The organism is Thioalkalivibrio sp. HK1, from assembly GCA_000583135.1.
Lineage (GTDB): Bacteria > Pseudomonadota > Gammaproteobacteria > HK1 > HK1 > HK1.
This window is the reverse complement of the sequence record JFBG01000002.1, coordinates 1-49,975: the sequence shown is the minus strand read 5'-3', so window position 1 is coordinate 49,975 and position 49,975 is coordinate 1. Positions and strand designations below refer to the sequence as shown.

45 protein-coding genes are annotated in these 49,975 nt (G+C 60.8%); 20 read left to right on the top strand and 25 right to left on the bottom strand.

What is annotated here, in order from left to right:
- Positions 1-68: 68 nt before the first annotated feature.
- From clpB to BF99_RS0100720, 9 genes are all read right to left on the bottom strand, one after another.
- A complete protein-coding gene (clpB, locus tag BF99_RS0100765) occupies positions 69-2,672 on the bottom strand; it encodes an ATP-dependent chaperone ClpB (protein ID WP_025769345.1) in 2,604 nt (867 codons plus the stop codon).
- Between the two features lie 132 nt (positions 2,673-2,804).
- Positions 2,805-3,590: a peptidoglycan editing factor PgeF gene (gene pgeF / locus BF99_RS0100760; RefSeq protein WP_025769344.1), complete on the bottom strand. Its 786-nt coding sequence runs from the start codon at positions 3,588-3,590 to the stop codon at positions 2,805-2,807.
- Positions 3,587-4,057: an OsmC family protein gene (locus BF99_RS0100755; protein ID WP_025769343.1), complete on the bottom strand. Its 471-nt coding sequence runs from the start codon at positions 4,055-4,057 to the stop codon at positions 3,587-3,589. Before BF99_RS0100755 ends, pgeF begins: the two co-directional genes overlap by 4 nt.
- 48 nt (positions 4,058-4,105) lie before the next feature.
- Positions 4,106-4,966, bottom strand: coding sequence for a M15 family metallopeptidase (locus tag BF99_RS19895; protein WP_197018983.1), 861 nt, complete (start codon positions 4,964-4,966; stop codon positions 4,106-4,108).
- A 49-nt stretch (positions 4,967-5,015) separates the two neighbouring features.
- Positions 5,016-5,849, bottom strand: a complete 834-nt coding sequence (gene trpC / locus BF99_RS0100745) for an indole-3-glycerol phosphate synthase TrpC (RefSeq protein ID WP_051482727.1) — start codon at positions 5,847-5,849, stop codon at positions 5,016-5,018.
- 53 nt (positions 5,850-5,902) lie between these two features.
- Entirely contained in the window at positions 5,903-6,934 is a 1,032-nt protein-coding gene (gene trpD / locus BF99_RS0100740) for an anthranilate phosphoribosyltransferase (protein WP_025769340.1), read from the bottom strand.
- Between the two features lie 82 nt (positions 6,935-7,016).
- On the bottom strand, positions 7,017-8,045 hold the full coding sequence (locus tag BF99_RS0100730) for an NAD(P)H-quinone oxidoreductase (protein ID WP_197018982.1): 1,029 nt from the start codon (positions 8,043-8,045) through the stop codon (positions 7,017-7,019).
- 71 nt (positions 8,046-8,116) lie between these two features.
- Positions 8,117-8,962, bottom strand: coding sequence for a 3'(2'),5'-bisphosphate nucleotidase CysQ (cysQ, locus tag BF99_RS0100725; RefSeq protein WP_051482726.1), 846 nt, complete (start codon positions 8,960-8,962; stop codon positions 8,117-8,119).
- A 25-nt stretch (positions 8,963-8,987) separates the two neighbouring features.
- A complete protein-coding gene (locus BF99_RS0100720; RefSeq protein ID WP_025769337.1) occupies positions 8,988-9,734 on the bottom strand; it encodes an SDR family oxidoreductase in 747 nt (248 codons plus the stop codon).
- Between the two features lie 644 nt (positions 9,735-10,378).
- On the opposite strand from BF99_RS0100720, the gene BF99_RS0100710 reads away from it, so the two are divergent.
- From BF99_RS0100710 to fur, 5 genes are all read left to right on the top strand, one after another.
- Complete coding sequence (locus BF99_RS0100710) at positions 10,379-11,449, top strand: FecCD family ABC transporter permease (RefSeq protein ID WP_038096758.1); 1,071 nt, start codon at positions 10,379-10,381, stop codon at positions 11,447-11,449.
- A complete protein-coding gene (locus BF99_RS0100705; RefSeq protein WP_197018981.1) occupies positions 11,442-12,230 on the top strand; it encodes an ABC transporter ATP-binding protein in 789 nt (262 codons plus the stop codon). The genes BF99_RS0100710 and BF99_RS0100705 overlap by 8 nt, the downstream gene beginning before the upstream one ends.
- Before the next feature lie 86 nt (positions 12,231-12,316).
- On the top strand, positions 12,317-14,002 hold the full coding sequence (locus BF99_RS0100700) for a cobyric acid synthase (protein ID WP_025769333.1): 1,686 nt from the start codon (positions 12,317-12,319) through the stop codon (positions 14,000-14,002).
- Between the two features lie 296 nt (positions 14,003-14,298).
- Positions 14,299-15,132 carry an inositol monophosphatase family protein gene (locus tag BF99_RS0100695; protein WP_156013102.1) on the top strand — a complete coding sequence of 278 codons (834 nt, stop codon included), beginning with the start codon at positions 14,299-14,301 and terminating at the stop codon, positions 15,130-15,132.
- A gap of 165 nt (positions 15,133-15,297) precedes the next feature.
- Entirely contained in the window at positions 15,298-15,723 is a 426-nt protein-coding gene (gene fur / locus BF99_RS0100685) for a ferric iron uptake transcriptional regulator (RefSeq protein ID WP_025769331.1), read from the top strand.
- A 173-nt stretch (positions 15,724-15,896) separates the two neighbouring features.
- Here the strand turns inward: fur and gshB are convergent, their stop codons facing one another.
- Entirely contained in the window at positions 15,897-16,862 is a 966-nt protein-coding gene (gshB, locus tag BF99_RS0100675; protein ID WP_025769330.1) for a glutathione synthase, read from the bottom strand.
- Between the two features lie 335 nt (positions 16,863-17,197).
- On the opposite strand from gshB, the gene hemC reads away from it, so the two are divergent.
- The 5 genes from hemC to mgtE all read left to right on the top strand — a co-directional run bounded on the left by hemC (position 17,198) and on the right by mgtE (position 22,764).
- A complete protein-coding gene (gene hemC / locus BF99_RS0100665) occupies positions 17,198-18,199 on the top strand; it encodes a hydroxymethylbilane synthase (protein ID WP_197018984.1) in 1,002 nt (333 codons plus the stop codon).
- Complete coding sequence (locus BF99_RS21710; RefSeq protein ID WP_025769327.1) at positions 18,196-19,131, top strand: uroporphyrinogen-III synthase; 936 nt, start codon at positions 18,196-18,198, stop codon at positions 19,129-19,131. The genes hemC and BF99_RS21710 overlap by 4 nt, the downstream gene beginning before the upstream one ends.
- A complete protein-coding gene (locus BF99_RS0100655; RefSeq protein WP_197018980.1) occupies positions 19,128-19,409 on the top strand; it encodes an HPr family phosphocarrier protein in 282 nt (93 codons plus the stop codon). The genes BF99_RS21710 and BF99_RS0100655 overlap by 4 nt, the downstream gene beginning before the upstream one ends.
- Positions 19,410-19,414: 5 nt before the next feature.
- Complete coding sequence (gene ptsP, locus BF99_RS0100650; protein ID WP_025769325.1) at positions 19,415-21,238, top strand: phosphoenolpyruvate--protein phosphotransferase; 1,824 nt, start codon at positions 19,415-19,417, stop codon at positions 21,236-21,238.
- Between the two features lie 164 nt (positions 21,239-21,402).
- Positions 21,403-22,764 (top strand): magnesium transporter, encoded by a 1,362-nt coding sequence (gene mgtE, locus BF99_RS0100640; RefSeq protein ID WP_025769324.1) that lies wholly within the window; start codon positions 21,403-21,405, stop codon positions 22,762-22,764.
- Between the two features lie 85 nt (positions 22,765-22,849).
- Here mgtE and BF99_RS0100635 read toward each other — a convergent pair whose 3' ends face one another.
- The gene (locus tag BF99_RS0100635; protein WP_197018979.1) at positions 22,850-23,248 is read right to left on the bottom strand and encodes a DUF2782 domain-containing protein; all 399 of its coding nucleotides are present in this window, start codon (positions 23,246-23,248) and stop codon (positions 22,850-22,852) included.
- A gap of 347 nt (positions 23,249-23,595) precedes the next feature.
- On the opposite strand from BF99_RS0100635, the gene polA reads away from it, so the two are divergent.
- Positions 23,596-26,364, top strand: a complete 2,769-nt coding sequence (gene polA, locus BF99_RS0100625) for a DNA polymerase I (RefSeq protein WP_025769321.1) — start codon at positions 23,596-23,598, stop codon at positions 26,362-26,364.
- Positions 26,365-26,514: 150 nt separating this feature from the next.
- Here the strand turns inward: polA and BF99_RS0100620 are convergent, their stop codons facing one another.
- Positions 26,515-27,657: an aminoglycoside phosphotransferase family protein gene (locus BF99_RS0100620; protein ID WP_025769320.1), complete on the bottom strand. Its 1,143-nt coding sequence runs from the start codon at positions 27,655-27,657 to the stop codon at positions 26,515-26,517.
- Between the two features lie 453 nt (positions 27,658-28,110).
- Between BF99_RS0100620 and BF99_RS0100610 the strand changes: the two genes are divergently transcribed.
- From BF99_RS0100610 to BF99_RS0100580, 6 genes are all read left to right on the top strand, one after another.
- Positions 28,111-29,109 (top strand): KpsF/GutQ family sugar-phosphate isomerase, encoded by a 999-nt coding sequence (locus BF99_RS0100610; RefSeq protein WP_025769318.1) that lies wholly within the window; start codon positions 28,111-28,113, stop codon positions 29,107-29,109.
- Between the two features lie 105 nt (positions 29,110-29,214).
- Positions 29,215-29,862 carry an LPS export ABC transporter periplasmic protein LptC gene (lptC, locus tag BF99_RS0100605; protein ID WP_025769317.1) on the top strand — a complete coding sequence of 216 codons (648 nt, stop codon included), beginning with the start codon at positions 29,215-29,217 and terminating at the stop codon, positions 29,860-29,862.
- Positions 29,840-30,400, top strand: a complete 561-nt coding sequence (gene lptA, locus BF99_RS0100600; RefSeq protein ID WP_081759010.1) for a lipopolysaccharide transport periplasmic protein LptA — start codon at positions 29,840-29,842, stop codon at positions 30,398-30,400. The genes lptC and lptA overlap by 23 nt, the downstream gene beginning before the upstream one ends.
- A gap of 118 nt (positions 30,401-30,518) precedes the next feature.
- A complete protein-coding gene (gene lptB / locus BF99_RS0100590) occupies positions 30,519-31,244 on the top strand; it encodes an LPS export ABC transporter ATP-binding protein (RefSeq protein ID WP_025769315.1) in 726 nt (241 codons plus the stop codon).
- A 115-nt stretch (positions 31,245-31,359) separates the two neighbouring features.
- Entirely contained in the window at positions 31,360-31,752 is a 393-nt protein-coding gene (gene hpf, locus BF99_RS19885; protein ID WP_025769314.1) for a ribosome hibernation-promoting factor, HPF/YfiA family, read from the top strand.
- Positions 31,753-31,791: 39 nt separating this feature from the next.
- A complete protein-coding gene (locus tag BF99_RS0100580) occupies positions 31,792-32,301 on the top strand; it encodes a PTS sugar transporter subunit IIA (protein WP_025769313.1) in 510 nt (169 codons plus the stop codon).
- A gap of 253 nt (positions 32,302-32,554) precedes the next feature.
- Here the strand turns inward: BF99_RS0100580 and BF99_RS0100565 are convergent, their stop codons facing one another.
- From BF99_RS0100565 to pncA, 12 genes are all read right to left on the bottom strand, one after another.
- Positions 32,555-33,628: an AI-2E family transporter gene (locus BF99_RS0100565; RefSeq protein ID WP_025769312.1), complete on the bottom strand. Its 1,074-nt coding sequence runs from the start codon at positions 33,626-33,628 to the stop codon at positions 32,555-32,557.
- A 205-nt stretch (positions 33,629-33,833) separates the two neighbouring features.
- Positions 33,834-34,736 carry a tol-pal system protein YbgF gene (gene ybgF / locus BF99_RS21705; protein ID WP_231471269.1) on the bottom strand — a complete coding sequence of 301 codons (903 nt, stop codon included), beginning with the start codon at positions 34,734-34,736 and terminating at the stop codon, positions 33,834-33,836.
- Positions 34,737-34,744: 8 nt separating this feature from the next.
- Entirely contained in the window at positions 34,745-35,554 is an 810-nt protein-coding gene (gene pal, locus BF99_RS23620; protein WP_231471267.1) for a peptidoglycan-associated lipoprotein Pal, read from the bottom strand.
- A gap of 118 nt (positions 35,555-35,672) precedes the next feature.
- A complete protein-coding gene (gene tolB, locus BF99_RS0100540; RefSeq protein ID WP_025769308.1) occupies positions 35,673-36,995 on the bottom strand; it encodes a Tol-Pal system beta propeller repeat protein TolB in 1,323 nt (440 codons plus the stop codon).
- 1 nt (position 36,996) lies between these two features.
- Positions 36,997-39,042, bottom strand: coding sequence for a cell envelope integrity protein TolA (gene tolA / locus BF99_RS21700; protein ID WP_025769307.1), 2,046 nt, complete (start codon positions 39,040-39,042; stop codon positions 36,997-36,999).
- Positions 39,039-39,443 (bottom strand): protein TolR, encoded by a 405-nt coding sequence (gene tolR / locus BF99_RS0100530; protein ID WP_197018978.1) that lies wholly within the window; start codon positions 39,441-39,443, stop codon positions 39,039-39,041. Before tolR ends, tolA begins: the two co-directional genes overlap by 4 nt.
- A 171-nt stretch (positions 39,444-39,614) precedes the next feature.
- Positions 39,615-40,289, bottom strand: a complete 675-nt coding sequence (gene tolQ / locus BF99_RS0100520; protein ID WP_025769305.1) for a protein TolQ — start codon at positions 40,287-40,289, stop codon at positions 39,615-39,617.
- A gap of 271 nt (positions 40,290-40,560) precedes the next feature.
- On the bottom strand, positions 40,561-41,643 hold the full coding sequence (ruvB, locus tag BF99_RS0100510; RefSeq protein ID WP_051482725.1) for a Holliday junction branch migration DNA helicase RuvB: 1,083 nt from the start codon (positions 41,641-41,643) through the stop codon (positions 40,561-40,563).
- A complete protein-coding gene (gene ruvA / locus BF99_RS0100505; protein WP_025769303.1) occupies positions 41,643-42,251 on the bottom strand; it encodes a Holliday junction branch migration protein RuvA in 609 nt (202 codons plus the stop codon). The genes ruvB and ruvA overlap by 1 nt, the downstream gene beginning before the upstream one ends.
- Positions 42,248-42,907, bottom strand: coding sequence for a crossover junction endodeoxyribonuclease RuvC (ruvC, locus tag BF99_RS19860; RefSeq protein ID WP_081759002.1), 660 nt, complete (start codon positions 42,905-42,907; stop codon positions 42,248-42,250). The genes ruvA and ruvC overlap by 4 nt, the downstream gene beginning before the upstream one ends.
- On the bottom strand, positions 42,908-43,654 hold the full coding sequence (locus tag BF99_RS0100495; protein WP_025769301.1) for a YebC/PmpR family DNA-binding transcriptional regulator: 747 nt from the start codon (positions 43,652-43,654) through the stop codon (positions 42,908-42,910).
- Positions 43,655-43,916: 262 nt separating this feature from the next.
- Positions 43,917-44,519 carry a bifunctional nicotinamidase/pyrazinamidase gene (gene pncA / locus BF99_RS0100485; protein WP_025769300.1) on the bottom strand — a complete coding sequence of 201 codons (603 nt, stop codon included), beginning with the start codon at positions 44,517-44,519 and terminating at the stop codon, positions 43,917-43,919.
- A gap of 502 nt (positions 44,520-45,021) precedes the next feature.
- Here pncA and BF99_RS0100475 point away from each other — a divergent pair.
- Positions 45,022-46,149 carry a CaiB/BaiF CoA transferase family protein gene (locus BF99_RS0100475; protein ID WP_025769298.1) on the top strand — a complete coding sequence of 376 codons (1,128 nt, stop codon included), beginning with the start codon at positions 45,022-45,024 and terminating at the stop codon, positions 46,147-46,149.
- 86 nt (positions 46,150-46,235) lie between these two features.
- On the opposite strand, the gene BF99_RS0100470 is transcribed toward BF99_RS0100475, so the two are convergent.
- Positions 46,236-46,835: a DUF938 domain-containing protein gene (locus tag BF99_RS0100470; protein ID WP_231471265.1), complete on the bottom strand. Its 600-nt coding sequence runs from the start codon at positions 46,833-46,835 to the stop codon at positions 46,236-46,238.
- Between the two features lie 179 nt (positions 46,836-47,014).
- Here BF99_RS0100470 and BF99_RS21695 point away from each other — a divergent pair, with 179 nt between their 5' ends.
- Together BF99_RS21695 and ribD are read left to right on the top strand one after the other, a co-directional pair.
- The gene (locus BF99_RS21695) at positions 47,015-49,513 is read left to right on the top strand and encodes a DUF3772 domain-containing protein (protein ID WP_025769296.1); all 2,499 of its coding nucleotides are present in this window, start codon (positions 47,015-47,017) and stop codon (positions 49,511-49,513) included.
- 83 nt (positions 49,514-49,596) lie between these two features.
- On the top strand, positions 49,597-49,975 hold a 379-nt coding region (gene ribD / locus BF99_RS0100455; protein ID WP_025769295.1), incomplete at its 3' end, for a bifunctional diaminohydroxyphosphoribosylaminopyrimidine deaminase/5-amino-6-(5-phosphoribosylamino)uracil reductase RibD.

The window sequence follows — 49,975 nt, the reverse complement described above, 5'->3', positions numbered from 1 at the left end:
AAGGGCCCGAAGTGCGAAAGGGCTAGAGGCGAGCATCGAGCATCGAGAACTCGATGCTCGCCCAAGGCTTAGGCCGCTTTGCTTTTCGTCGAGGAGATCCGAATCTCGCCGTCTTCGACCCCCACGGCGATATTCTCTCCGGGAAGAAGATCGCCGGCGAGAAGCGCGCTCGCAAGCGGGTTCTCGACCTGCTGCCGAAGCGTTCGTTTGAGCGGCCGCGCCCCGTAGATCGGATCGAAGCCCCTTTCGGCGAGCAGGCCCATCGCCTCTTCCGATACCTGCAGATGGAAGCCCTGCCCGGCCAAGCGCTCGGAGATGGTATCGAGCTGGATTTCGGTGATCGCGCGGATCTGCTCCCGATCGAGGCGATGAAAGATCACCATCTCGTCGATGCGATTGATGAACTCGGGGCGGAAGCGAGCGCTCACGCTCTTCATCACCGCCGCTTCGAGCATCTTTTTATCGGCACTTCCTTCCACGCCAGGCTCGGAAAGATCGATGATATCCTGCGAGCCCAAGTTGGAGGTCATGATCACCACGCAGTTGCGGAAATCGACGGTGCGACCGTGGCCGTCGGTCAGACGTCCGTCTTCGAGCACTTGCAGCAGCAGATTGAAAACATCCGAGTGGGCTTTTTCGATCTCGTCCAAAAGCACCACCGACCACGGGCGACGACGCACGGCCTCGGTGAGGTGGCCGCCTTCCTCGTAGCCCACATATCCCGGCGGAGCCCCGATCAGTCGGGCCACTTGGTGCTTTTCCATGAATTCCGACATATCGATGCGGATCAAGGCGTCCTCGGTATCGAAAAGGAATTGAGCCAGAGCGCGGGTCAGTTCGGTTTTGCCCACTCCGGTGGGGCCGAGAAACAAGAAGGATCCGTTGGGTCGTTTGGGATCGGCAAGCCCGGCGCGCGCCCGCCTGATCGCATCGGCGATGGCCTTGACCGCTTCATTTTGCCCGATCACGCGCCGGTGCAACTCCTGCTCGATGCGCAGCAGTTTTTCTCGCTCCCCTTCGAGCATCCGATCCATCGGGATCCCGGTCCAGCGGGAGACGATGGAGGCGATCTCGTTCTCCCCGACCCGACTGCGCAGGAATTTCCTTTCCTCGACATCGCCCCTGTCCGCCGCCGCGATATCCCTTTCAAGGCCCGGGATCGATCCGTGCTGCAGTTCCGCCATGCGCGCCAGATCGCCGGCCCGCCGCGCGGTATCGAGTTCTTGTTTCGCCGCTTCGAGCCTTTCTTTGATGTGCATCGTGCTTTGCACCGAAGCCTTCTCGGCCTTCCAGACTTCCTCTTGATCCGAAAAATCCCTCTCCCTCTCGGCGATCTCGGATTCGAGCCGGGCCAAGCGAGTCTTTGAGGCCTCGTCTTGTTCCTTGGCCAGAGCCTCGCGCTCGATTTTGAGTTGGATCAGACGTCTTTCGAGGCGATCCAGCGCTTCCGGTTTGGAGTCGATCTCCACCCGGATCAGGCTGGCCGCCTCGTCGACGAGATCGATGGCTTTATCGGGCAGTTGGCGATCCGTGATGTAGCGATGGGAGAGGGTGGCGGCGGCGACGATCGCGGGGTCGGCGATCTGCACGCTATGGTAGATCTCGTAGCGCTCTTTGAGCCCGCGCAGGATGGCGATGGTGTCCTCGACCGAGGGTTCGTCGACCACGATCCTTTGGAAGCGACGCTCCAAGGCGGCATCCCTTTCGATGTGTTGGCGGTATTCGTCGAGGGTGGTCGCCCCCACGCAGTGGAGTTCGCCGCGGGCCAGCGCAGGTTTGAGCATATTGCCGGCATCCATGGCTCCTTCGGCGTTGCCCGCCCCGACCAAGGTATGCAGCTCGTCGATGAAGAGCACCACTTGGCCTTGCTGTTTGGTGATATCGTTGAGCAGGTTTTTCATCCTCTCCTCGAAATCGCCGCGGTATTGGGTGCCCGCGATCAACGCTCCCATATCGAGGGATAACAAGCGCTTGCCCTTGAGTCTCTCGGGGACTTCGCCGTCGATGATGCGCTGCGCCAGCCCCTCGGCGATCGCGGTTTTACCGACCCCCGGTTCGCCGATCAGCACCGGATTGTTCTTGGTGCGCCGCTGCAGCACCAAAATGGTGCGGCGGATTTCATCGTCGCGCCCGATCACCGGATCGAGTTTCCCTTGGGCGGCGCGCTCGGTGAGGTCGATGGTGAATTTCTCGAGGGCTTGCTGATGCTCCTCCGCATTTTGGCTGGTGATCGACTCCCCCTGACGCAGAGCGTCGATGGCCTCGATCAGCGATTGCCTCACGGCACCGTTTCGGATCAGGAGATCGGCGCATGGCCCGCCGGCTTCCAAGCAGGCGAGCACGAAGAGTTCGCTGGCGATATAGCTATCGTTGCGCTGTTGGGCGAGACGGTCGCAGATATTGAGGTGAGTCATCAGCGCCCGGGAGGGTTGGATATCACCGGCGTCGGGACCATCGACCTGTACGAAGGAGTCGATCATCTGGCCGAGCTGCGAGCGCAAGGAGTCGGTTTTGACCGAAGCGCGGGAGAGAATGTGGCGTACCGTGCCGTCGGTGCGGTCGAGCAGGGCCAGCAGTAAATGCGCAGGTTCGAGGGATTGATGGCGGCGGCCGGCGGCGATGCTCTGGGCGTCGCCGAGCGCCATCTGGAAGTGGGTGGTGAATTTGTCGATTCGCATAGCCCCTCCTTTGCGAGGATGTCCTTTGCGGAAAATATCGTTTCGATAAGCGAATAGATGCGGTCTTGGTCAGGCGAATCAAGCGATTGAGGCGAAGCACCGCAAGGCCGCGCCATCGCGGATCGGTCAAGAGCCTTTTTTCGAAACGATCGGGGGGCGATCGACGCTCGGGGCGATCCAGATCAAGGTGGCCATGCGGCCGGTGATGCCGCGGTCGCGGCGGTGGGAGAAAAAACGTCCGGAGTCGGCGAAGGTGCAAAGATCGCCCCCGTAGATACGATGCACTCCGGCGTTTTTTATCTGCAGCCTTGCGATGGCGAAGAGATTCGCCTGCCATTTGCCGGCGGCGGTGGGACGAAAGGCGTCATCGAAGCCGCCGTTTGCGAAGGCATCGCGGACCTCTTCGCCGACCTCGTAGGCTTCGGGGCCGATCGCAGGCCCGAGCCATGCCAGAAGATCGTCGGGCTCGCATTCCATGGCCTCGATGCAAGCCGGGATCACCCCTTTGGCCAGTCCGCGCCAGCCCGCATGGGCGATTCCGACGCGGCGGGCTTCGTTGTCGCAAAGCGCCACCGGTAGGCAGTCGGCGCTCAATACCGCGCAAGGGGGATCGTCGGGTCTGGCGATGCAAGCATCGGCTTTCGGGGTTTTTGCGCAGGCCAAGGCATCATCGGCGAAAAAGACTTCCTTTCCGTGCACTTGATCGAGCCATAGGGGTTCGGCGGGGAGATCGAGGAATGCTCGTAGTCTTTGCCGGTTGCGCATCACCTGCGCGGGATCGTCGCCGTTGCCGATGCCGAGGTTGAGGGAGGACCAAGCCCCCGAACTCGCCCCTCCCGAACGGGTCGTGCTCAACGCCCGCACCCCGGGCGGAGCGGGCCATCGGGCTTCGATGATCGAAAGGGGTGTCATCGGTCGGGCTTTTCTTCTTCGCGCCTTTCCTCATCGGGTATTTCTTCCAAGGGGTCGGCTTCGATTCGATATTCATGGGTGATCTCGACGCTTTCTCGCAGCATTGCGGTGGCCGAGCAGTATTTCGAAGCCGATAGATCGACGGCGCGCTCCACCGCCTGTTCCCGGATGCGGCGGCCGCTGACGATGAAAGTCAGATGGATGCGGGTAAAGACCGCAGGGATGGCATCGGCGCGCTCGGCCTCGATCTCCACCCGACAATCGCTGAATTTGACGCGCGATTTGCGCAGGATATTGACCACATCGAAGGCGCTGCACGCCCCCAAGCCGATGAGCATCGCCTCCAAGGGTCGAGGTCCGATATTGCGTCCGCCGGCATCCGGGGCACCGTCGATCACCATGGCATGTCCGCTGCCGGATTCGCCGACGAAGGCCACTCGATCCAGCCATTTCACGCTCGCTTTCATGGTCATGTTTCTCATCTCGGGTCTTGGATGATGGGCGGTCTTGCGTCGCTACCTCGAGGGTGCGAGCCAGTCGGAATTGTCATCGATATAGGAGAGCATGATCGTGGACAGGCCGCCGAAAAAACGGTTGGAAAGGGCCAGTGCCTCTTTTCCCAAGTGCCGAAAGTGCCAGCATTCGGGAACATATCCGGTCAGTTCCTCCATCCCCGGAGGATAGGAGATGGAAAAACCGTATTCATGGGCATGAAGGCGGAGCCAGCGCTCGGCGCGGGTGCCGCAAAATGCATTCGAGATGCTCCCGAAGTCGATGGTGGTCCCGAGTTGGTGTTCGGAATGACCGGCGCGGGCCGAGCGTCGGGCCGCCTCCTTCCTCCCCCGCCTTAGCACTTGTCGCGCGAAGATCTCCCGCTGGCGATAGTAGGAGCGATAGGCGGAGGAGATTCTAAGGATGACGCCCTGGCTTTCGGCGGCGGCGCTCATGCGAAGCAAGTCCCGCATGATCAGGGGGTTGACCATCAGCCCCTGGGCGCTCGTATACAGGGCTCGATAGCGATCCAGAGGAACCAAGTGCGGGGGGCGGTAGGAGGCCGGAAGGGAACGGGTCTTGTCGACGGGGCTGAAATAACGGGTCGATGCCAATTGCAGGACCGGTCTTAGCATCGAAACGAAGCGATCCGGATCCGAGGATATCGCCGCTTGCACCGACTCCGGCAGGTCGGCAATCGATTCCATCAATCGCTCCGGCGGGATATCGAAGCCTTGGATCGGATCGTGATTCGACGGCAGGTTGATCGGGGATAGCTGGGCCTTCGCCGGGGGCAGCGATATCGCCGCCAGCAACAACGCGATTTCGAGCAGATAGGCAAGCCCGGCCTTGGGCTTTTTCCGCCCTTTGCGTGCGTGCAGCATCGAGGGCAAGGGCTTGCGCCTTTCGCTAGAAGCCGGCCCTTCGCCGCCATCAGGAGTCAAAGAAGATCTCCCGCAGAGCGCTTCCCGGATCGCCGGCCCGCATGAAGGCCTCCCCGACAAGGAATCCATGCACTCCGGCGGCGCGCAATCGCTCGACATCCGCCCGGCGATGGATACCGCTTTCGGTGATCACCGTGGCGTCTTGCCGGATGCGATCGAGCAGGCGAAGGGTGGTATCCAAGGTGGTATCGAAGGTATGCAGGTCGCGATTGTTGATCCCGACGAGGCGAGGGCGAAGATCGGCGATGCGCGCAAGTTCCCGCTCGTCATGCACCTCCACCAGCACATCGAGCCCGATCTCTTGTGCCAGATCCGCCAGCGCATGGAGATTCGCATCGTCCAGGGCGGCGACGATCAGCAAGATGCAGTCGGCTCCCAAGGTGCGGGCTTCGAAAACCTGATAGGGATCGATCACGAAATCCTTGCGCAATACCGGCAAGGTGCAGGCGGCCCGGGCTTCGATCAGGTGCTTGTCGTCGCCTTGGAAGAAGCGAGCGTCGGTGAGCACCGATAGGGCGCTTGCGCCGGCGGCGGCATAACTGCGTGCGATATCGGGGGGGTCGAAGGCCTCTCGCAGCGTCCCCTTGCTGGGCGAGGCTTTTTTGATCTCGGCGATGACCGTGGCATTGCCTGCGGCGATTCGGGCCTCGATCCGGTCGGCGAATCCTCTGGTCGCACTCGACGCCTTCGCCCTTTCGCGCAATTCCCGCAGCGGGACCCTGGCCGCTCGCTCGGCGATTTCCACTTTTTTATGGCGGATGATCCGCTGCAGGATATCGGGCCGCTTGTCGTCGGGAGGCGACGGATGCTCTGGTTGGGACATGCCGATGGATTGCCCTTTCGAAGGTCGGGTGATCGCCGATGCGGGATCGATTTTCAACGATCGGATGGATCGGGTGCGTTGCTGACGGCAATCAGCCGCTCCAAGGCTCGAGCGGCATTCCCGCTGCGGATGCTTTCGCGCGCGCACTCGATCCCTTCCGAGAGATTCGAAGCGCCGCCGCCGACATAGATGGCGGCCCCGGCATTGACCGAGGTGATATCGCTTGCAGGTCCTGCGACACCGCTGAGCACACCTTGGATCATGTCGAGGCTCGCTTGCGGGGAATCGACGGTGATCGCCCGGGCATCGATGGAAGGAAAGCCGAATTGCGCAGCGTCCAAGGTATAGGAGCGAACAACGCCTGCGTGCAGTTCGGCGATATGGGTCAAGGCCCCGATGCCGATCTCGTCCAGCCCGTTCTCGCAGTGGACCACCATGACATGCTCGCTGCCCAGGGTTTGAAGCACCCTCGCCAAGGGTTCGACGAGATCGGGCGAAAAAACGCCGATCACCTGTCTGGTGGCGCCGGCGGGGTTGGTGAGCGGGCCGAGCACGTTGAAGATGGTGCGCACCGCCATTTCCCGGCGGGGGCCGATGGCGTATTTCATGGCTCCGTGATGCGCCGGGGCGAAGAGAAAGCCGACTCCCGCTTCGTCGATGCAGCGCGCGATCCGCTTCGGATCGGCATCGAGTCGAACGCCCGCCGCTTCCAGGACATCGGCGCTGCCGGATCGCCCGGAAATCGAGCGATTGCCGTGTTTTGCGACCCGCACCCCGGCTCCGGCGGCGACCAAGGCCCCGGCGGTGGAGATATTGAAGGTGCCGCCGGCGTCGCCGCCGGTCCCGCAGGTATCGACCAAGCGATCTCGATCGACCTCCACCGGGGTCGCCAGCGAGCGCATGATACGGGCGGCGGCGGCGATCTCCTCGACCGTCTCGCCCTTCATTCGCAGCCCCACGAGGAAGCCGCCGATCTGCGCCGGGGTGCATTCGCCGGTCATGATCGCCTGCATGACCTCGCCCATCTGCGCGTTTTCCAAGTCTTGGCCGTGGATGACGGTTTCGATTGCCGATTGGATATTCATGATGTCGATGGAATCGTCGAGATGAAAAGGGGATGGATTCGAAGGGGTATGGCTTTTTTCGGTTGCGCTTGCAGGCGATTCGTCATCGACCGTCGATTGCGCTTTCGACCGTCAACATGATCTTGCCGATATGCTCGCCGCTTTCCATCAGGCGATGGGCCTTGTGTGCATCTTGCAGCGGAAAACGGGAGTGGATGATGGGGCGCATCGCCTTGGATTCGAGGTGCGGCCACAGGTTCTTTTGCAGCGCCCGGGCGATCTCCGATTTTTGCTCGACGGTGCGAGGGCGCAAGGTGGAGCCGGTGAGGGTGAGGCGTTTGAGCATGATCGGGAGCACGTTGAATTCGGCGACTTTCGGTCCTCGTTGCACCGCGATCACCACCAATCGGCCATCAAAGGCGAGGCATTCGATATTGCGCGCAAGATAGTCCCCCGCCACCATATCCAGCACCACATCCACGCCCCGTCCTTCGGTGAGAGTCTTGATCCTCTCGACGAAGTCCTCTTTGCGATAGTCGATCGCCGCCGAAGCCCCGAGTTCGAGGCAGGCCTCGCATTTTCGATCGGATCCGGCGGTGGCGAAGACGCGAACCCCCAAGAGTTTGGCCAGCTGGATCGCGGTGGTGCCGATACCGCTCGATCCGCCGTGTACGAGCAGCGATTCGCCCGATGAGAGGCGAGCGCGATCGACGAGATTGGTCCAGACCGTGAAGAGGGTCTCGGGCAAAGCGGCGGCATCGACGATATCGAGTCCATCGGGGATCGGCAGGCACAAGGGAGCGGGGGCGGTGCAATATTGTGCATAACCGCCGCCGCTGACCAGAGCGCAGACCTTGGTGCCGTCGCCCAAATCGGATACCCCCTCGCCTCGGGCGACGACGCTGCCGGCGATCTCGAGGCCCGGGATATCCGAAGCCCCCGGGGGAGGCGGATAGAGCCCCTTGCGTTGCATCACATCCGGTCGGTTGATGCCCGCGGCCTCGACTCGGACGAGGACCTCCCCCGGAGCCGGGACGGGGATCGGGCGCTCGACGGGGACGAGGACTTCGGGATCGCCGGGGGAGGATATCTCGATGGCGATCATCGTTTTTCGAAGGTCGGGGCTGCTCATGATGATTGATGATCCTTGGGCGGGCACTGTCTTAAGGTAGCGCTCGTCGATCCCGTTCAAGACTTCGAAGGTCAAGACGTCGAAGATCTTGGGCGCTGTCGGTCGGGTCGGTCAAGGCCATGGGCGATGAAAGAGGGATTTTCGAAACCGGGTTTTCCATATCTCAAGGGAGGGCCGTCGAGGGTGCCGACATCCCCGCCGGCGGCGCGAAGGAGGGCATGCCCGGCGGCGATATCCCACTCCATCGTGCGTCCGAAGCGGGGATAGACATCGGCGTTACCCTCGGCGATCCGGCACAGTTTCAAAGACGAACCGGCGTGGATGATCCTCGTTATCTTGTGCCGCTCCAGCCAAGCGGCGGTTTCGGAATCCCGGTGGGAGCGGCTGCTGATCGCCAAGGGATCGGATCCCGCCGAGCGGCAGGCGATCGCTTGCGCTTGTTCGTTTTTCCGCATCCGCCATGCCTTGCCGTCGCCGACGGTCCAGAAGGTCTCGCCCAAGGCCGGGAGATGCACCGTTCCCGCGATCGGAACCCCGCCCTCGACGAGGGCGATATTGACCGTGAACTCCCCGTTGCGGCGGATGAATTCGCGGGTGCCGTCCAAGGGATCGACGAGAAAGAAAGCATCGTCGGCAAAACGCGCATCGCCGGCGCCGCTTTGCATGTCGGGGAGCGAGCCGGCGGCGAAGGATTCCTCGGCGATCACCGGTATCTTAGGGGCCCATTGCCCGAGCTCGTGCAAGATGATCCGCTCGGCCGCGGTATCGGCGGATGTCACCGGGGTGGCATCGGGTTTGTCGTGCACCGAGAAATCACCGGCGTAGATATCGAGGATCTCGGCCCCGGCCAAGACGGCGATCTCGCGCAGATTCTCCAATACCTCCTGCCTCGTGGCTCGATCCTTTGCCCTTGCCATCGACGATTCTTCCTTTTCAGCGTCTTCAGCGTCCGCCGGCGACATCGATGAAAGAAGCGGTGGTATAGGAGGATTCTTTCGAGGCCAACCACAAGATGGCTTTCGCCACCTCGATGGCGTCGCCGCCGCGGGCCATCGGCACGCGGGATTTGAGTTTTTCCACCCGATCGGGATCGCCGGAAAGGGCGTGGATGTCGGTGTGGATCAACCCCGGGCGCACCGCATTGACCCGGATCCCTTGATCGGCGACTTCGTTCGCAAGACCGATGGTCATGGTATCCACCGCCCCTTTGGAGGCCGCATAGTCGATGAATTCCCGAGGCGCACCCAAACGAGCGGCGACGGAGGAGAGGTTCACGATGCTCCCGCCGTTGCCGCCGTGACGAAAGGCCATGCGTCGCACGGCCGCCCGACAGCATAGAAAGACTCCGATGACATTGACGGACAGGGTTCGTTGCACCCGATCCAGATCCATGGTATCGAGTGTCGTTTGTCTTCCCAAAAGTCCGGCATTGTTGACAAGCGCCGAGATCGCCCCGAACTCGGCGTCGACCTCGGCGAAGATTCGTTCGACATCGATCTCCGACGCCACATCCCCTTGCAGGGCCAAGGCTCGGGCTCCTTCCTTTTCGATCCCGTCGACGATCGCCTGCGCCGCGGTGCGATCCCGGTGGTAGGTGATGGCCACGTCGTAGCCGCCTTTTGCCGCGAGCATCGCCGTGGCCGCTCCGATGCCGCGGCTTCCTCCGGTGATCAAGATGGTTTCGCGCAAAGCAAGGCTACCTCGTCGGTCGGTGGGAGAATCTCGTCTTCGCCCGATGCTTCGGCGGCGGGCGATCCATTCGAATTATAAATCCACGCTTCGAGCCCCCCATCGTCCGCCGCTTTTTCGAATGCTTTCGATGGAATCGCTCGGTGGAATGATTCGTATCGATATCAGTGCATCCTCGACATCGGATCACGATCCCTCCCATGACTTATGCGTTCGACCTGTGCACTTCGATCCGATACGGCTTTTTTGCATCGGAGCGGGGGATTTTTTTCGAACGGGGGGTGTCGGGGGATTTACAATGCCTCGCTTGGCGTCGATCGGCGCATCGAATGCCCTTTTTGTATCGGTACTTGGAATCCTCGCCGATGAACAAGGCATTTCGATCGGGCGACGATCCGCCTCGATCCTTAGGCATACAATCGCCCCCGGTTTCGAAGGCCTCTTGCAAAGGGCGGGTGAATCGGTGATTCCAAGAGCGGCCCCGGCACGGCATCGAAAGTCCATCTTCCCATCTCTTGCGTTTGAAATCCTTCCTTTTGTCCCATTTGCCGCGCGGCCTTACGCTTTCGAAGATGACGATGCCATCGATGCGTGCGGATCAAGACCGAAGCACCCACTCACCGATGCCACATCATCGGGGCTCGATGCTCTCAAGCCTCTCTTCGGGCGAGCATCTCGTCGTTCCGCTTCTCCTGTTGGCCACGGTCATCGCTCTTTTCGCCGCCTGCTTGTTGGGTTCGACCCCTTTGGGTGTCCACAGGGTGTCGGCCGCGCTGCTATTTCCCTTTCGATCCATCGGCGAAGGCGAAACGAGCGCGGTGCTTGCCTCCGGTCTTTCGGTCCAAGCCGCCGATTCCTTGGTGATCTGGCAAATCCGATTGCCCAGGGCCTTGGCCGCCTTCATGACCGGAGCCGCTTTGGGAGCGAGCGGGGCCGCCTTGCAGGGGTTGTTGCGCAATCCATTGGCCGAGCCCGGGGTGCTGGGGGTCTCGGCCTGCGCCGCCTTGGCTGCGACCTTCACGATTTATTACGGTCTCGCCTCCTCTTCGGGTCTTGGCGCTTATGCGGTTCCGATCGCGGCCATCGGCGGCGCGGTGGCCGCCACCGCCTTGCTCGCCTTCGCCGCTCGTCGTACTTCATCGGTCGTGACCTTGATCTTGATCGGGGTGGGACTATCGGCTTTCGCCGGGGCTTTGATGTCGCTGTTATTGAATCTGGCTCCGAACCCCTTCTCGCTGGCGGAGATGATCAACTGGATGTTGGGTTCGGTCGCCAATCGCAGCTATGACGATATCGCATTGGTCGCGCCTTTTTTGATTGCCGGATTTGCGCTTCTTTTCACCACCCGCCGCGGTCTTTTCGCCCTGACCCTGGGCGAGGAGGCGGCCGCCGGAGTCGGGTTGCACCTCGGGCGACAGCGGGTGGCGGTGGTCGTAGGCGCAGGGCTCGCCGCCGGGGCCGGCGTCGCTTTGGCGGGGGCCATCGGTTTCGTCGGCATCATCGCCCCTCACTTGATACGACCGTTGGTGGGCCACGATCCGGCGCGCAGCCTCTTGCCCTCGGCATTGCTGGCGGGCTTGATTCTGGTGCTTGCCGATATCGGGGTGCGCCTGTTGCCGAGCGCGACGGAGCTCAAACTCGGGGTGGTCGCCGCCATCATCGGGGCTCCGATCTTCATCTGGATCGCGGCCCGGCGCCGAAGCGACCATGGCTGAATCGTCGATGCCGGATCTCGTGGTATCGAAGCTCGAGGTACGAGCCAAGGCCGAGCGTGGCGCCCCGATCCTGGTGAGGGATGCCTCGTTCACCTTAAGCGGCGGGGAGATGTCGATCCTCGTCGGTCCCAACGGAGCGGGCAAGACCACCCTCCTTCGGGCCGCGATGGGACTGTTGACGCCGAGTGCCGGAAGGGTGCGTTTGGGGGGTGAGGATCCGGCGCGGATGTCGCCTTCGAAGCGGGCGCGAAAGATCGCTTGGCTGCCCCAGATCCGCCCTCTCGCCTGGCCCAATCGGGTGCGGGATATCGTTTCTCTCGGGAGATTCGCCTACGGCGCCTCCCCCGGAAGGCTCGGTGAAGAGGACGCCGCCGCGGTGGATCGCGCGATGGCGGCGGCAGGGCTTGCGGCCTTTTCCGAACGCTCGGCGGATACGCTTTCCGGCGGGGAAATCGCCCGCATGCACTGCGCCCGGGCCCTTGCCGCGCAAGCCCCGCTGTTGCTCGCCGACGAGCCGGTGGCGGCGCTCGATATCCGCCATCAGCTGCAAGTGATGACCCTGTTGCAGCGCCATGCAAGGCGAGGCGGCGGGGTGCTGGCGGTGTTGCACGATATCGCATTGGCAGCCCGCTTTGCCGATCGCTTGTTGTGGATGAAGCAAGGGAGCATCGTCGCTAGCGGCCCTTGCGAGGAAACATTGGACTCGAAGCGGATCGAAAGCGTATTCGGGGTGCGGGCGCAAGTTGCCGAGAAAAGGGTGGAGATCGAAGAGCCGATATAAAGGCTCGTCGGCTCGGTGGGTGTTGCGAGGACCCAAGGGATCGAACTCGATCGACGATTCATCGGGAAGTTCCAAGGAATGGATGCATGACCAAGGGAACGAGAAGAGGGTTGAAAGGAAGGCTCGAGGCCGCCTCGTCGGGGGCCATCATGATTCAAGGCACATGCTCGGATGCGGGTAAATCCACCCTCGTGGCCGGGCTTTGTCGCATCGCGTTGCAGCGCGGCTTCAAGGTGGCGCCCTTCAAGCCGCAGAATATGTCGAATAACGCCGCCGCTTGCTCCGAGGGCGGGGAGATCGGACGGGCGCAGGCCATGCAGGCCAAGGCGGCGGGGATCGCTCCTTCGGTGGATATGAATCCCGTGCTCCTCAAACCGCAATCGGATCGCACATCGCAGGTGGTGTTGCAAGGCAAGGCGCTGACCACCTTGCAGGCCGCGGATTACATGCGCACCCGCGCAGGGCTGTTGGAGCGGGTGATGGAGAGCTTCGAGCGCCTTCGTCGGGCATTCGATCTGGTGATCGTCGAGGGCGCCGGGAGCGCGGCGGAAATCAATCTGCGCACCGGGGATATCGCCAATATGGGTTTTGCCAGACGAGCCCGGCTTCCGGTATGTCTGCTCGGGGATATCGATCGCGGCGGGGTGATTGCGGCCGTGGTCGGCACCCGCAAGGTGCTCGACCCTGCGGATGCGGCGTTGATCACCCGCTTTGCCATCAATCGCTTTCGGGGCGATCCCGCTCTTTTCGACGAAGGAGTGCGCGAGATGGAACGGCGCACCGGCTGGCCTTGCGCGGGGGTGATTCCATGGCTCGACGCCGCCCGGCGATTGCCGCAGGAGGATGCGGTGATCGACGAGGCCATCGCTTACCCGGGCGCCTCGGATCGGGGTTCGATCCCCGTCCCCAAACGCTCTTGCCGAGATCGGGTTCGGATCGCGGTTCCGCTGCTATCGCGCATCGCCAACTTCGACGACTTCGATCCCTTGCGCTTGGAGCCTGCGGTGGATTTCGCCTTCGTGCCGCCGGGCCGACCCTTGCCCCGCCATGCGGATGTGGTGATCCTGCCGGGCACGAAATCCACGATCGGCGATCTGGCCTTTTTACGGGCACAGGGATGGGATCATGATCTGATCGCCCATGCGCGCAGCGGCGGGCGGGTGCTCGGCCTGTGCGGCGGCTATCAGATGCTCGGGCGCCGGGTGTGCGACCCCGAGGGCATCGACGGTTCGCCCGGGGAAGTCCAAGGCCTCGGTCTGTTGGATATCGAGACCGTCATGGGAGCGGAAAAATCCGTATGTCAGGTGGTGGGAAAATGCGCTCGCTCGGGGGTCATTCTGCGCGCCTATGAAATCCATGTCGGGGTCGCCTCCGGGCCGGATACCCGACGCCCCTTCGCGCGGCTGATGCTCGGGCTGGCCCGAGGAGGTCGCGGGCGGCGTCAATCGAAGGCCCAAGTAGCGGATCGACCGGAGGGTGCCGTCAGCGCCGATGGCCGCATCGAGGGCACGCACCTACACGGTCTTTTCGCCGGCGATACCTTTCGCTCCAGTTGGCTGTCGAGAGTGGGAAGCGCGGCCCTTTCTTCGCTGGCGTGGGAAGCGCAGATGGAATCGGCGCTCGATGCCTTGGCGGCCCATATCGAGCGTTCGCTCGATGTCGACGCCTTGTTCGACGATGCCTTCGGGGTGCATCCTGCAAGATGCGGCCCGCAATCGATCCCCGCATCCGAGACCATCGAGGAGGCCATCGAGGAAACGATCGAAAAGTGATCCGAAGGGGATCGAAAAGCGCTCGATCGATGCCTGCAAGAGGGTCGGCGATCCGCCGGGCGATCGCTCGTTGAAAGGGCTGAACTACAATATGTCGAGATCCGGCGAGTCTCGCGCGAATATGGGGCGAATATCGGGCCATCGATCTTGCGCTCGATTTTTGGAAGATCGCCCTTGGCTGCACCTTGCCCATCGACTCGCTCATCCAATCGATTTTTTTTCGACGATATCCTTATCCGACCAATGATTCATATCGAAGACGCATTCCCCGAAGGGTCGCTCTCGAGGTTCCCAAGATGAACGCATCGATCGGATCCGGCGCATCGGTCGATAGGGAGATCGTCGAGTTCGCGCGGCATCTGGCCGACTGCGCCGGGGACATGATTCGCCGTGCGGTGCAAGACGAGGGGCGAGAGATCCGTCCGCTCGACAAGGATGACGGTTCGCCGGTTACGTCTCTGGATCGGGAAGTGGAGGTGCGGTTGCGGGAGTCGATCCGCAAGCGTTATCCCGAACACGGCATCATCGGCGAGGAATTCGGTGCCGACCGTCCGGGGGCGGAGCATGTTTGGGTGCTCGATCCCATCGACGGCACCAAGGCTTTCATGGCTCAAGTGCCGGTCTACGGCACGTTGATTTCACTGGCCAGAGATCGACATCCGGTCTTGGGGGTGGTCGATCATCCCTTGTTGTGCGAGCGCTGGACGGGGATCGCCGGCGAAGGCACGTGGTGCAACGACAAGCGTATACGCTTGGGCGAAACCCCCCGACGATTGGAAGAGACGACGGTTGCGATTTCCTCCCCCGATTCTTGTATCGGCGAGGATGCATGCGCCTTGCAGCGTCTCGTGGAGGCGTCGAAATGGAGGGTATACGGCGGGAATTGCTACGGCATCGCCCGGGTATCGAGCGGTCATGTCAACATCGCCTTGGAGTCCCGAGCCGGTATCTACGATTATTGCGCCTTGTTGCCGGTGGTGACGAATGCCGGGGGGGTGATGAGCGGCTGGAAGGGCGAGACCTTGACCATCGATATCGTTCCCGGGGGAAGGATCTTGGCCAGCAACAACCATGACTTGCATCGACAAGCGATGGCTTGTCTGTCGGGAGAGGGGGAATTTTCCCGATAACTCGATCTTCGACGGGTTCGATGCCGGTCCCTTGAAGCTCGCTTGCCGGTCGATGGGTTGGAAGGACCGTCGTTTTTTATCCCGGCTTTTTTCATCCCGGATCGATCGGGTTCGGGCCATCCGTCGCATTCGTCGGCATGGCGAGGATAAGAGGCCCTTTCATCGATGCAAACCGACGATCTCAAGGATGTCGGGCTGCGGGCGACCCGGCCCCGACTCAAAATCCTTTCCATCTTGGAGCGCCATCGTCCTCGTCACATGACGGCGGAGGATGTCTACCGGGCGTTGATGGATAGCGGCGAGGATGTCGGGTTGGCCACGGTCTACCGGGTGCTGACCCAGTTCGAATCGGCGGGGCTCGTGATTCGGCATCATTTCGCCGATTCCCATGCGGTTTTCGAACTCGATTCCGGCGATCACCACGATCATATCGTTTGCATCGACTGCGGTCGGGTAACGGAATTCGTCGATCCGGTGATCGAGCGCCGACAGATTCGGATCGCCCAAGATCGGGGCTTCCGTTTGGCCGATCACTCCCTCGTTCTCCATGCTCGTTGCGAGCGCCGGGATTGCGAGCATCGCCCGCGCTGAAAACCTCTTCGGGATTTTGCCGGATCCGAGCCTTCGTTGACCCTCATGTCCTCGGCGATCCCATTTTGGCCCTTGGGTAGCCGATCGTTCATTCGCTACGGGCTTTGCTCGGTCGACGATCGGGCGCGCCATCGAATCTCGTTCATCGCCGTCGAGGGGATCGATCCATCGATCTAAGAGCCCTTGCCGGCGGCACCCAAGCGGGATTCGATGGCGTCCATCAATCCCCCGGCGATATCGATATCGAAGGCGGCCTCGATCTCCCTGATGCAGGTGGGGCTGGTGACGTTGATCTCGGTGAGAAAGCCGCCGATCACATCCAAGCCCACGAAGAGCAGCCCCCGAGCTTTCAGTTCGGGTCCGATGTGCGATGCGATCTCTCGCATCTTCGGACTGATCTCGACGGCGACCCCGCGGGCGCCGGCGGCGAGATTCCCGCGCGGATCGTCCCCGGTGGGGATGCGGGCCAAGGCGTATTCCATCGGCTCCCCGTCGACCATCAGCACCCGATGATCCCCTTTGCGAATCTCCGGTAGATATCGTTGGCACATCGCATAGCGGGTTTGGTGGGCGCTCAAGGTTTCGAAGATCACTTGCGCGTTCGAATCCCCGGTACGCACCCGAAAGATCGACGCCCCGCCCATGCCATCGAGGGGTTTGATGACGATATCGTCGTGCTCGGCGAGAAAGGCGCTCATGCGAGCGTGATTGCGGGTGACCAGCGTCGGGGGACAGTATCGGGGGAACCATGCGGTGAACATCTTTTCGTTGGCATCGCGCAGGCTTTTGGGGCGGTTGACGACGAGCGTCCCGGCCTCTTCGGCTCGTTCCAAGATATAGGTGGAGTAGATATATTCCATATCGAAGGGAGGGTCTTTGCGCATCAAGATCGTATCCAACGAGGAGAGCGGAGCGGATAGGGCGTTGCCCAAGCGATACCAGTCATGATCATCGTCGCTCACCTCGATCGGGTGCATATCGGCATGGGCATCGCCGTTTCGCAGATAAAGGCCGCCCATTTCGATGCAAAACAGGGACCAGCCCCGCTTTTTCGCAGCCCGCATCAACGCCAAGGTGGTGTCTTTTTTCGCTTCGATGGAAGCGGGGGGATCCATCACGATGCCCATCTTGACGTTCATTGTCGATTCCTCATGCTGTCTTTTTAGATTTGATCGGCCCGGTTTCAAACCGGGGCTTCGAGCACAGGCAAGCGATCCGGTGATCGTCGAGATCGCCAAGCACCGGGCAAGACACATTTTGCAAGCCTTTTACAAGGCTGCGGCGGATAACGGATCGATGTGAAGATCGCGCCCTATCGCTTGCCGGTTGCGAACGATCTTGCAAGGCGGACTCGATCGATTCCAAGCATCGACCCGTCGACAAAGGCGATCTTTGTCCGTAGAAACTCTCCATCGCTCGAATTTTCCACGAAGGGATCGAAATTCCTTTGCGGTAGGCTACTATCGTATCCATGATCTCGCCCCTTCGCATCGCCACCCGTCGCAGTCCCTTGGCTTTGACTCAGGCCGAATTCATCGCCCGTGCGCTCGGCGAGCGATACCCCGATATCGATATCGAGTTGCTGCCGATTCGGACCACCGGCGATCGCTTGCTCGATGCCCCCTTGGCCCGCTTCGGGGGCAAGGGCCTGTTCATCAAGGAACTCGAGCAGGCGCTGCTCGACGGACGGGCCGATCTTGCGGTGCATTCGATGAAGGATGTCCCGGTGGAGTTGCCGGCGGGATTGGCTCTGCCGGTCATCACCGCTCGCGCCGACCCCCATGATGCCTTGGTATCGAAGCGCTTCGATAGCCTTCGAGCGCTACCGCCCAAGGCGCGGATCGGCACCTCCAGCTTGCGTCGGCGTTGTCAGTTGGCGGCCCATCGCCCCGATTTGACGATCGATGTTTTGCGAGGGGGGATCGATACCAGGATCAAACGTCTTGCCGCCGGGGATTTCGATGCCATCGTCCTTGCCGTCGCCGGGCTCGAGCGGGGAGGATATGAAAAGCATATCAGCGAGATTCTGCCGGAGTCGATCATGCTCCCCGCGGCGGGCCAAGGAGCCTTGGGGATCGAGTGTCGCGCCGATGATGCTCGCATCCGGGAGTTGATCGCCCCCTTGGCCTGCCCCGACAGCACCCGTTGCGTGGAAGCGGAGCGGGCCTTCGGACGCCTTCTCGACGGAGGGTGTCAGATGCCGATCGCGGCCTTCGCCACGCTGCGCAACGGGGGCTTGGCTTTGCGGGCCTTGGTGGCGAGCCTCGACGGGCGTCGGGTGCTGCGCACCGAGATCGAAGGCGGCATCGACGATCCCCGAGGCTTGGGAACGAAGGCTGCGCAAGCGATGCTCGATCAAGGGGCGCAGGCGATTTTGGACGAGGTTCGCTCGGAACTCGAAGGCCAAGTCCTGGCCGATGCCCCTTCGCCTCCATCCGATCCCTCATCGCTCGGGCTTCGAAGGAGCGATTCGTGATCCGAGCGAGGACCGACGCCGCCCCCCGAGCGAGGGCAAGCCCTCATCGTTCATCGGATCGGGGTCCCCGGATCGAATCATCCGCCGCCGCAGATCGCATCTTCGAGGGTCGCTTGCAGGGGATGAGAGTGCTTGTCACTCGCCCGCAACCCTCGGCCGATGCCTTGGCCGAATCGCTTGGCCAAGAGGGGGCGTCGGCGATCTGCGTGCCCGCGATCGAAATCGTCCCCTTGCGCGAGGCGGCGATCGACGTCTTTTCTCCCGCCCCCGATGAGCCGGCGATATTCACCAGCGTCCCCGCGGTCGAGTTTTTCTTCGCGCAGACGTTTTCCGCGCCGCCGAAGGAGGCCTTGATGCGACTGCCGCGCGCGGTCTTCGCCATCGGCCTGGCGACCGCCGCCGCCTTGAAGGAGCGAGGGGTTACCGAGGTTCTCTTGCCGCCGAGGGGAGGCTTCGACAGCGAGGGATTGCTCGCCGCTCCCGCACTTGCCGCCCGGTATATCCGCAGGCGAAGGGTGTGGATCGTCAAAGGGGAGGGTGGCCGTCGATTGCTGGGCGATACCTTAAGTCGGCGCGGTGGGATCGTTTTCGAGATCTGTCTTTATCGTCGCCGGGCTCCGGCGGGGCTGGCAAGCGCCCTCGACGATCTCGGGCACCGGGGTGCCTTCGCCTCCATCGATGCGATCACCGTCGCCAGTGTCGCCACTTTCGATTATTTGCTCGCAGCCACCGATCGAGCCCGAGCGTGGCTTGAAGATATCCCGCTGGTCGCCGCCGGAGAGCGGGTTGCGAGCGCGATTCGTTCCCAGCGATTCGAGCGAGTCGTCGCCGCCGCCGATGCAAGCCATGCCGCTTTCGTCGAGGCTCTCGTTGCCATTCGCCATTCGACCGGCGACGAGGGCTTCGAGCGACGCTGCGGGGGCGGCAAGTGAATCGCGATATCCGCATCGGGCTCGAGATCGTCAACCGTCTCGGTCTGCACGCCCGCGCCGCGGCCAAACTCTCTTGTCTCGCCGCCACCTTCGACGCCGATCTTCGGTTGCGCCGGCAGGACGAACGCGAAGCCAATGCCAAGAGCATCATGAGTTTGATGATGCTCGCGGCGACGAAGGGAACGCGGCTCGAACTCGTGGCCCGGGGCGCGGATGCATCGGTGGCGGCGGCGGCGATCGCGGCTTTGGTGGCCAATCGCTTCGACGAGGCGGAATAGGGCGAATGAGAACCATCAACGGGATCGGCGCCTCGCCCGGTATCGCGATCGGGGTGATCGAGGTCTACGGCGGCCGTTTCCGGGAAGAGGTGATCCGCCGCGAGATAGAAGCCGACAAGGTGTCGCAGGAGGTGCGCCGTTTTCAGCGGGCGATCATCGAAGCCCGGCGAGAACTACGGGGGATCAAGAAAAAAATCCCCGCAGGCGCCCCGGCCGAGATCGCCGCTTTCATCGATACCCATCTGTTGATGCTCGATGACGAGATGATCGCTCGCGCTCCTTTGTCCACCATCCGCAACAAGCGCTGCAATGCGGAGTGGGCGCTTCGGATGGCGCGAGATGGTTTGGTCCAGGCCTTCGATGCGATGGACGATGACTATCTTCGTACCCGTCGAGATGATGTCGATCATGTGATCCAAAGGGTTTTCGCGCGGCTGGCCTCGCCCGGGGCGGCCAAGAACAAGATCCTTTTCGAGGTCGACGACAAACAAGGGGCCGGGAAAAAAGCGGTCAGAGATCGAATCGTCTATGCCGAGGATCTCAGCCCCGCCGATACCTTGCAGATGCCCCACGATCGAATCGCAGGCTTCATCACCGGCTTCGGCGGACCGAATTCGCATACCGCCATCCTGGCCCGTAGCCTCGACATACCGGCGGTGGTGGGGCTGCAACGAGGCGGCGGAACGGAATTCCTGCAGCCGGGGGAGGAGGTGATCATCGACGGGCGGGAAGGAAGCGTCGTCGTCGGCCCGGATTCGGATCGCAAGCGCACCTTCAACCGACAAAAGCGCGAGATCGCCCGGATCCGGGCGGTGCGGCGCAAGCTGCGCCGAGCCCCGACGATCAGCGCCGATGGCGAGAAGGTGAGCCTGCAAGCCAATGTCGAACTCCCCGGCACCGATATCGCCTCCGCCTTGCTTAGGGATAAAGTGGCGGGGATCGGCCTGTGTCGTACCGAGTATCTCTTTCTCAATCGAGAGACTCCTCCCGAAGAGCAGGAGCAATATGAGGTCTATTGCGATCTGCTCGCTCGACTCAAGGGCGCTGAAGTGACTTTCCGCACCCTCGACTTGGGAGCGGATCGGCCGGTCGAGGGGATGCGGACCCGGGCCCCGGCGGCCGCCAGTCCCGCCTTGGGCTTGCGGGCGGTGCGCCTGTGCCTTAAGAACGAATCCCTTTTTCGCCCGCAGATAAGGGCTTTGCTGCGAGCGGCGGCGAAAGGGCCGGTACGGATGATGATCCCGATGCTGGCGACCATCGACGAGCTGGATCGGGTGTTGAAGATCGTGCGGGAGTGCGAGAAGGAACTCGACGATCGAGGCGAGATTCGCGGCCGGCAGATGCCGGTGGGGGCGATGATCGAAGTGCCGGCGGCCGCGGTTTGCGCCGATATTTTCGCCAAGCACCTTGATTTTTTATCGATCGGCACCAACGATTTGATCCAGTACACCTTGGCCATCGATCGGGTCGATGACGAGGTCAGCGATCTCTACGATCCCCTCCACCCGGCGGTATTGCGTTTGATTTCGACCACGATCGCCGCCGGGCGCAAAGCCGGAATTCCGGTATCGATGTGCGGCGAGATGGCGGGGGATGCGCGCTGCACCAAGCTCTTGTTGGGGATGGGGTTGCGGGAGTTCTCGGTGCACCCCAGCGCGTTGCTGGAGATCCGTCAGGCCATCGGCGCGGTGCGTATCCCCGATGCCCTTCGCTTGGCCCGACATGTCGTTCGCGCCGCTCGCACCAAGTCGCGTCGCTCCCTGCTCGAAATCCTCGATCGCGATCTTACGACCGATGCGCTCTCGAAGCCGAAAAGCCAAGCGATTTGAATGGGCATCGCTTCGGCACATATTTCGGTACATAGCGAAGGCGCTTTTCGGTTGCCGTGTTTTTTCAATCCCCGGGATCGATTGAGGGTGGAGCCGGACCGCCGGATGATCCTCGGATGTCATGAGAGTGTCATGCCCGGGGCCTTGATCAAAGGAAGCGGAGGATGAGTCAGACCTCGAAGGAAGATTCGCGGGCGGAATTGCTTGCCCGGGTCCATCAATCGCTGGCCGCCGACCCTGCGTCCGATCTGCAGGATCTGCTTGCGGGAGTGCACCCGGGGGAAATCGCCTTCGTCCTCGAATCCCTGCCGCCGGGGGAGCGCGATGCGGTATGGCCGGCGATCGATCCGCAGATCTACGCCGAGGTCTTCGCCGAGCTTCAAGATGTGGTGCGCGCATCGAGGTTGGCGGAACTGCCGCCGGATCGGGTGGCGTGGATCGCCCGGCATATCGATCCCGACGATGCCGCGGATCTCTTGCAGGATCTTCCGGATGATTTTACCGACGAGGTGCTCGCAGCGCTTCCGGGAAGGGAGCGAAGACATTTGGAGGCGGTGCTTCATTACGAAGAGAACACCGCCGGGGGGTTGATGAACCTCGATACGCTGGTCACCCGTCCGGAACGACGCTTGGACGAGGTGCTGCGCCGCTTGCGCGAACGCGGAAATATCCCGGAAAAGACCAACCGCTTGTTCGTCATCGATGGCCAGGGCATCTATCTCGGCTCGCTGCGTTTGGCCGATCTTCTCATCAACGATCCCGAAAGCGTCGTCGAGGATTTGATGCTGAGCGATTTGCCGGCCCTGCCTGCGAGCATGGAGGACAGCGAAGTCGCTCGGCTCTTCGAGCAGCGCAATCTATTCACCGCTCCGGTGATCGATGCCGAGGGAACGCTGGTCGGGCGCATCACGGTCGACGATATCATCGATGTCATCCGCGAGGAGGGCGATCATTCATTGATGAGCATGGCCGGGCTCAACGAGGAGGAAGAGCTCTTCTCTCCGGTGATCGACGCTGCGCGCGCGCGTTTGTTGTGGCTTGCGGCCAACCTCGCCACCGCCTTCGTCGCGGCGTGGGTCTTCGGTCTTTTCGAGGCCACGATCCGGGAAATCGTCGCCTTGGCGGTGTTGGTGCCGGTGGTGGCGAGCATGGGAGGGATCGCGGGGATCCAGACCCTGACCCTCGTCATCCGGGCGCAGAGCCTGGATCGGGTCGGCCGCGCCAATTTCGGGGCCTTGATGATGCACGAGCTTCGCGTGGGGCTGATCAACAGCGCGATTTGGTCGACGGTGGTGGGATTGGTCGCTTGGCTGTGGTTCGATCGACCGATCCTCGGGGCGGTGGCGGCCGGGGCCTTGGCGATCAATTTCATGAGTGGAGTCATGTCGGGGGCGATCATCCCCGTCCTTCTCAAGCGCATGAAGATCGATGCCGCATTGGCCGGAGGGGTGATCCTCACCACCGTGACCGATGTGGTCGGCATCTTCGCCTTGCTGGGAATGGGCTCTTATTTCCTGCTCGGGTGAGGCTGGCCCTTTGGTGTCCGCGAATCGAGTCTTTGCCGAGGACGATCGCCGAGAAACGAAGAAGCGAGCGAACGAGCGAAAGGGTTTACCAGTCGATGATCGACCAGTGCGGCAGTCCCTCTTTCGAGGGCTCGAGTTCTTTCGATGGGCTTTCGATGCGCCCGTTGCCGTCGGCATCGATCAGCCAGTAGCGGGGAAAGACCCCGGGCTGTATTTTCACCGCCTGCAAGCGTCTTTCCCCCGGATATTCGGTGATCCATCGCTCTTCGATGCCATCGGGGGTCTTCTCGGTCGGGCTGTCGAGCGAGGGGGTGAACGCCGGGGCGAGGGCTTGGCCGCTTTGAATCTGCGGGGGCGGCGGTGGAAGATCGAGCAGGGATTCGAGCCTTTGCGTCGAATCGTCGGCCTGTACGCCCGCGCCGCCGACGATGCAGGCGACGATGAGCAGCGATGATCGGAAAAAAGCGCGATCGCAAGGGCGCATGATCGGGTTCTCCTCGATGGATCCGGGGTGGGCCATCATCGATCCCCGGCTTTTGAAAATCTCGGAATTGTCGCGGATGTCGTCGAAGGAACGATCGGCAAGGCGAGAGAGCCCGATCGCGATGAACGATCGGGTATTTTAGGGCCGGGGATAATGATCGCTCGGTCGATCATCGCTCGCCGCCGATCATCGACAGCATCGATGATCGGATGATCGCCGAAAAGCGTTTCGACCTCCGCTCGCCTCGAACCTGCGCACTATACTGCCATGAACGGCATCGTGCGCCTTTTATCGGCTCGATAACAGCGGATGAAATCATCTTGGACAATGCGAAAAAAGGCAAGGATATGCCCGAAGAACGCCCTCGTTTGGTCTTGGTGGATGGATCCTCGTATTTCTATCGCTCCTACCATGCACTGCCTTCGCTCAACAATTCCGCCGGGCAGCCGACGGGGGCCATCTACGGAATGACGCGGGTGATGCAGCAGCTGCGGCGGCGTTATGCCCCGACCTACGCCGCGGTGGTCTTCGACGCCCCGGGCAAGACCTTCCGCGATGCGATCTACCCCGCCTATAAAGCGAATCGACCCTCGATGCCCGACGAACTGCGGGCGCAAGCGGATCCGACCCGCGATATCGTGAAGGCTCTGGGCTATCCGATGCTGATGATCCCCGGGGTCGAAGCCGATGATGTGATCGGCACCTTGGCGATCGGAGGGCGCAAGGCGGGAATGGAAGTGCTGATCTTCAGCGGTGACAAGGATATGGCGCAGCTGGTCGGCGATTCCATCTTTTTGATGCGTCCGGTCGATCGCAAGGCGGCGGGGGGTGGATCGGCGGAGGAAGTCCGCCTCGATGCGAAGGGGGTGCATGAGAAATACGGCGTGCCCCCGAAATTCATCATCGACTATCTGGCTCTGGTCGGGGACAGCTCCGACAATGTTCCGGGGGTGCCCAAGGTCGGGCCGAAAACGGCCGCGAAATGGCTGGCCGAATATCGAGGACTCGATGGCCTTGTCGAGCATGCGGATGAAATCCAAGGCAAGGTCGGCGAATCCCTGCGCGCAAGCCTGGGGCAGATACCGCTTTCGAAGGATTTGGTGACCATTCGCTGCGATCTGGATCTGGATGCCGCTCTTTGCGATCTGGCATTGAAAGAACCGGATCGAGAACGGCTGGTCGAGCTTTACCGGCTATTCGAGTTCAAGACTTGGCTCAAAGAACTCGAGTCCGAAGAAATCGAGGGATCGAGCCCTGCGGACGATCGCAATGCCGGTGACGATGAATCGACGGCGAGCGATTTCGGTGCCGCCCTTCGCATCGATACCGTTCTCGACGAGGCTCTGCTCGATGTTTGGATCGAGCGCCTGTCGTCGGCGACGGAGGTGGCGATTGCCCTCAAGACCACCACATCTCGGTATATGAGGGCGGTTCCGGTCGGTCTTGCCTTTTGCATCGAACCCGGACATGCAGCCTATATCCCCCTGGGGCATGACGCTCCGGGGACGCCGGAGCAGCTTGCGCCCAAGCGGGTTCTGCAAAGGCTGCAACCGGTGCTCGAATCCGAATCGCCTCGGAAGATCGGCCAGAACCTCAAATACGATATCAGCGTTCTTGCGCTTTCGGGGATCGATCTATCGGGGGTCGCCTTCGATACCATGCTCGAATCTTACGTCTTGGATAGCACCGTCAACCACGATCTCGATTCGCTGGCCGAGCGCTACCTCTCGCACCATAAGACCCGCTACGAGAAGATCGCCGGGCGCGGTACGAAACGGCTCTCCTTCAATGAGATAACGATCGAGCAAGCCGCCGCTTATGCCGCCGAGGAGGCGGAGTTGAGTTTGCGCTTGCACCGGGTTCTTCGCTCGCATCTGCAAGCGCAGCCGGTGCTGGCCGGTCTTTGCGACGAGATGGAAATCCCGTTGGTGCCGATCCTTTCGCGTATCGAGCGAAACGGCGTGAGGGTGGATGCGAAAAAACTGCGGGCGCAAAGCGAAGAACTGGCATCGAAGATGCACCAGATCGAGAAGTCCGCTTATGCCCAGGCGGGCCGGGCTTTCAACCTCGCCTCGGCCAAGCAGATCCGCACCATCCTCTTCGACGAGATGGAATTGCCGGAACTCGGCAAGACCCCCAAAGGGCAGCCATCGACCTCGGAATCGGTGCTGCAGGAGCTGGCGTTCGGGCATGAACTCCCGCGGCTGATCCTTCGGCATCGGGCATTGAGCAAGCTCAAATCGACCTATACCGATGCCTTGCCGGAGTGCATCGATCCCGGCACCGGGCGGGTGCATACCAGCTACCACCAGGCGGTTGCATCCACCGGTCGTCTTTCTTCGTCGGATCCGAATTTACAAAATATCCCGGTGCGCACCCCCGAGGGGCGACGTATCCGCCAGGCCTTCGTCCCCGACGAGGGTCACCTGCTCTTGGCCGCGGACTATTCCCAGATCGAACTTCGGATCATGGCCCATCTTTCCGGCGACGAGGGACTTCGAAGCGCCTTCGCTTCCGGCATCGATATCCACCGCGCGACGGCGGCGGAGGTCTTCGGATTGGATATCGATGCCGTCGACGATGAATCGCGGCGTCGGGCCAAGGCGATCAACTTCGGCTTGATCTACGGGATGTCGGCCTTCGGGTTGGCGCGTCAGCTCGGTATCGATCGGGGGGATGCCAAACACTATATCGATCTCTATTTCTCCCGCTACCCCAAGGTGCATGACTATATGGAAAACGCCAAGGAATGCGCAAGGCAACGAGGTTTCGTGGAGACGGTTTTCGGTCGCCGCTTGCACTTGCCCGATATTCGTTCGCGCAACAATCAGCGTCGACAATATATGGAACGCACCGCAATCAACGCTCCGATGCAAGGCACCGCCGCCGATATCATCAAACGGGCGATGCTGTCGATCGATCGGTGGATCGCCGATAGCAAGGTTCCGGCGCGGATCATCATGCAGGTGCATGACGAGTTGGTTTTCGAAATCCCCAAGGGGGCGGTCGATGAGATAGCGCCTTCGATCAAGCAGCGGATGAGCGAGGCGGCGCAGCTTCTCGTGCCTTTGGAGGTGGATATCGGCATCGGGGAGAATTGGGACGAGGCGCATTGAGGGCGCATCGGGGTCCCAAGCGCGAGCGGGCAGTGCAAGCGGGCAGTGCAAGCGCCGATTACAGGCGATAGGGCGAGTATCCGTTGCGAAGATCGCTCGCTGCGATTTTCATGCGCTTCGCCATTCGAAAGGGCTCGGTTTTTTTTCGAATCAGGTCGAGACGACTTCCTTCTCGGCGAGAATTCGCTGCCGCGCCTCTTTTTCTCGCTCGGCGAGGTCGAAGCCTTCGAGCAGGTGAGCGATGGCCTCGCTCTCTTGATAAAGGGGGGCGATCTCGGCCAGGTAAGCAAGGACCGGCGGGATATCGTCGAGATAACGAGCCTTGGCATCTCGATGCCATAGCCGGGCGAAAATTCCGACGATCTTCAGATGGCGCTGGATCCCGGTGAGATCGAACCAGCGATGAAAGCGGGCGCGATCGGCGGGGATAAGCCTATGGGCCACGCTGAGTTCATGGATGCGATCCACCCACCGGCGTACCCGTTCGGCGGGCCATCGAATATAGGCGTCGCGCAGCAAACTGACCGCATCGTAGGTGATCGGGCCGGCCACCGCATCTTGAAAGTCGATGATGCCGGGGGAGAGGGGCGGGGTCGATCCTTGTCGGGTCTGCGAGATAGCCTGCGAGCGGGTCGTCGCTTTCGAATCCACCCCTAAGGATCGGTCGGCCATCGCCATCAGATTGCGCGAGTGGTAGTCGCGGTGCACGAAAACCCGGGGTTGTTCGAGGCAGATTCGAATCAGATCGTCGAAGCATTCGACGACGGCGCTTCGCAGATCTCGAGGCAGATCGATCCTCAAGTGCTCGGCCAAGAACCAATCGGTGAAGAGATCGAGTTCGGTGCGTAAAAGAGTGGCATCGAAGGGTGGCACCCGCGCTGCGGGGATGCGGCATTGCATGGCGACGATGGAGGAGATCGCGGCCTCGTAGAGGGCATCGGCGTTATCCTCGTCAAGGATATCGAAGTAGCTGCGATGGCCCAGATCTTCGAGCAGCAAAAAGCCCCTTTCGATATCTTGGGCATAAAGAGCGGGAACCCGAAGATTTGCGCGCCGTAGCAATTCCCCTATCGCCACGAAGGGGCGACAATCCTCCATTTGCGGCGGGGCGTCCATGGCGATCCGGTAGCCGGCGGTGCTTTCCACGCGATAGTAGGAGCGAAAACTCGCATCGCAAGACGCTCGCTCCACCGAGGACATATCGAGAATCCCGCCGAGCCAGTCGATGAGTTCGGCTCGTCGGGACGCCGGATCGGTGGTGATGGCCGGATCGGTGGTGATGGATAGAGGCATGGATCGTTTGCGCAAATCGATTCGGCTTTTTCGTGGCGGGTTTTTTCCTTGCCCCGGAGATCGTTCGCTCGATCGCTCGATCATCGTGCGCCGCCGCCGGCTGCGAGGGATCGATCGTCGATACTTTTCTCTGATAGGGCGAATTCTACCTGTGCGAACGGTGGTCTCGAGGCTTGTCTTTGCGATGGCATCGACGATCGGGTTCTTTCGCACATCATCATCGCCTGTCCGCATCATCGGCCTCGATCCGTATCGGGATTCGATATTTTCCGATACCGCTCGTTGCGGGCGCCGCCGTGCAAGAAGATGGAATCGGCGATGGCGTCATGTAAAATTGCGGGCCAGCGTCGATTCCCGCGATCGCTTTTCGCCCGGTCGTTTCTCGACATCCCCTTCGTCCTCGGCTTCGTTTGATGGCCCCTCGCGGGCGATATCGCGATCGAATATCAGCCAATGACCCCTTTGCTCGATGTCGAATCCATCGACGATGCCGCGCTGCGAAATGCGGCTGTCGAAGCGCTGAAGATCGAGGCCCGAGCATTGCTGGGCTTGGTCGAACGGGTGGACGATGCATTCGTGCGCAGCTGCCGGATGATCATCGACACCCGCGGCAAAACGGCGGTGATCGGAGTGGGTAAATCCGGCCATATCGCACGCAAGATCGCCGCGACCCTTGCCAGTACCGGAACACCGGCGCTCTTCGTGCATGCCGCGGAAGCGATGCATGGCGATCTGGGCATGATCGACGATCAAGATGCGGTGATCGCACTTTCCAACTCCGGTGAGAGCGATGAGGTGCTTGCGATCCTTCCGGCCCTCGAGACCTTGAAGGTGCCCTTGATCGCCCTGACCGGGAATCCGCACTCCCGCCTTGCGCGAAAGGCCGATGTGCATCTCGATGTCTCGGTCGAGCGCGAGGCCTGCTCTTTGAATCTGATTCCCACCGCCAGCACCACCGCGGCATTGGCGATGGGGGATGCCTTGGCCGTGGCCTTGGTGCGGGCAAGGGGTTTCGGATCCGATGACTTCGCGCGTTCTCATCCCGGTGGAAAGTTGGGGCGTCGGTTGTTGCTGCGAATAAGCGATGTGATGCACACCGGCGACGATATCCCCAAGGTGAGGACGAAGCGATCTCTCGCCGATGCCTTGGTCGAGATGACCCGATCGGGTTTGGGGATGACGGTGGTTGTGGATATCGAGGATCGAATCATCGGCATACTCACCGACGGCGATCTGCGCCGGGCCTTGGCCCGCGATCTCGATCTCAAAAACACCCCCATCGATCGCTTGATGACTCCCGATTGCATCAGCATCGCCCCCGATCGCTTGGCCACCGAGGCCGCGCGCTTGATGCGAAAGCGTGCGATCAACGCCTTGCCGGTGGTCGATGCTTGCAAAAGGGTGGTGGGGGCGTTGAATATGCACGATCTATTGCGAGCGAGGATCCTTTGAATGGCGTTTCCGCTCATCGGCAGATCGAGGCGAACGAGGGTGCAATCGGCGCCGGACGACTCGGTAAAATCCGGCGGGCGATCTCGAAGAGAAGGTGGTCGACGGATGTCGATCGCCGCTTTTTTGGTGGTCGCCGCTTTGGCGATCGGCTGGGTGCTGCAAGGAAGTCAGGTGGAGCCTTTGTCGCCCCCTTCTGCCGACGAGCCGGTGCAAGATGCCTATGTCGAGGGTTTCGTCTCGGTGCAAATGGATGATCGAGGACGCCCGCAGCGAAGACTCGAGGCGGAATCTTTGGTGCATTATCAAGACGGTAGGAGCCGGCTTGCGCAGCCTCGCTATCGATTTCGTGACCCCGATGGCGACGGGATTTGGTGGGCGCGCTCGGATCGAGGGTGGATCCTTCCGCTCGATGAATCGACATCGGCTACCGTCGATGGCGATGGGGACGATCGGATAGTGCGGCTTGCGGGCGGGGTCAATATCTGGCGCGAGGAGGATCCGAAGGTCGACGGCGCCGACTTCGATGTCTTCGCCCATGGGGAATCCGATCGAGAACGGGCCATCGATATCGTGGTCGACGAACTCGAGATCCGACCCGCCACAGGCTATGCCGGTAGCGATGCATTCGTTACCATTCGCACCCCCGGCAGTCGAACGCAAGGCAAAGGACTTCGCGTTTGGCTGAACGAGGGAAAGTTCACCCTCTTGTCTCGCGTGAGCACTCGCATCGATGAACTCGACCGCACCCTCTGAACGGATTCGACCCCCGGCGCCATCGGCGGCGAAAAGGATTTCGATCGCCGCGATCTTGTGGATCCTCTTCTCCTTCGCTTTTGCCCTTTCCACCGACTCGAACGAGCCGATCACCATCGAGGCGAATCGGGCCGAGCGCGACAATCGCGAACGGATGATGGTCTATGAGGGCGATGTGATCATCGAGCAGGGGACCCTTCGGATCCTCGGCGAACGGGTGGTCGTCCACTTCGATGCGAACGATCGGACCACGAGGATGATCGCCACCGGGACCCCGGCCCATATTCGTCAGCTCCCCGAAGGGGCCGATACCTACCGAGAGGCTTGGGCCAACGAGGTGGAATATCGCATCGGCGAGGAGCAGGTCGTGCTGACCGGGCAGGCTCGTTATGAGGAGGGCGGGGATCAGGTGCGGGCGGAGCGATTGGTCTACGACGTGCAAAATTCGAGCTTTCGCGCCTTCGGGAATACCGATGGTACTTCCTCGGGTGATGAGGCATCCGGGCGCGTTCGAATCACCATCGATCGAAGGGATTAGATTTCGTACAGGTCAGGGGAACGACGAGGGCGAATCGCATCGGGATCTGCGGTATTTTCGATCGCGCATCGCCGGATCGAAAGCCCGCTTTTCGAGACCTCCTTTCCCTTTTTCGATCATGGCTACCTTGGTTGCGCAAAATCTCGCCAAGCGCTATCGGCGTCGTCAGGTGGTAAGCGATGTCAGCCTTGCGGTACGAAGCGGCGAGGTGATCGGTCTGTTGGGGCCGAACGGAGCGGGCAAGACGACCAGCTTCCATATCATCATCGGTCTTGTGGCTTGCGACGAGGGAAGCGTGCGATTGGATCGGCGGGATCTGACCGATCGCCCGATGCATGTGCGGGCGCGGATGGGGCTCGGTTATCTTCCCCAAGAGCCCTCGGTTTTTCGCAGGCTCTCGGTGCGCGACAATATCATGGCCATTTTGGAGTCCCGGCGCGATATCGACGCCGCCCGACGAGAGCGGCAGGTGGCGAGCCTGATGGATGAATTCCAGATTTCCCACCTTGCCGAGCAGCGCGGAGAGAGCCTTTCCGGGGGGGAGCGACGACGGGTGGAGATTGCCCGGGCATTGGCCATCGAACCTCAGTTCATGCTCTTGGACGAGCCCTTCGCCGGGGTGGATCCGATATCGATCTTGGATATTCAGCGTATCATCAATCATCTGAGCGAACGGGGGATAGGGGTTCTGATCACCGATCACAATGTCCGAGAGACGCTCACGATCTGCGACTGGGCTTATATCGTCAACGAGGGTTCGATCATCTCCGAGGGTGATCCGCCGACCGTTCTCGGCGATCCTCAGGTACGTGATATCTATCTAGGTCAGGAGTTCCGAATGTGAGTGCATTTTTCAAAGCCCGAGTACGGCGTTCGAGGGGATGGTTGCGATTACATCGAAATTGCGACACTCTTCGTCGGACGACCGATTCTTCGATCAAATCACAAGGGATATCGCCATGCACATCAATCTCACCGGACGCCACGTGGATGTAAGCCCCGGTCTTCGCTCTTTTGTCATGCAAAAGCTCGAGCGGGTTGCGCGCCATTTCGATCAGATCACCAATATGCATGTCATCGTTTCGGCCGAAAAGCAGACCCATCGGGCGGAGGCGACATGGCATGTGGCGGGGGCGGATATGTTTGCCGAGGCATCGCATCCCGATATTCGAGGTGCCATCACCGTCTTGATCGATCGAATCGATGGTCAGGTACGCAAGCATAAGGATAAGAAGAGCGATCATCATCGAGCCGAGGTCGACAACCATGCCCTTCGAGAAAAAACCGCTCGACAACCGGAGGAGTCGGATGAACCGGGAGAATCGGAAGGCAGAATGGATGACGACGCCTAGCCTTGGGCGGCGTCATTCGACGGATATGAAGAGCCTTCCATGAATATGATCGAAGATATCCTCGCTCCCGAGAGCGTGCTTTGCGATGTACCGGCGACCAGCCGCAAACGGGTGCTCCAAGCGTTGGCGGAGACCATGACCCGAGCTTGCGAGGATGATCGACTATCCGACTCGGGGATGGTTTTCGATCGCCTCGTCGAGAGAGAACACCACGGTTCGACCGGTATCGGCCAAGGATGCGCTTTGCCCCATGCCTGTGTCGAAGGGGTGAGCTGCGCTTGCGCCGTTTTCTTGCAGCTGGCCGAGGGGGTGGATTTCGACTCCCCGGACGGAGATCCGGTCGATATCGTTTTCGGCTTGCTCTTGCCCCGGGCCTCGGAGGAAGATAACCGGCGACACCTCGAGGTCCTTGCGCTGATCGCCGGTCTTCTTTCGGATCAGGGGCTGCGCGACTCGCTGCGCTCTTCGAGCGAGCCGGGGCAAATCCGTCGGATCATCATCGATGCCGCCCGCAATACGAGCAAGCAAGGCGCGACGGCGAAGGCCTAGAACGCGATTATCGAAGCCAAGGCGCAAGGCGGGGGAAAAGCCGAGAAGGAGTAGGCCAAGAAAGGCCAAGAAAGAGCGAGTATCGATCCGCCGACATGCCACAAGGATCGATGCCGGATCTTCATATCAACGAATGGGGGAGGCGATCCTTCGCTTTGCGATCGATTCGGCTCGACGAAGCGGCGGTTTTTTGCTTCGGCGGCGCAAGGCTCTTTAATATGCTTGGTTCCATATCGGGCTCGTGTTTTTTCGATCAGGCGGGATTTTCGTCGCCGGGCATCCTCGCCGGGGGCCAAGATTTTAAGATCGCCTGCACCGCCGTGGCCAAGGGGATTGCGAAGAATATCCCCCAAAACCCCCACAACCCTCCGAAGACCAATACCGCGACCACGATGGCCACCGGATGCAGATTGACCACTTCCGAGAAGAGCAAGGGCACCAAGACATTCCCGTCGAGGATTTGGATGATGGTATAGGCGATCATCAGCCATGCGAAGTCGTCGGAGAATCCCCACTGAAAATAGCCGATGATGGCCACCGGAAAGGTCACGGTTACCGCCCCGACATAGGGGATCACCACCGATAATCCGACCAATGCTCCGAGCAGCATCGAAAACTGCATCCCCATCAATGCGAAGGTCGTATAGCAGGTGATCCATACGATCAATATTTCGATCACCTTGCCTCGAACATAGTTGCCGAGTTGGATATCAACATCCGCCCATACCTTTCCCGTCAGACTCCGATCCGAGGGTAGGAAGTTCTTCACCCATTCGATGATCGCGATCTTGTCTTTGAGGAAAAAGAAGACCATCAAAGGCATCAGAATCAGGTAGACGAGCAGGGCGAGGATCCCCAATGCCGAGGAAAAGGTCACCTCCAGCGCTTGCTGCCCGAATCGTAAGGCTTCGGTACGGATCTGAGCGATGAGGTCGGTGACCTGCGCTTTGGATATCAGATCCGGATATTTTTCGGGAAGGGCCAAGAGCAACTCCTGTCCACCCCCCAAGATGGCGGGGAGCTGCTGCAGCAGTTCGCTTGCTTGGGATGAGAGCAAGGGGATCAGCCAGAAGATGACGAAGAGCAAAAGGGTCATGAAGGCGATGAAAACCACCAACACCGCGACCAAGCGCGGCAGGCGGCTTCGTTCGAGCAGACCGACCAGACTTTCCAATAAATAGGCGATGACGATACTGGCAAAAACCGGGGCGAGCATTCCCCCGGCGAAATAGATGATCGCAAAGCCACCGACGAGCACCGCCGCAAGGCTGATGACTTGCGGGTCGGAGAAATAGCGATCGATCCACGCTTTGATCGTTTCGGTCATGGAGTCGCCCTAGATGTCGATTTTTTCTCGACCGCCTTTTTGGAGCCGGCCACTCTCCTGCCGGTTCTTGGATGAGCGATTCACCGATGCCAAGGGCGAGATAGGGGATATCGGTCGATGCCGGATGGCCAAGTGGATAGCCCGTTGTCGACCCGTAGTCGATGGCATCGTTCCAAAGCCGATGCGATCGAAAAGACGAGGAGCGTCATTGACGCTGTTGTTGGATGCGCTGCAATCGCTTTTTTGCAAGGTCGGCTTGGCTTGAATCGGGGTAGCGATCGATCAGGCTTTCTAGCGTTTGTATCGCCTCTTCGGGGTTCTCGAGGGTATCTTGGATATAGCCGATCTTCAGCATGGCTCTCAAGGCGTTCAAGTTACCCGGATAGCGATCGACTAATTGTTTGAAAATTTGCAAAGCGGTCTCGTATTCCCGCTTGATATAGTGTGTTTCCCCCAGCCAATAGCGGGCGCTTCCCTCGTAGTTGCCGTTCGGATAGTCTTCGATGAATTGCCGGAAGGTGATCGAAGCATCCTCATAGCGCCGTGCTTTGAGCAAGGCGAAGGCGCTTTGATAGGCTTGTTGTTCGGCGATATTGTCCGAAAGGCTCGGTGCGGGTGCCGATGCCGTATTGCCGGATTCACCGTCGGCAGCATCGCCCGCTCCGGTGTCGGAGGTGGATGCGTCGGCCGACGCATCCAACGCAGTCTCGATATCCGTTGCCGATAAATCCGCCGATAAATCCCCGGCGGTGGACGATTGCTTCGATTCGAGTGCTTTTAGTTCCTTTTCCATCTCCAAAAAGCGCAGGATCTGGGCGTCCAAGGTCTCTTGCAAACGCTCGATTCGATGCTCTTGTTCCTCGATGCGGCCTTCGAGGTCGCGCACTTCCGCGCTGAGATTTTGTAGCTCGTCGAAGAGATTCAACAGGCTACCGGATTCGAAAAGACGCTCGAGACGTTTGAGGCGCTCGTCGATATCGCGGGTATCGGGGACCGGCGAGGTGGTCGGGGTGATGATCGCGTTTTGGGCAAAAGAGGATATCGGCGAAGCGATGCCGATCGCTCCGCCGAATATCCCTGCCAAGGTCAACAATCGTATCGATCGCATGAATTTCATCATTCTCTGGAGGTGTAGACGATTTCGACTCGGCGGTTGAGCTGCCATGATTCCTCATCCTGACCCTCGACCGCCGGGCGCTCTTCGCCATAACTGACGGTATCGAGTTGCTGTCCCGCCGCACCGAGGAATGCCATCAGCTGGCGTACCGCCCGGGCCCGTTTTTCACCGAGCGCGATATTGTATTCGCGGGTTCCGCGCTCGTCGGCGTGACCTTCGAGGGTGACTTGGGCCCCGGGATTTTCCGCAAGGTAAATCGCATGGGCTTCGACGATGGCCCGAGCCCGGCCGGGAATATCGCTGGAATCGAAGGCGAAGTAGATGATGCGATCCGCCAATATGCTATCGGGGTCGTCCAAGGGATGTCCCATCCCCCTTCGTTGCCCGCTCGACGATCCCGAATCCGATCCCGACATGCTGCTTTGGGAATCCGAATCGCTGCCCGAGCTTGCGCTCGATCCGGAGTCGGAACCCGAGCCCGAGCCCGAGCCCGATCCGGAATCCGATCCCGACATGCTCGGCGAGTCGGAGGCGCCATCCGTTCTTGAACCCGATCCCGAACTGTCCGAGCCCGAACTCGATCCGGAGTCGGCGCCGGAGGAGCCCCCGCCTTGGGAGTTTGAAAGCCCGGCAGCGCTGCCACTGCCGCTATCGAGACCGCTCGATGTGGCGGAGGAGCCGTCATTGCCCACCATGCTCGGCGCGGAAGATGACATATTTTCCGGATTGGTTGCTTGTTGTCCGCCGCAAGCGGCGAGGATTAGGGTGCAGGCGATAGCCGGAGCGAGCCTGAACAGGGAAAGAGACATGGTTTAATTCTCCTCGGTTAGCGCATTCAGCCGTCTGGCCATGAATAATGAAATTTCAGACCCGATGCACCAAGCGGGATCGGTCTTGGAGGAATTTCAAGGCGATCCCGATGCTTGTTCAGTCACGATAGGGCGACCATGCCGGCTCGCGCACCCGGTCGGGTTGGTCGGCCAGCTGCTGGCGAACGCTTCCGTCAGCGGAGACCGCCGCGAGAGCGGATTGTCCCCCGACGGTCGTTGTAGCATACAGGATCATGCTGCCGTTCGGGGCAAAAGAGGGTGATTCATCGAGCCTCGAATCGGTCAGGATCTGCAAATATCGGGTTCGAAGATCGAGCAAGGCGATCCGGAAACGGGATGATCCATCTCGATGGACGATAGCGAGTTTTTTCCCGTCGGGTGAATAAACCGCACGGGCATTGTAACTGCCTTGGAAGGTGATTCGTTCCGCCCGCCCGCCTTGGGAGGAAATACGGTAGATCTGCGGCCTGCCGCCCCGATCCGAGGTGAATACCAGATGGCGACCGTCCGGAGACCACGAGGGTTCGGTATCGATCGCGCTGTTGCGGGTCAGGCGCCTTATATCCTTGGATTTTAAATCCATGACGTAGATCTCGGGATTGCCGTCCTTCGAAAGCACGATCGCCAAGGATTCCCCGTCGGGAGAAAAAGCGGGAGCGCTGTTGATGCCGGAAAAGGAAACATAGGATTCCCGTAGTCCGGTGGATACCTCTTGAACATAGATCGCCGGGCGGTTGGATTCGAAGGATACATAGGCCAGATGGCTTCCGTCGGGAGACCAGGAGGGGGACATGATCGGCGAGTCGGACTCCAAAACCGCGCGCGGTGCATGGCCGTCGATATCCGCGATATTGAGGATATAGGTCGAGGAATCGTCATCGCTTTTTTGTTCGGTGATGTAGGCGATCCGGGTATCGAAAGCGCCTCGCACCCCGGTGATTTCATAGTAGATCTCGTCCGCGATCTGGTGTGCCACCCGTCGGGTTTCGCTCGCCGGGTAGGTGATGCGAAGAGCGGTCAGCTGGTCTTGGAGCGGTACGTCATAAAGGCGAAATTCCACCACATAGAGGCCATCGGCCCCCGAGGTGATACTGCCGATGACCAGATAGCGGGCGGCGAGCAATCGCCAATCCCCGAATTCGATTTCATCGTGCCTGGTGGGACGACTCGGCAGATCCTCGAAGGGCAGGGGATCGAAAAGCCCCGTTCCTGCGAGATCTGATGAGATGATCGATGCCATATCCGCATTCGGCGAATCCCCTCGCTCGGCCTGCCAAGCGAAAGGAATCACCGCGATCGGTTGACTGGCATCGCTGCTGCGGGTGATCTTGAAGGTGATGACCGCTTCGGCGCCGCTTGCGAAGCCAAGCGCCACCGACAGCGACAATAGAGCGAGCACCCGAATCGAGGCGATCGGCATCCTAACCTCCCTCGGGGGCGAAGGTGATCACGATCTCGCGATCGAAAATCGAGGGATCCGAGGGCGCAGGCAGGATTCCGGTCGCCCGCACCGCGGCCTCCACCGAGCGATCGAAAAGGGGGTTGCCGCTGCTATTGAGCACTTCCACGCTCACGATTTCACCGCCGGGCAACTGCTCCACCTTGACCACGCATAACAGTCCGTCCGGAGTGCCAGGAGGCCTGATCCACTCGCCCTCGATCTTGCGACGGATGGCGTCGACATATCGTTTGCGCGCCGCCTCGATCAAGGCGTTGCGCTCTCTTTCGAGCCGCTCTTCGTCGCTTCGAATGGCATCGGCAAGGGCGCGCTGCTCCTCCGTCAGGCGCTGATCCTCTTCGGCCCGTTGTCGAGCCAAGGCTTCCGCCTTTTGGCGTTCGGCTTCGGCTTGTTGTCGGGCGGCCTCGGCCTTTTGTCTTTCCTCTTCCGCTATTTGTCGCTCGGCATCGATTTGCGCTTTTTCGGCCTCGGCGCGTTCTTTTTCGATCTCGATATTTTGCCGCTCGGCCTCGGCTTGCTGCCGAGCGGCCTCGGCCACTTGGCGCTCGGCTTCGGCCTTTTCTCGGGCGGCGTCGATATTTTGTCGCTCTTGTTCGGCTTGTTGACGAGCGGCCTCGGCCGCTTGGCGTTCGGCTTCGGCTTTTTGCCGCTCGGCATCGACGAGCGCCCTTTGCGTCTCGGCGCGTTCTTTTGCGATCTCGATATTTTGCCGCTCGACCTCGGCTTGCTCTCGGGCGAACTCGGCGGCCTGCCGCTCGGCCTCGGCTTGTTGCCGTTCGGCCTCGGCGCGTTGTTTTTCCGCCTCGGCATGCTGCCGCTCGGCCTCGATATTTTGTCGATCGACCTCGGCTTGTTGTCGGGCGAGTTCCGCCGCTTGGCGCTCGGCTTCGGCTTTTTCTCCGGCGGCTTCGGCGAGCCGCTTCTCGGCCTCCACCCGCTGTCTTTCCTCCTCGGCGCGCCGCTTATCCTCTTCGGCTTGTTGTTTTTCCGCTTCGATGATTTGCCGCTCTCGTTCGGCTTGTTGTCGGGCGAGTTCGGCCGCTCGTTGTTCTTCTTGGGCTTTCAGTTTGTCTTCCTCGGCGCGCCGTTTTTCCATTTCGACCCGGAGTCTTTCGGCCTCGGCTTGTTGACGTTCGCTCTCGACCCGTTTTCTTTCGGCTTCGATGCGTCGGCGCTCGGCTTCGATGCGCTGTTTTTCCGCTTCGGCGCGCCGCTTCTCGACCTCGATGGCTTGCCGTTCGGCCTCGGCCTGTTGTCTTTGCTGTTTTGCGATCTCGGCCTGCCTTCGCTCTTGCTCCGCTTGTTGTTTGGCCAATGCCTCTTTGCGTAGCCGATCCTCCTCGGCCTTCCTTGCGGCGATCTCGGCGTTTTTTCTTTGATTCTCCAAGCGCTGTTTTTCCGCTTCGGTGCGTTGTTTTTCAAGCTCCGCCAGCCTTCGCTCCTCTTCCGCCTTTTCTTGGGCGAGCGCGGCGCGTTTTCGTTCCTCCTCGGCCTTTTTCTTTTCCGCTTCCAAGCGTTCTTTCTCGGCTGCGGCTTTCTTGCTCTCCTCTTCGGCCTTCTTTTTCTCGGCCTCCAAGCGTTTTTTCTCGGCCGCGGCTTTCTTGCTTTCCTCTTCGGCTTTCTTTTTCTCGGCTTCCAGACGTTTTTTCTCGGCTTCGGCCAGCTCCTTTTCCTCTTTGCGTTTCTTTTCCAGCTCAGCCAATCGCTGCCTTTCCCGCTTCTCTTTCTTTTCCAGCTCGGCGATGGCCTTTTCCCGCTCGGCTCGCTCTTTCTCAAGCGCGGCCAACTGCTCGGCTCGCTCGGCCTCCTCTTGGCGACGCAACTCCTCGATTTCCTCGGCGATCAGACCCTCGTCGATGATCACCGCCTCGACCGGCTCCGTCGAGGAAAGGGTGCGGCTCGAAAAAGAGACGGGGAGGTATTCCAGCCTGACCAAAAGGATCCCGGCGATCACTGCATGCAGCAAGATCGCAAGGGAAATGGGCAGCAGGCGAAAAGGCCCTTTCATCGATCGTCGTTCCCGGAGAACTCGGTCATCAGCCCCACGCTCGGCGCCCCGGAGCGCTGCAATATGGTCATCAGGCTCACCACGGTCCCATAAGAGACATTCTGATCCCCGCGCACCACCACCGATGTTTCCGGACGATGGCGAAGCAGGGCGGCCACCCGAGCCGCGAGGGTCGCCGGATCGACGGGATCCCCTCGATCATCGCCGAAATCGAGATAATAAAGTCCTGCGGAATCGACGGTGACCACCAGCGGTTCTTGCTGTCTGGTATCCAAGGGTTCGGCCGCCGCTTGGGGTAGATCGACCTTGACGCCCTGCGAAAGGAGAGGGGCGGTGACCATGAAGATCACCAACAGCACCAACATCACGTCAATATAGGGAACAACGTTGATCTCGCTCATCGGACGTCGTCGGATACGCGGCCGTTTTTGCATGGAGAGGCATTCCTTTCGATGATGGAGACGATATCGAGGCGAGGATGTGAAATTTCAAATCGATGAGCGAGATTCGTTATCGATCCGCCGACATGGGATCGAAAAAACACGCTCGATCGCCGGTCTTCGCTTTTGAAATCAACTCCGGCCTTGGCGCTGCAAGATGGCCGAGAATTCCTCCACGAAGTTATCGTAGCGGTTGTTCATTCTCTCGACATCGTGCACCAAGCGGTTATAGGCGATGACCGCGGGGATCGCGGCGAACAGCCCCATGGCGGTCGCGATCAAGGCCTCGGCGATCCCCGGGGCGACCATCGAAATGGTGGCTTGCTGCACTGTCCCGAGCGCGCGAAAGGAATTCATGATCCCCCAGACCGTGCCGAAGAGGCCGATATAGGGGCTGGTCGATCCGACGGTGGCGAGGAAGGAGAGATGGCTTTCCATATCGTCGATCTCGCGGACGAGGGCGGTTCGCATCGAGCGCTCGGCCCCTTCGATCATTTCGCGCGGATCGGTGCCCTCCACATTCTTCCTCCGGCCGTATTCCTTGAAGCCGGAGTAGAAGATCATCTCCATCCCTTTGAGCAATTCCTGGCGTCGATCCAAGCGATTGTAAAGCTCGATGAGTTCCACCCCCGACCAGAATTGCTCGTCGAATCGGTCGGCGATCTTGATGGTCTGGCGGATGGAGAAGCGCTTGTGGATGATGACGGTCCAAGAGGCGATGGAGGTCACGAACAGCCCGATCATGACGAGCTGAACCACGATGCTTGCTTCGAGCATCAATTTGATGAGGGAGAGATCCGTATCCAAGATTCAAACTTCCTTCGAAGTCGGTGTTTGGAGGTTTCGCCCCGGAATGATTTTTACAAACACACGGGCATCCATAAAGGGGGATTCTAATCCCGTATAGACATCGATGACGGATGATCGTCGAAAACTATCGAAAGCCCATCGATTCCCAAGGGCCGAAAATTTGGCTCGATGAGGGGTTTCGAAGATGGAATCAAGGCATGGAAGGGCCCTTGACGCGCATTTTTTTCGATGATGAGATGCTTTCCCGATGGCATCTTCGTTCAAATTCTCAAGTCCGTGTGAAGAGATCCGGCTCGGGCTCGGCGGACTCGCCCTTCGGCATCTCGTATCCGAAATGCTCCCATGCGCTGCGGGTGGCGATGCGCCCTCTGGGGGTGCGCATCAGCAATCCCTGTTGGATGAGATAGGGCTCGATGACATCCTCGATCGTGTCCCGTTCTTCGGCGATGGCGGCGGCGAGATTGTCGACCCCGACCGGCCCGCCATCGAATTTGCGGATGATCGCCAGCAGCAATTTGCGATCCATCGGATCCAACCCGCTTGCATCCACATCCAATAGATCGAGGGCGGATCCAGCCGTTTCGAGATCGACCTGCCCCTTGGCCCGCACATCGGCGTAGTCGCGGATACGACGCAACAGACGGTTGGCGATGCGAGGGGTGCCGCGGGAGCGAGAGGCGATTTCCTTCGCTCCGGTGGAGGAGATATCGACCCCCAGGATATCCGCCGAGCGCCGGATGATATGGGCGAGATCGGCGACGGAATAGAATTCGAGGCGCTGCAAGATGCCGAAGCGATCCCGCAGCGGGGAGGTCAGCATCCCGGCGCGGGTGGTGGCCCCGACGAGGGTGAAGGGGGGGATATCGAGTTTGATCGAGCGCGCCCCCGGCCCTTCGCCGATGACGATATCGAGCTGGTAATCCTCCATCGCGGGGTAGAGGATCTCCTCGACCGCGGGATTGAGACGGTGGATCTCGTCGATGAAGAGCACGTCCTTGGCTTCGAGGTTGGTCAGCAAGGCCGCGAGATCGCCGGAGCGCTCGATGACCGGTCCTGCGGTCTGGCGCAGATTGACCCCCATCTCGTTGGCCACGATATGCGCAAGGGTGGTCTTGCCCAGCCCCGGGGGGCCGAAGATCAGCAGATGATCCATCGCCTCTTCCCGGCGCCGGGCCGCTTCGATGAAGATCCCCATCTGCTCGGCGACCTTGGGCTGGCCCCGATATTCGGATAAAAAACGCGGACGAACGCTGCGGTCCAGCAATCGATCTTCGGGTTTTTGTCGGGCGTTGACGATCCGATCGGCTTGTTCGAAGTCGGCCTCGTTCGTGCCCTCTTTTCCGGCGGCCATCATCGGGCCATCCCCCGCAAGGCGATACGTACGATCTCCTCGCTCGGCAGGCTTTCCCTATCCGGTATTTGACTGACCCGGCGGGTGGCTTCGGGGGGCTTGAGACCTAGGGCGATCAGGGCCTTGATCGCCTCCGCCGCCGGTTTGTTCGCCGCAACAGAAGGGCTTTGGGGGATCCGCTCGTCGGTGGCCAGATCAGCGAACTCCGATCCGAATCGATCTTGCAGTTCCATGACCAGGCGCTCGGCGGTTTTGCGGCCGATCCCGGGTAGACCGGCAAGACGCACGCTATCGCCTTGAAGCACGCAGCGGACGAATTCCTGCGCCTCCATCCCCGACAGGATCGCCAAGGCGAGTTTGGCCCCGATACCGCCGACGCGCAGCAGTTGACGAAAGATATCCCGATCCCGACGATATTGAAAGGCGAAGAGCTGCGAGGCGTCTTCGCGCACCAGATGGTGCAGGTGCAGCGATACCTCCCGACCGATTTCGGGCAGGGCGCCGAAAGTGGTCATCGGCGCTTGCATCTCGTAGCCGATCCCGCCGGCCTCCACAATCAACGAAGGGGGGTGTTTCTCGCGCAGAACCCCATGTATCCAAGCGATCATTCATTCACCTCGATTGGGCGATGCTTGAACGAGCGAGGTCTCGGTCGGCGTCCGAAAGGGGGCGAAGCGGCGTTCGGCGACAGGGGCGCGCCCTCGTGCTTGTCTGCGCTCGATCGCGTTGTTTCCCCGCCTTGTTTTTTGGCCAAGGCCAAGCGGGCGCGCCGCGCGAAGGAGGTTCGTAAATGCGCATGGCAGATCGCGGTGGCCAAGGCATCCGCCCGATCCGGCTGCAAGGGCTCGGGCAGCGAAAGGAGCATTCGGATCATGTGCTGGATTTGTTGCTTGGAGGCATGCCCGCGCCCGCTGACCGCTTGCTTGATCTCGTTCGGTGAATATTCGTGGATATCAAGCGAATGCGTCGCCCCCGCGAGGATCGCCACCCCCCGCGCCTGTCCGAGTTTGAGGGCGGAGGCGACATTGCGATGGACGAAGACCTGCTCGATCGCGAATTCATCCGGGGCATGGGTTCGGATGAGATCCCCCAAGGCATCGAAAATCGTCAACAGGCGCTGCGGCCAAGTCCCGCCGGCGCTGTGCACGAAGCCGCTGGCAACGTGGTGGAGCTTGGGGCCGTCGCTGTCGAGGATGCCGTAGCCGGTGGATCGCGAACCCGGATCGATGCCGATGATTCGCACTGTTTTCGATCCCGTGGACATTCAGCCGATCGAGTCCAGGATATCGTCGGGAATATCGGCATTGGAATGGACCTGCTGCACATCGTCGAGATCGTCGAGCAGATCCAGCAGGCGCATGATTTTTTCGGCGTTGCCGGCGTCGAGACTTACGTGATTCGACGCCCGCATCGTTACTTGCGATTGCTCGGGCTCGAATCCGGATGCGATCAACTCCTTGCGGATTTCTTCGAAGCCATCGGGGTTCGTGATGATATCGAAGGAACCGTCCTCGTTTGCGATGACGTCATCGGCGCCGGCCTCGATCGCCACTTCCATCAATCGCTCCTCGTCGGTTTTGGGCCCCAAAGAAATCACCCCGGTGCGGGTGAATAGATAGGATACCGAGCCCCCGGCTCCCAAGTTGCCGCCGCAGCGACCGAAGGCGTGGCGGACCTCGGCAACGGTGCGATTGCGGTTGTCGGTGACGCAATCGACCATCACCGCCGTGCCTCCCGGGCCATATCCCTCGTAGCGGACTTCCTCGAGGGTATCGGCTCCGGCCTCACCGGTGGCGCGTCGGATCGCTCGCTCCACCGTATCTTTGGGAACGTTGCCGGCGTACGCTTTTTCCATCGCCAGCCGCAGTCGCGAATTACCCGTCGGATCCCCGCCGCCGTCTCGAGCGGAGATGGTCACTTCGCGGATGAGTTTGGTGAACAGCTTGCCTCGCCGGGCGTCTTGCGCCTTCTTGCGATGCTGGATATTTGCCCACTTGGAATGGCCGGCCATGTCGGTGATGGAGTCGGTGATGGGTGATGGAAGAGTCGAGGAGGAAGAGATCGCCGAGCAAACCGAGTCCATTGAAAGCCCGGCCCATCGATCGATTGTTCTCGACGGGCTTCGCCGATGGATCTCGTCGATGGATTTCGCACAATCGTTCGTCGAAGCCTCTTGGGAAGAATGCTATCCAAAGGGAATGTTATCAAAATGCGCATCCTCGTCGATCCTCGAAGATGCGCCGTCTCGTGTTCACCCGTCGTTGCCCAATCCCTTATCGCTCGTCGATGACAGCCCCCGCCGATCTCATGCCCTCGATCGCTTTTGCAAGCGAGCCATCGAGATCGATGGCCCGACATAGATCGCCTCGCACCTTCACATCGTAGCCGAGGCGGCGGGCATCGAGCACCGAATAGTTGACGCAAAAATCCGTGGCCAGACCGACCACCGTCAAATCGAAGATGGCGCGCGTTTTCAGATAACCATCCAATCCGGTGGGGGTTCGGTGATCGTTATCGAAAAAGGCCGAGTAACTGTCGATCGAAGGATCGAAGCCCTTGCGCAGGATCATATCGGCGGCATCGGTATCGAGATCGGGATGAAATTCGGCTCCCTTCGTTCCTTGGATGCAATGATCCGGCCATAGTATTTGAGGGCCGTAGGACATTTCCACCTCGGAAAAGGGTGCGGCCCCCGCATGATTCGAAGCGAAGGAGGCGTGGTTCGCCGGATGCCAATCCTGAGTGAGGATCACGGCATCGAAATCCCTCATGACGGCGTTGACGGGTTCGATGATCTCGTTCGCCTTGTCGACCGCCAGAGCGCCGCCGGGGCAGAAGTCATTTTGTACATCGATAACGAGCAGGGCTTGTTTCATTTGATTTATATCCCGATACGTCGAAGGACATCGCAGATCTCGGTCGGTGGTGGCATTTGCGAAGTTCGCAAAGACTCGAAAGAGCGATCGCATCGAATCGTTCTTTTTTCGCGGAACGATTCGCCGGATTTGCGGAAGGTCCGATCATAAGATTGCAAGGCTTTCAAAAAAACGGCTTTCGAAAAAAACGCGGATTTCGAGCGGGTGCGGATCATCATGGATAGTTCGGCGTTCGATGCGCTTTGTGCGATTATCGCCGGATTCGACCGTCGATGCGATCGTGAAGGATCTTCGATCTCGAAGCGGCGGGAGTGCCGAAAGCGCAGATCCATGGCGCCCTCGTCGACGATATCGACAGGAGCCCGGTTGCCGGGAAGCCTAAAAAGCGATTCGCCGATACCCCTCCGGCTTCGAAGCGATGCGGCGAAGGGCGAGGGTAAATGCTTTATCAAAGCGAAACGAGTCAAGACGAAACGAGGGCATCGACCCCGAGGTGAGAACGATGGGACCGCTCGAAGGCGTACGTATCATCGAATTGGCGGGGTTGGGTCCCGGCCCTTTTGCGGCCATGGTCTTGGCCGATATGGGAGCGCAGGTGATCCGAGTCGATCGCCGCAGTGCGGCGGGCAGCGGTTCTCGCCGGGATGCGTTGAAACGCGGGCGGCGCTCGATCGCCTTGGATCTGAAAAAGCCCGAAGCCGTCGAGGTGGTGTTGCGCTTGGCCGAGCGCTCCGATGCCTTGATCGAGGGTTTCAGACCCGGCGTGACCGAGCGCTTGGGCTTGGGGCCCGAGGTCGTCGGCGAGCGCAATCCGAAGCTGGTCTACGGGCGGGTGACCGGATGGGGTCAAAGCGGTCCCTTGGCTCCGGCGGCGGGGCATGATATCAACTATATCGCGCTTAGCGGGGCCTTGGCTTCGATCGCCCGCGCGGGCGAGGCGCCCGTGCCGCCGCTGAATCTGGTCGGCGATTTCGGCGGTGGCGGGATGTTTTTGGCGCTCGGGGTGGTGGCGGGGGTGATGGAAGCGCGCTCATCGGGCAAGGGGCAGGTGGTGGATGTCGCCATGACCGAGGCTTCGGCGATCCTGATGACCATGATCTATGCGATGTACGCCCGGGGGATGTGGTCGCTCGAACCGGGAACCAACCTATTGGATAGCGGCGCGCATTTTTATGACACCTATCGTTGCCGCGATGGCAAGTACATCGCCTTGGGCTCGATCGAACCGCGCTTTTACGCCGAACTGCGCGAAAAGGCGGGGTTGTGCGACGCCGCCTTCGACACCTCGATGGATCGCAAGGCTTGGCCCGAACTCAAGCGCGAACTGGCCGAGGTCATCGCACGCAAAACCCGTCGGGAATGGTGCGATCTGATGGAGGGCAGCGATGTCTGTTTCGCTCCGGTGCTCGATATGGCCGAGGCCCCCGAGCATCCGCACAATATCGCGCGCCGCTCCTTCGTGGAGATTGAAGGGACGGTGCAACCGGCGCCGGTGCCGAGATTTTCCCGCACCGAGTGCGAGCTATCGATCCCCCCGGCGATCGCCGGCGAACATACCGATGAAACGCTCCGAGAACTCGGTTTCGATGCGGATGAAATCGAGGCCCTGCGCGCCGTTCAGGCGATATGAACGCTCGAAGGAGTAAAGCGGAATTCGGCGCGCTCGCCTTTCGATCGACGGCACCATGATCCGGGCGAGGGCGAGGAAGGGCTCGATCAAGATGCGCCGGCCTGCCATGTCAAGATACGGTTGTTGGCGGGCAATGCGATATCCTCTTCGAGTTCAAAGCCCGCATCATGCGCCAAGGATTCCAAGGCGTCGATGTCGCGAATTCCCATCATCGGATCGCGCATTTTCAGGTCGCGATCGAAGGCGACATTGCTCGCGCTGTTATGGCGTCCGTTGCGAGAAAATGGTCCGTAGAGGACGAAGCGTCCGGCGGGGGGCAGGATATTCCCCGCTCCTTGAAACATCGCTTCCACCTGCGGCCAATGCATGATGTGCGCGGTATTTGCGCTGAAGATGCCATCGCAGTGCGAGATCGGCCACGAAGGATCGGCGACATCGAGCGTCAGCGGGGCCTCGAGATTGGGCAGATTCGCACCTGCGAGCCAAGCGCGGATCCCCGGATGTCGATCCGGCAGGTCGCTGGTCATCCAGATCGCATGCGGCAGACCGGCGGCGAAATGGACCGCGTGCTGCCCGGTACCGCTGCCGATCTCGAGGATCCTTCCGGTCTCGGCGAAGATGCGGCGCAGCGCTTCCAAGATCGGCTCTTTATTTCTCTCGCAGGCGGGGGCGAAGGGTTTGTCCAAGATCTTAGGTCTCCATCGAATCCAAGGCGGACGAAAAAGCCAGATGATATCTGCGTGCTTTATAAAAGGATAGACGAGGATATCGCATCGTACTTTGCGATATGAAGCGATTCGCCCCATTCACCCCGAGTCTTTCAAGATCGGATTTTTCGACTTTCGACCATGATCGATCGATAACGATGCCCGCCCTTTCTTTCAAACGCCGCATAGCCCTCGCCCTTGCCTCGATGCCATTCCTGTTGTCGGCGAATCTCCTTTTCGAAGGGGATCGGCGGGCCTTGGCGCAAGCGGGGGATCCATCGGGGGAGGAAGTGAGCGTCGAAAAGCACCTGATTCGCTGGCACGATCTATTGGATCGCTCGAGCCGGGCCTTGGCCGGCGCCGAGGCGGAGCCCGAGTCGTTGAAAGCCTTACGAGCGCAGATCGACATCGTTCGCCAAGAAGCGATGCGGGCGGTGGCCGTCGAGGAGCGGGAGCTCGCCGCCATCTTGCAGCAGCTCGATGCCTTGGGTGCGCGACCCGACCTTGAATCCCCGCCGGAGCCGAAGGCGATTTCGGATCGGCGCTCGGCGTTGGAAAGGCGTCGAAGTGCGGGCGCCGGTCGCATCAAGCAGTTGGATTTGATCTTGGTGCGGGCGGAGCAAGCGCGGGCGCAGATCGCCTACCGCTTGCGCGCCCAAAGCGCTCGCGAGGTGTTCGAACGCACCCCATCCCCCCTGTCTTGGCCGGCGTTGCATCGAATACCGACGCAGCTCGCCGATGCCGCCCATAAGATGGTGCGGGCACTGCGCAAGGAGTGGCCGCCGCTATCGTCCGAGCGCCGATTCGCCGAATGGATCATCCCGCTTCTCATATTCGTCTTTCTGATCTTGGTCGCACTTCGTTCCCGCCTTCTTCGGCGCATCGATGATCTGCAAAACACTCGGGCGTACCGACCCTCCTTTCGTATTCGTTTCGCGCTTCTTTCCGCCATCGCCCGCGGCGGATTGTTTGCATCGGGGTGCTCGATCGCGCTGTTCGCATTCCTCCTCGGCAGCTTCGAGCGGACCTTTATCGGGGATATCGTTATCGCCTTCTTGACGGCGACGGCGATCGTCGCTTGCATCGGCGGTATCGGATATGCCGCTCTCGCCCCCGGAGCGGATCGATGGCGTATCGCCGCTCTTTCCGATGCGAGCGCTCGATCGCTCCATCGCCGCATCATGATCCTCGCCGGGATAGCCGCGACCCTCTACACGATCGAATATCCCCTTGCACGCAATATCCAAGTGGATCGCGAGCTCGGGGCGTTGGCGTCGTTGGTGGCCGATTGTTCGTTGGTGACCGGGCTTTTATTCCTTCTCCCGAGCCGTCTTTGGCGATTCGAGCCTCGGCCGGCGGCGCAGGTCGGCGAGGATGCGCTTGGCCCCGATGGATCCGCGACCGGTGGATTGTCGATCGATGGATCGTCGATCGATAAAGCAGGGGCGCAGCGCCCGGTGTCCTCGCATTTCATCCGCTTTCGCGCCTTGGTCTTGGCGCTTGCGATCCCGGTGCCGCCGCTGGCCCTTGCAGGTTTCGATGCCTTGGCGAGTTATCTGGCGATCAACCTCGTCGCCACCGTGGCCATCGTGGGGATTGCGGTCATCGTGCATGGTTTCGTGCGCGAAGGGATCACGGCGGCGTTGATCGCCCGCCACCTTGCGGATCCGAGCGCGTCGGCACAAGGCGAATCGAGCCCCGGGCCATCCCGATCGCTCGATGACACCGATATCATGCTCCGCTTTTGGCTGATGGCGGCCGCCAAATTCCTGCTCTTGCCCGTTCTTGTCATCGGCTTGTCGTTGCAGTGGGGGATTGCCCGAGGAGATCTCAAGGAGTGGGGGCAGGCGGCGTTGGGTGGATTCGAGATCGGCTCGCTTCGACTTTCGGTGCTCGATCTATTGGTCGGTGCGCTCCTTTTCGTGATCTTGCTGGCGTTCACGCGCTGGTTGCAAGGGGTGCTCGAGCGTCGCTTTTTCCCCCAAACCCGTCTGACGCCCTCGATACGGCATTCCCTGAAGGTTTCGGTCGGTTATGCCGGGCTATTCATCGCCTCCTTGGCCGCGATTTCGGTGATCGGGATCGATCTTTCGAATATCGCCATCATCGCCGGGGCGCTATCGGTGGGTATCGGCTTCGGCTTGCAAAATATCGTCAACAATTTCGTCTCCGGGCTGATCTTGCTGATCGAGCGTCCGGTCAAGGCCGGGGATTGGATTCGGGTCGGCGAGCACCAGGGTTTCGTGCAGCGCATCAAGGTGCGGGCCACCGAAATCGAGACCTTTCAGCGCTATTCGGTCATCATCCCCAATGCCGAGCTGCTCTCCTCGTCGGTGATCAACCTGACTTATCGGGATGCGGTGGCTCGGATCGATATCCCCGTCGGGGTCGCTTATCACAGCGATGCGGAGTTGGTGCGAAAGACCCTGCTCGAAGCGGCCGATTCCCATGCCGCGGTGATGCGCATCCCCGCCCCCTTCGTGCTTTTCAACGATTTCGGCGCCAGTTCCCTCGACTTCGAGCTGCGTTGTTTCATTCCCGATGCCCGCAATATCTTTTTGGTGGCCACCGATCTGCGCTTCGACATCCTGCGGCGCTTTCGCGAGCGGGGCATCGAAATTCCCTTTCCGCAGCGGGTCGTTCATATTCAGAATTGATCGCAAAACCCCCGCCGAGGGCGATGCGATCGGGGGATCGTGCCCAATGATCTTTCGTTGTCCATGAAGGAGATCGATTTCGGATGAGCGATCACGAAAGGGATCTGCGCATGATGCGGTGCGCCCTCGATCTCGCCCGGCGAGGTCTTTGGACCACCGATCCGAATCCGAGGGTCGGATGCGTGATCGCCAAAGGGGATCGGATCGTCGGCCAGGGCTGGCATCGTTTCGCAGGCGAGGCCCATGCCGAAATCCACGCCATCGAGGATGCGGGACTCGAGGCCCGGGGGGGATGCGCCTATGTCACCTTGGAGCCATGTTGTCATGTCGGGCGCACCGGGCCATGCACCAAGGCATTGATCGAGGCCGGGGTGGTGCGTGTGGTCGCCGCCGTCGGCGATCCCGATCCCGTGGTCGGCGGATCCGGTTTCGCCGAACTCGAGTCCGCCGGAATCGAGGTCC

Coding starts and splice junctions, on each gene's coding strand:
- pgeF (WP_025769344.1), bottom strand. CDS start 3,590: ATGACACCCCTTTCGATCATCGAAGCCCGATGGCCCGCTCCGCCCGGG.
- BF99_RS0100755 (WP_025769343.1), bottom strand. CDS start 4,057: ATGAAAGCGAGCGTGAAATGGCTGGATCGAGTGGCCTTCGTCGGCGAA.
- BF99_RS19895 (WP_197018983.1), bottom strand. CDS start 4,966: ATGCTGCACGCACGCAAAGGGCGGAAAAAGCCCAAGGCCGGGCTTGCC.
- trpC (WP_051482727.1), bottom strand. CDS start 5,849: ATGTCCCAACCAGAGCATCCGTCGCCTCCCGACGACAAGCGGCCCGAT.
- trpD (WP_025769340.1), bottom strand. CDS start 6,934: ATGAATATCCAATCGGCAATCGAAACCGTCATCCACGGCCAAGACTTG.
- BF99_RS0100730 (WP_197018982.1), bottom strand. CDS start 8,045: ATGAGCAGCCCCGACCTTCGAAAAACGATGATCGCCATCGAGATATCC.
- cysQ (WP_051482726.1), bottom strand. CDS start 8,962: ATGGCAAGGGCAAAGGATCGAGCCACGAGGCAGGAGGTATTGGAGAAT.
- BF99_RS0100710 (WP_038096758.1), top strand. CDS start 10,379: ATGCTCTCAAGCCTCTCTTCGGGCGAGCATCTCGTCGTTCCGCTTCTC.
- BF99_RS0100705 (WP_197018981.1), top strand. CDS start 11,442: ATGGCTGAATCGTCGATGCCGGATCTCGTGGTATCGAAGCTCGAGGTA.
- BF99_RS0100700 (WP_025769333.1), top strand. CDS start 12,317: ATGACCAAGGGAACGAGAAGAGGGTTGAAAGGAAGGCTCGAGGCCGCC.
- BF99_RS0100695 (WP_156013102.1), top strand. CDS start 14,299: ATGAACGCATCGATCGGATCCGGCGCATCGGTCGATAGGGAGATCGTC.
- fur (WP_025769331.1), top strand. CDS start 15,298: ATGCAAACCGACGATCTCAAGGATGTCGGGCTGCGGGCGACCCGGCCC.
- gshB (WP_025769330.1), bottom strand. CDS start 16,862: ATGAACGTCAAGATGGGCATCGTGATGGATCCCCCCGCTTCCATCGAA.
- ptsP (WP_025769325.1), top strand. CDS start 19,415: ATGAGAACCATCAACGGGATCGGCGCCTCGCCCGGTATCGCGATCGGG.
- mgtE (WP_025769324.1), top strand. CDS start 21,403: ATGAGTCAGACCTCGAAGGAAGATTCGCGGGCGGAATTGCTTGCCCGG.
- BF99_RS0100635 (WP_197018979.1), bottom strand. CDS start 23,248: ATGCGCCCTTGCGATCGCGCTTTTTTCCGATCATCGCTGCTCATCGTC.
- polA (WP_025769321.1), top strand. CDS start 23,596: ATGCCCGAAGAACGCCCTCGTTTGGTCTTGGTGGATGGATCCTCGTAT.
- BF99_RS0100620 (WP_025769320.1), bottom strand. CDS start 27,657: ATGCCTCTATCCATCACCACCGATCCGGCCATCACCACCGATCCGGCG.
- BF99_RS0100610 (WP_025769318.1), top strand. CDS start 28,111: ATGACCCCTTTGCTCGATGTCGAATCCATCGACGATGCCGCGCTGCGA.
- lptC (WP_025769317.1), top strand. CDS start 29,215: ATGTCGATCGCCGCTTTTTTGGTGGTCGCCGCTTTGGCGATCGGCTGG.
- lptA (WP_081759010.1), top strand. CDS start 29,840: ATGAACTCGACCGCACCCTCTGAACGGATTCGACCCCCGGCGCCATCG.
- lptB (WP_025769315.1), top strand. CDS start 30,519: ATGGCTACCTTGGTTGCGCAAAATCTCGCCAAGCGCTATCGGCGTCGT.
- hpf (WP_025769314.1), top strand. CDS start 31,360: ATGCACATCAATCTCACCGGACGCCACGTGGATGTAAGCCCCGGTCTT.
- BF99_RS0100580 (WP_025769313.1), top strand. CDS start 31,792: ATGAATATGATCGAAGATATCCTCGCTCCCGAGAGCGTGCTTTGCGAT.
- BF99_RS0100565 (WP_025769312.1), bottom strand. CDS start 33,628: ATGACCGAAACGATCAAAGCGTGGATCGATCGCTATTTCTCCGACCCG.
- ybgF (WP_231471269.1), bottom strand. CDS start 34,736: ATGCGATCGATACGATTGTTGACCTTGGCAGGGATATTCGGCGGAGCG.
- pal (WP_231471267.1), bottom strand. CDS start 35,554: ATGTCTCTTTCCCTGTTCAGGCTCGCTCCGGCTATCGCCTGCACCCTA.
- tolB (WP_025769308.1), bottom strand. CDS start 36,995: ATGCCGATCGCCTCGATTCGGGTGCTCGCTCTATTGTCGCTGTCGGTG.
- tolA (WP_025769307.1), bottom strand. CDS start 39,042: ATGAAAGGGCCTTTTCGCCTGCTGCCCATTTCCCTTGCGATCTTGCTG.
- tolR (WP_197018978.1), bottom strand. CDS start 39,443: ATGAGCGAGATCAACGTTGTTCCCTATATTGACGTGATGTTGGTGCTG.
- ruvB (WP_051482725.1), bottom strand. CDS start 41,643: ATGGCCGCCGGAAAAGAGGGCACGAACGAGGCCGACTTCGAACAAGCC.
- ruvA (WP_025769303.1), bottom strand. CDS start 42,251: ATGATCGCTTGGATACATGGGGTTCTGCGCGAGAAACACCCCCCTTCG.
- ruvC (WP_081759002.1), bottom strand. CDS start 42,907: ATGTCCACGGGATCGAAAACAGTGCGAATCATCGGCATCGATCCGGGT.
- BF99_RS0100495 (WP_025769301.1), bottom strand. CDS start 43,654: ATGGCCGGCCATTCCAAGTGGGCAAATATCCAGCATCGCAAGAAGGCG.
- pncA (WP_025769300.1), bottom strand. CDS start 44,519: ATGAAACAAGCCCTGCTCGTTATCGATGTACAAAATGACTTCTGCCCC.
- BF99_RS0100475 (WP_025769298.1), top strand. CDS start 45,022: ATGGGACCGCTCGAAGGCGTACGTATCATCGAATTGGCGGGGTTGGGT.
- BF99_RS21695 (WP_025769296.1), top strand. CDS start 47,015: ATGCCCGCCCTTTCTTTCAAACGCCGCATAGCCCTCGCCCTTGCCTCG.